Annotated in this window: 38 protein-coding genes; 10 read left to right on the top strand and 28 right to left on the bottom strand. The window is 47.3% G+C overall.

Translation table 11 applies throughout. The annotated features are described in order from the left end of the window. Nucleotides 1-903: NAD(P)/FAD-dependent oxidoreductase (locus tag BN162_RS13835; protein WP_040452141.1), on the bottom strand; the 903-nt coding region annotated here is incomplete at its 3' end. Between the two features lie 131 nt (nt 904-1,034). Here BN162_RS13835 and BN162_RS13830 point away from each other — a divergent pair. Together BN162_RS13830 and BN162_RS13825 are read left to right on the top strand one after the other, a co-directional pair. Continuing rightward, nucleotides 1,035-1,898, top strand: coding sequence for a LysR family transcriptional regulator (locus BN162_RS13830; RefSeq protein ID WP_020225703.1), 864 nt, complete (start codon nt 1,035-1,037; stop codon nt 1,896-1,898). Between the two features lie 135 nt (nt 1,899-2,033). Further along, nucleotides 2,034-2,471, top strand: coding sequence for a GNAT family N-acetyltransferase (locus tag BN162_RS13825; protein ID WP_020225702.1), 438 nt, complete (start codon nt 2,034-2,036; stop codon nt 2,469-2,471). Between the two features lie 151 nt (nt 2,472-2,622). Here the strand turns inward: BN162_RS13825 and BN162_RS13820 are convergent, their stop codons facing one another. Beyond that, nucleotides 2,623-4,467, bottom strand: coding sequence for an FAD-dependent oxidoreductase (locus tag BN162_RS13820; RefSeq protein ID WP_020225701.1), 1,845 nt, complete (start codon nt 4,465-4,467; stop codon nt 2,623-2,625). Between the two features lie 145 nt (nt 4,468-4,612). Here BN162_RS13820 and BN162_RS13815 point away from each other — a divergent pair, with 145 nt between their 5' ends. Next, nucleotides 4,613-5,506, top strand: coding sequence for a LysR family transcriptional regulator (locus BN162_RS13815; RefSeq protein ID WP_020225700.1), 894 nt, complete (start codon nt 4,613-4,615; stop codon nt 5,504-5,506). 149 nt (nt 5,507-5,655) lie between these two features. Here BN162_RS13815 and BN162_RS13810 read toward each other — a convergent pair whose 3' ends face one another. From BN162_RS13810 to BN162_RS13725, 18 genes are all read right to left on the bottom strand, one after another. Beyond that, the gene (locus BN162_RS13810) at nt 5,656-7,056 is read right to left on the bottom strand and encodes a M24 family metallopeptidase (protein WP_020225699.1); all 1,401 of its coding nucleotides are present in this window, start codon (nt 7,054-7,056) and stop codon (nt 5,656-5,658) included. 12 nt (nt 7,057-7,068) lie between these two features. After that, nucleotides 7,069-8,526 carry a M81 family metallopeptidase gene (locus BN162_RS13805; protein ID WP_020225698.1) on the bottom strand — a complete coding sequence of 486 codons (1,458 nt, stop codon included), beginning with the start codon at nt 8,524-8,526 and terminating at the stop codon, nt 7,069-7,071. 48 nt (nt 8,527-8,574) lie between these two features. Beyond that, complete coding sequence (locus tag BN162_RS13800; protein ID WP_020225697.1) at nt 8,575-9,030, bottom strand: PTS sugar transporter subunit IIA; 456 nt, start codon at nt 9,028-9,030, stop codon at nt 8,575-8,577. A gap of 257 nt (nt 9,031-9,287) precedes the next feature. Continuing rightward, a complete protein-coding gene (locus BN162_RS13795) occupies nt 9,288-9,866 on the bottom strand; it encodes a hypothetical protein (RefSeq protein ID WP_020225696.1) in 579 nt (192 codons plus the stop codon). Between the two features lie 44 nt (nt 9,867-9,910). After that, on the bottom strand, nt 9,911-11,353 hold the full coding sequence (locus tag BN162_RS13790) for a M81 family metallopeptidase (RefSeq protein WP_040452203.1): 1,443 nt from the start codon (nt 11,351-11,353) through the stop codon (nt 9,911-9,913). Nucleotides 11,354-11,395: 42 nt separating this feature from the next. Further along, on the bottom strand, nt 11,396-12,322 hold the full coding sequence (locus BN162_RS13785) for an AEC family transporter (RefSeq protein WP_020225694.1): 927 nt from the start codon (nt 12,320-12,322) through the stop codon (nt 11,396-11,398). Between the two features lie 75 nt (nt 12,323-12,397). After that, entirely contained in the window at nt 12,398-13,861 is a 1,464-nt protein-coding gene (locus BN162_RS13780; protein ID WP_020225693.1) for a M81 family metallopeptidase, read from the bottom strand. Between the two features lie 10 nt (nt 13,862-13,871). Then, nucleotides 13,872-15,323: a M81 family metallopeptidase gene (locus BN162_RS13775; protein ID WP_020225692.1), complete on the bottom strand. Its 1,452-nt coding sequence runs from the start codon at nt 15,321-15,323 to the stop codon at nt 13,872-13,874. A 118-nt stretch (nt 15,324-15,441) separates the two neighbouring features. After that, complete coding sequence (locus tag BN162_RS13770) at nt 15,442-16,887, bottom strand: M81 family metallopeptidase (RefSeq protein ID WP_020225691.1); 1,446 nt, start codon at nt 16,885-16,887, stop codon at nt 15,442-15,444. Nucleotides 16,888-17,044: 157 nt separating this feature from the next. Then, nucleotides 17,045-18,487: a M81 family metallopeptidase gene (locus BN162_RS13765; RefSeq protein WP_020225690.1), complete on the bottom strand. Its 1,443-nt coding sequence runs from the start codon at nt 18,485-18,487 to the stop codon at nt 17,045-17,047. Nucleotides 18,488-18,506: 19 nt separating this feature from the next. Next, nucleotides 18,507-19,898 (bottom strand): PTS transporter subunit EIIC, encoded by a 1,392-nt coding sequence (locus BN162_RS13760; protein WP_020225689.1) that lies wholly within the window; start codon nt 19,896-19,898, stop codon nt 18,507-18,509. A gap of 78 nt (nt 19,899-19,976) precedes the next feature. Then, on the bottom strand, nt 19,977-20,798 hold the full coding sequence (locus BN162_RS13755) for a PRD domain-containing protein (RefSeq protein WP_020225688.1): 822 nt from the start codon (nt 20,796-20,798) through the stop codon (nt 19,977-19,979). Nucleotides 20,799-21,152: 354 nt separating this feature from the next. Beyond that, on the bottom strand, nt 21,153-22,010 hold the full coding sequence (locus BN162_RS13750) for a Cof-type HAD-IIB family hydrolase (protein WP_020225687.1): 858 nt from the start codon (nt 22,008-22,010) through the stop codon (nt 21,153-21,155). 281 nt (nt 22,011-22,291) lie between these two features. Continuing rightward, nucleotides 22,292-23,767 (bottom strand): sulfatase family protein, encoded by a 1,476-nt coding sequence (locus BN162_RS13745; RefSeq protein WP_020225686.1) that lies wholly within the window; start codon nt 23,765-23,767, stop codon nt 22,292-22,294. Between the two features lie 30 nt (nt 23,768-23,797). Beyond that, nucleotides 23,798-25,237 (bottom strand): glycoside hydrolase family 1 protein, encoded by a 1,440-nt coding sequence (locus BN162_RS13740; protein ID WP_020225685.1) that lies wholly within the window; start codon nt 25,235-25,237, stop codon nt 23,798-23,800. Between the two features lie 17 nt (nt 25,238-25,254). Continuing rightward, entirely contained in the window at nt 25,255-25,557 is a 303-nt protein-coding gene (locus tag BN162_RS13735) for a PTS sugar transporter subunit IIA (RefSeq protein WP_020225684.1), read from the bottom strand. After that, on the bottom strand, nt 25,554-25,859 hold the full coding sequence (locus BN162_RS13730) for a PTS sugar transporter subunit IIB (protein ID WP_020225683.1): 306 nt from the start codon (nt 25,857-25,859) through the stop codon (nt 25,554-25,556). The genes BN162_RS13735 and BN162_RS13730 overlap by 4 nt, the downstream gene beginning before the upstream one ends. Before the next feature lie 38 nt (nt 25,860-25,897). Continuing rightward, nucleotides 25,898-27,199: a PTS sugar transporter subunit IIC gene (locus BN162_RS13725; RefSeq protein WP_020225682.1), complete on the bottom strand. Its 1,302-nt coding sequence runs from the start codon at nt 27,197-27,199 to the stop codon at nt 25,898-25,900. Between the two features lie 191 nt (nt 27,200-27,390). Between BN162_RS13725 and BN162_RS13720 the strand changes: the two genes are divergently transcribed. Beyond that, complete coding sequence (locus BN162_RS13720) at nt 27,391-28,185, top strand: MurR/RpiR family transcriptional regulator (RefSeq protein ID WP_020225681.1); 795 nt, start codon at nt 27,391-27,393, stop codon at nt 28,183-28,185. Next, complete coding sequence (locus BN162_RS13715) at nt 28,182-28,979, top strand: MurR/RpiR family transcriptional regulator (RefSeq protein WP_020225680.1); 798 nt, start codon at nt 28,182-28,184, stop codon at nt 28,977-28,979. The genes BN162_RS13720 and BN162_RS13715 overlap by 4 nt, the downstream gene beginning before the upstream one ends. 55 nt (nt 28,980-29,034) lie before the next feature. Here the strand turns inward: BN162_RS13715 and BN162_RS13710 are convergent, their stop codons facing one another. The 4 genes from BN162_RS13710 to BN162_RS13695 all read right to left on the bottom strand — a co-directional run bounded on the left by BN162_RS13710 (nt 29,035) and on the right by BN162_RS13695 (nt 34,243). Beyond that, nucleotides 29,035-30,483, bottom strand: coding sequence for a glycoside hydrolase family 1 protein (locus BN162_RS13710; protein ID WP_020225679.1), 1,449 nt, complete (start codon nt 30,481-30,483; stop codon nt 29,035-29,037). A 193-nt stretch (nt 30,484-30,676) separates the two neighbouring features. Then, a complete protein-coding gene (locus BN162_RS13705; protein WP_020225678.1) occupies nt 30,677-31,867 on the bottom strand; it encodes a hypothetical protein in 1,191 nt (396 codons plus the stop codon). 85 nt (nt 31,868-31,952) lie between these two features. Next, complete coding sequence (locus tag BN162_RS13700) at nt 31,953-33,383, bottom strand: glycoside hydrolase family 1 protein (protein WP_020225677.1); 1,431 nt, start codon at nt 33,381-33,383, stop codon at nt 31,953-31,955. Between the two features lie 71 nt (nt 33,384-33,454). Beyond that, entirely contained in the window at nt 33,455-34,243 is a 789-nt protein-coding gene (locus tag BN162_RS13695) for a MurR/RpiR family transcriptional regulator (protein ID WP_020225676.1), read from the bottom strand. A 956-nt stretch (nt 34,244-35,199) separates the two neighbouring features. Here BN162_RS13695 and BN162_RS13690 point away from each other — a divergent pair. From BN162_RS13690 to BN162_RS13665, 5 genes are all read left to right on the top strand, one after another. Continuing rightward, entirely contained in the window at nt 35,200-36,021 is an 822-nt protein-coding gene (locus tag BN162_RS13690; RefSeq protein WP_002569249.1) for a ParA family protein, read from the top strand. Further along, on the top strand, nt 35,978-36,907 hold the full coding sequence (locus tag BN162_RS13685; protein WP_006059569.1) for a ParB/RepB/Spo0J family partition protein: 930 nt from the start codon (nt 35,978-35,980) through the stop codon (nt 36,905-36,907). Before BN162_RS13690 ends, BN162_RS13685 begins: the two co-directional genes overlap by 44 nt. Before the next feature lie 11 nt (nt 36,908-36,918). Then, nucleotides 36,919-37,191 carry a DUF5720 family protein gene (locus tag BN162_RS13680; protein ID WP_007862445.1) on the top strand — a complete coding sequence of 91 codons (273 nt, stop codon included), beginning with the start codon at nt 36,919-36,921 and terminating at the stop codon, nt 37,189-37,191. A gap of 285 nt (nt 37,192-37,476) precedes the next feature. Beyond that, on the top strand, nt 37,477-38,355 hold the full coding sequence (locus tag BN162_RS13670) for a DUF6017 domain-containing protein (protein ID WP_006059572.1): 879 nt from the start codon (nt 37,477-37,479) through the stop codon (nt 38,353-38,355). Between the two features lie 36 nt (nt 38,356-38,391). After that, entirely contained in the window at nt 38,392-39,360 is a 969-nt protein-coding gene (locus BN162_RS13665) for a BRO family protein (protein WP_020225674.1), read from the top strand. An 82-nt stretch (nt 39,361-39,442) separates the two neighbouring features. Here the strand turns inward: BN162_RS13665 and BN162_RS13660 are convergent, their stop codons facing one another. From BN162_RS13660 to BN162_RS13645, 4 genes are all read right to left on the bottom strand, one after another. Continuing rightward, a complete protein-coding gene (locus tag BN162_RS13660; RefSeq protein WP_020225673.1) occupies nt 39,443-40,405 on the bottom strand; it encodes a helix-turn-helix transcriptional regulator in 963 nt (320 codons plus the stop codon). Nucleotides 40,406-40,595: 190 nt separating this feature from the next. Further along, nucleotides 40,596-41,459, bottom strand: coding sequence for a CbrC family protein (locus tag BN162_RS13655; protein WP_020225672.1), 864 nt, complete (start codon nt 41,457-41,459; stop codon nt 40,596-40,598). Between the two features lie 16 nt (nt 41,460-41,475). Next, nucleotides 41,476-45,951 carry a suppressor of fused domain protein gene (locus BN162_RS13650; RefSeq protein WP_040452131.1) on the bottom strand — a complete coding sequence of 1,492 codons (4,476 nt, stop codon included), beginning with the start codon at nt 45,949-45,951 and terminating at the stop codon, nt 41,476-41,478. After that, nucleotides 45,951-46,520: a hypothetical protein gene (locus BN162_RS13645; RefSeq protein WP_020225670.1), complete on the bottom strand. Its 570-nt coding sequence runs from the start codon at nt 46,518-46,520 to the stop codon at nt 45,951-45,953. The genes BN162_RS13650 and BN162_RS13645 overlap by 1 nt, the downstream gene beginning before the upstream one ends. Between the last annotated feature and the right edge of the window lie 26 nt (nt 46,521-46,546).

Here is a 46,546-nt window from a genome sequence, read left to right as displayed (position 1 = left end):
AGCCGTCGAACCCATCGCTGAAACCTGCGGCTGATGCGTCTGGCGGTTGGCAACGATCACGCAGTCCCCAGCGGCATAGACATCCGGAATATTCGTGCGCATTCTTTCATCGACCACGATCGCGCCCTTGACCATCGTTAATCCGCTGTCAGCTAAGAAAGCGGTTGCCGGACGAACACCGATAGCCAAGACAACCAGATCCGCACTGATGCGGCTGCCTCCGGCCATAACACCATCCGCCCGTTCTGTTCCGGTAACAGCACTCAGCGGCGTATTCGTCAATACACGGATCCCTGCCTGACGCAGACGGCGGCGAGCCAGCTCTGCCATCTCTGGGTCAAAGAGGTTCGGCAGAATCTGATCAGCCGCATCAATCACCGTCACGGATAACCCCTGGGCTTTTAAATTCTCAGCGACTTCCAGACCGATAAAGCCGGCGCCAACCACCACGGCACTATGGCAATGCGGCTGTTCAATCGCAGTTCTTAAATCAATCGCATCCTGCGGCGTCCGCATCGTAAAGACGCCCGGCAGATCTGCCCCCGGTACAGATGGCACAATCGGAGCAGCCCCGACCGCAATCACCAGTTTGTCATAAGTTTCCATTGTCGTTTGACCCGCCCGCTGAGCGGTCAGCGTCTTCGCCGAAAAATCGACGCCGGTGACTTCACAGCCGGTGACGACTTCCACTCCCGTCAGCCCGGTATACTTTTCAGGGGTGTTGACAATCAGTTGTTCCCGGCTTTCAATCAGACCTCCGACATAATACGGAAGGCCGCAGCCAGCATAGGAGATATCGCTGCCTTTGGTCAAAATTTTGACCTCAGCACTGCGATCCTGCCGTTTGATCTTCGCCGCAGCTTTGGTCCCTGCCGCAACGCCGCCGATCACGATTACTTTCATTCCTATTTCCTCCTTGCGGGACTTACGATATTGTTAAGCCCCTCACATTGTAAAATTATAGCATAGGCGCTATAATAAAAGAAAATTGTTAATACTTATCTGCTGATTCATTTTTCTTATGAGGTGAAACCATGATTGATTATCGCATTCCCACATTTTTAACGCTCTATGAGCTGATGAATTACCGCCGCACCGCCGAACAGCTGAAGCTGAGTCAGCCAGCCGTCACCCAACAGATTCATGCTTTGGAGCGTGAATATGGCTGTCGTCTGTTTACCTATGACGGCAGCCGTTTATCCCGCACGCCGGAAGCGGAAAAGCTGGCGGAATATGCGCGCGTCGCAATGTATAACGATCAGCGGATGCGGCAGGAATTATCGGCCCCCAAGATCTTGAGCATCCGCATCGGAGCAACCAAAACAATCGGCGAATTCATCATCGGTGAAGACCTGTGCCAGTTTTTAAAACGACCTGACCGAACTTTGGAGGTTGTCGTGGAAAATACGCAGCAGCTGCTTCACCGACTGGATCAGGAAGAACTGGATTTCGCTCTCGTCGAGGGCAGCTTTGACAAAAGTCGGTATGCCTACCGCTGCTTTGAAGCCGCTCCGTTTGTCGGGATGTGCCACCGCACTCATCCGTTTGCCGGACGTCAGGTTCAATGTGAGGAACTGGCGGATCAAAGCGTGATCCTGCGGGAAATCGGATCGGGAACCCGGGCTATTTTTGAGAAGTCGTTTCAGGAATGCGGCTTCGCCCTGAATCAGATCGGCCGGGTGATCTGCGTCAACAACTTCGCCTTAATCGTCCGCATGGTCAGTGAAAACCTGGGGATTTCCTTTGCCTATTCCGCTGTGGCAGACGGTCACCCCGACATTACCACCTTTAAGCTGGACGGTCTCAGCGAACAGCGGGAGTTTAATTTCGTCTACCTAAAACAGACGCATGCCGACCGCTTGATCGACGAGATTTTCCCGCCGGTCTCATGCGGTTGACAGCTGACAAAGGCATTCTCTTTCCGGCCTGTTATTTATCCTCTGATCCTCCATCAGAAGCAACAGTCTTTCGTTTTGACGCAGGCCTTTCTCAGTGATATACTGGCTTCAATAAAACAAGAAATGAGGAATTCTATGGAATATCATACAATGACGTTGGCAGAAGCCGCCGCGATCGCAGAATGGGAATATCCTGAGGACTATGCGCTTTACAATGAGCCTGACTTTTCGCGGTTATCGCCCCAGCAGCTCACACATTATCTCAGTTTCTGCTTGCAGGGACAATTGATCGGCTTCGTTAATTTATTGGAGGAGTCCGATGCCATTTTCTTTGGGATCGGCGTTCATCCGCAGGCTTGTTCTCAAGGTCTGGGAACGGCAATAACCCGTGAAGCCATCGCCATCGCAAAACAACGCTGGCCTAAGAAATCTCTGTATCTGGAAGTCCGGACGTGGAACCAGCGGGCGATTCGGTGCTATGAAAAAGCAGGGTTTACGATGACAAAAACATTCCAGATGACGACGCATTTGGGACCCGGCAGTTTTTACCGCATGGAACTGAAGCAGAAGTAGCAAGCCTTTCTGAACTCAGCCTGATAAGTTCAGTCTTTTTCCTTCACAAATCCTGCTTTCCATTGATTTTACAACGAAAAGAAGCCGCTGTCTGGATTCCGTACTGCCAGACAAAGGCTTCTTTTTTATCAGCTTGTTAATAAAGTCATGCTTATTCAGCTAAAGCGTAAGCCGCCGCTTCCGCTCCAGCCAGGATTCCAGAATCCGTGCACAACAGCTGAGCATCACCGGAAACATAGACCTGATTGAAATACTTGCCATTGATCAGTTCCCCGGCCGCATACAGCCCGGTGATTGTCGTTCCGTCGTCCGCAACCACCTGATTATTCTCATTGGTCTTCAAGCCGCCGATCGTTCCCATGGTAATGGTCTTGATGCTGACAGCATAATAGGGACCTTCATGAATCGGAATCAGTGTCGTCTGCCCCAGATCATCATCAACGCCCTGAGCACAGAAATCATTATACCGATCTACCTGGTCCGCAAACACTTGCGGATCCATCCCGGTCTTCTGCGCCAGCTCTTCCAACGTATCCGCTTTATATACCGTTTTATCGTCGATGCGGTTGTTTGTTTCAATAAATTCAATACCGGAAGCAAATCCTTCCTCCGTGAAAATGGAGAAGATCTCGCCCGTCCGTTCCATCGCGTCCGCAAAGGCAATCGAACGCGGACCGTACAGTGCGTTGACATTCAGGATCCGATTGCCTGTTTTATCCACTACGAAATAATTCGCGTAATTGATCAGGCTGTTCAACGTGTTCGGGAAATAGGTAGAATACCCTCCGGCATCCGCGCCGATCGCCAGATCCATCCACCAACCGTCTTCATAAACGGCCGCGCCCAGTTCTTCCGCCATGCGAATTCCGTCGCCGGTATCGGTCATCGCCGCCGTGGTATAAGGCAAAATCCAATTACTTGGAAATTCTGGGCAGAAGCGTTCCATCAGTTCAGGACTGGCTGCCCAGCCGCCGGTCGCTAAGACAACAGCCTTGGCATGAACGGTCAGCGTGGAACCATCTTTCTTCTCGCATAAAAGACCTGTAATATTTCCCTGATCATCTGTTAGGATTTTAGTTGCCGGGGTATTGTAGTAGATTGAAAAGTTTTCTTTTTCTTCCAGCCACTCCATGCCCGCTGCGATATGATCCGCTCCGCCGGCTTCCCCATCGAAGGCGCTGGTCCGCGTGGATGGATAATGCCAGACTGTAAAGTCACCGCCGAATCCATCCGGTCCGGCAATCCCCACGCCATGATTCTCTAAAAATTCCAGATCGGCGGCTGACCTTTCGATCATCGCCCGGACGGCTTCGCGATCGGTTTCATCCGGTTTCACCGACTGATCTTCACAGCTGTTGAAGTAATCCATATAGCCATCCACATCCAGATCATAACCGATGGCCTGCTGCTGTTGGGAACCCACCGCGGTGATAAAGCCGCCTGAATACTTGGAAGATCCGCCTGCTGCGCCGGCTTTTTCCACCGCAACAACGGTAGCCCCGGCGTCCAAAGCACTCATCGAAGCGGTGATTCCGGCCAGTCCCATTCCGACAACGACCACATCCGCATTCACCTCTTCCTGGGTCTGAGTCTGTACAAGCGGTGTTTTTAACAGTTCCAGATTTCCGCCGGCCTGGACGCAAGCCTCTTCCACAGCGTTCAAAACAGCCCGGCTTGTCATTGTAACCGAGGATACTACATCCACTGCCAACGACTGATTCTCGATGATCGCCTGCGGAATTTGTTCAAAAGCAGCATCCGCAATATTTTTTGTTTCTCCCTGTTGTAAAATCTCAATGTTTTCAATTTTGTTTTCGCTGAATGTAACTGCCAGCTTTACCGTACTGCGAATCCCTTCAGCCTCAGCTGTATAGGTCCCTGCCGTAAAGGCTTGCTTTGCGGACGAATCCTCCGTTGCCGATGGTGTTTTTTCGGTACAGGCGCTCAAAGACAAAACAAGCAGAGCGCTCAGTGCCCAATAAAATCCTTTCTTCATTTTTCTTTCCTCCTGATTTCATTATAAATTTCCATTTGTTATTTCTCTAACAACTTTTGTTTTCTTTTTCTCAACTTTCTTTCCCAACGGATACCCTGAAATTGAATCCGATTTCATTTATAATAAGGAAAAGGGAGAGAGAAACATGGAAATCCGAAATCTGACCTACTTTGTTCAAGTCTGCAAAGATCTGAATATTTCCGCGGCGGCAGGCAAACTCTACATCACCCAGCAGGCGCTGTCCAAAAGTATCAAAACCCTGGAAGCGGAGCTGGGCGCTCCGTTATTTGTCAAAGTTCCAAACGGTGTTGCTTTGACCCCTTACGCGAAAGCTATTTTCCCGATTTGCACTGATATTTTATCCAGCTTTGAGTCCGGATTGTATAAGATCCGCTCGATTACCAAAGAAGGTATTGTTCCGCTGCGCATAGCGATTGCCTATCAAACGATGGAGTCCATTTCGCCCACGCTGATCGAGGATTTTCTTGCCGAGCATGCGAACATTGAGATTCAATTTGACGGCTATCCTGATCTTGTGGCAGAACAGAATGTTCTGGAAGGAAAGGCTGACTTTCTGTTTACTGTCGGTTTGCCGCAGCAGCCGCAGCGTTATGAAAGCAGTCTTTTAAAGAACCTTCCCTTGTGTTTAATGGTCAGTCCTGATCATCCGTTCTATGATAAAACGAGGCTGACAATCTCAGATTTGGATCAACAGCCCATTCATTGTGCCGGACCGCAGTTTAAGACGTATCATCTGCTTCAAAGCAAAGCCTCCCAAGTTCAGGCCAAGCCCGTACTGATCCCAACCAGCGGTTATCTCGTCAGCACCTACCGCAACATTTTCGCTCAGAATCATGCGGTCATCGGTATCCTCAGCAAAGAAGGTTGTCCCGGTTTCCCAGATGTCCGTTTGATTCCATTTGAAGATCCGGATCTGAATTGGGATATTTACTTCTGTTACCTGAAAGATCATCGGCTGAGTGAAATCGAAATGGATTTTATTCGTTATGTTCTCGCTGTCAAAACACAATCCCTTTGATTTAAATTTTCAGAGAGTCCGATTCTTCTTATCTCAAGTCATCCTGTTCTGATCGAAGATAAAGTAAAAGAAAGCTCAAATCGAGGTTTTTCCCCAATCTTGCTTTCTTTTTTATTGTTTTTCTTTTTGATTTTCAAGCTATCCTTATTTTAAATTGATTGAGCTTCAACAGCCAGAGCTTGATCTTTATTCAGCAGATAAGGACGCAGATAAGCCACTGTGGAACACATCGGAAGCACATCCTCAGACAAGGCAATCCCCAATTCTTCGATCAGATAAGTCCGCCGCTGCTGCATCCGCCGCCACATCTCAGGATATTGTTCACGCAGCTGCTGTTTTAGATGGGCATCAGCCAAAACGACAGTACTTTCCGCACTGACACCGCCATAACCGGAAACTGAAGGAATAATATCAATCTGAAAGATCATGCCGCTGGTCAGGATTTCCTGCGAGTTTTCATAAACCGGCGAGGACATCCATTCTTCTTCCGCAGTTAAATGTCCTGGGCACAGACTCCATCCATATTCTTTTCGCGGCAGAACTTCTTCTATCCTATCGAATAAGGCTTTGCCGCTCAGTCCTATCCGAATAGTTTCCAGCCATTGAACATAGGCTTCAAAATAAGGTTTTGCTACACGCGTCAGATAATCCCGACAAGTCTGCGGCAATTCCTGTTGGTGATGCACAGCATAACCTGCCCGGCTGGATGATCCGCCGCGGTAGCCGACGGTCAGAGAAATCGGATCTCCTACTTTTACACGATTCGCGCTCGGGAACATATTTCCCTGAATAAACCGGGGGCCGCTGGCGGCAATCGTGACAACACTGGTATGCTGACCCCACCGCACCAGAGCATCTGCCAATTCCATTTCCGTGGTTCCCACTTCCAGTTTATCCATCGCCTTCAAAATACAGTCAGAAGCCAAGGCCGCGCCGAATTCATAATGCGCAATCTCATTGGCATTGTTGGTTGTCCGCACGCCTTGTTCACCGATAAACAGATCGGTTTCATTGCTGCAAAAACCGGAATTTCCAACGACCTGTTCAATCGCGGACAGGACGTAGGCTGGAAGATCATACAGCTGCTTGTTGTGTTCAATCGGACTGGTAAACATTTTCCAGCCAACGATTCCGGTACGTACCCCGGGCTGCACCCCAGCTTCCGCCAACAAGACGGGCAGCGTTTTATCGGTGCGGTTGGGCTGATTGGGCAAAGAAAACAGTGAAACATGCACAGCATCAGCCGGAAAACGAGCCTTGGACGCTTTATTCATATTCTCATTGCCAAGCATCAGCGTCATCGCGCCATCCTGTTTAAGAATCAACAGACTTTCCTCAAAGCGCGTGAAGTAGCCAACCAAATATTCAAAGTTTCCGCCATGCTCGACGTCGCCATAAACAATCAGCTGTTCGATTCCTCGTTCTTTCATTTTCCGCAAAACTTTGGCCTTGCGTTCTTCCATCGTAGCCTGGGTTAAAGCTGTTGGGGCAGAGGGAGCGTCCGGCTGCGGTGCTTTTACGGTTTTATATTCAATTTTCAAATTTCTCATACTCGGCTCCTTTTAAATCTGATCAATCGGGAACATTGGCCGCTGAATCCGATGAAATGGAATGTGCGCAGTATCCTGCAGCGTCGCCCCTTCCGTCAGCGACATGACGTAAAACTCAGCTTTGTCTTTCAGCTCTGGAAAAATATATCCCTGCTTGACTACTGTGATGTCATAATTTTTCCAATCCACGCCGGCCTTCTCAAACTGAATAGCATTGGCATACGACTGCCTGTGATTCGCCACAATCACATCAATCGGGGTACCGACGATATTCACGACAACACAGGCGCCGAATACTTTGTAATGGCTCTCGGTCCCTAAGCTGACCAGACGTATGATCTCACCTTTGGATTTCACACGGACTTCCAAATCAACTCCCGCTGACAATGCGTCGTAGCCCACGCCCAGCGTGATCTTTGCCGTAGATCCCTCAGCCAGCGGATTCAGCTGCTTCCATGAGGTCGGATCACAGATTGAGGCAAAAAGGACACTTTTCTTTAAGTGCTCCACAGCCAGCATCTGCCGCAGAATCCCCGTATTCCAGCCCATTGCCCCGGAAGTAGTATTATCCCCGGAATCCGTGATGACTACCGGTTTCCCCGGATATTCCAGCGCCAGTTTTAAGGCTTCCTCCGGCTGGGCTGTCCGGCCGGTATAATGGAACTCATGACGCTTCTTCCAGACATACTCCGCCAGCTGATCAGCGATGGTTTCAGCATATTGCTGATCAGCTTCGGTTGCCGGAACCACGACAATGCCGCAGCCAGCCACATCGGTATCATGCCGAATATAGCCGACATGCCAGGAACAACTCAGGATGCGCGGGTCTTGTTCCAGCTGATCCATATACTCATTGATCGAGCGCACCGGTTCATCGGCCGACACCGACTGTTCCCCGCCCAGGATCAACGGCAGCTTGCGATAAACCGCATGAATATGCTGAGGATTGCGGATCAGATCGCAGACCCGATGAGCCATCTTCCGCTTTGTATCGCGGGCGTCGGTGTGCGGGCTCTCCCGGTAACTGCGGATCACAGTTGCGGCTTCCACATATTCACGGCACAAATTGCCATGCGGATCACAGGCAATCGTAATCGGTACATAAGCACCGACCTGCTGACGTATCCGTTTCAAAATATGATGATCCCCCGAACCTAAACCTTCAACCTCACTCGCGCCGTGAAGCATCAGATAAATGCCGTCGATTTCATCCCGATGGGCCTTTACCGCATTGATAAAACACGCTTCAATATAATCAAAAGTATGCCGTTTGATCACACCAGACGATCCCGATACTGCATAAACCGCGGGAATGATTTCAATCCCAGCCGCCTCAAAGATGTCGCCGACCTGCATCTTTTCAACAGCTTCCTCACCGAACGCGATATCATAAGCTGTGATTTCATTTTTAAACGGAACATTGGCATTGGATTCTGTGATAAACTCGCCGATCAATACTTTTTTCTTCATCCGTATCATCCTTCCTTTGCTTATTTTGACTTAAGTTGAGGTGCTGCTTTACATGATTTCAAACATCGGATCCAGAGCATTCAGTTTGCCTGAGGACGCCAGATTCCCGATTTCACTGTTCAGAGCGATCACGATCACATCGGTATCACAGCCGTGCCGGCGCATCATCTTCCAATCTGCAAGACATAACAGATCGCCTTGTTTAACATGATCTCCGACCTTCACCTTGGTTTCAAACGGTACTCCTTTTAACGTTACCGTATCAATTCCAATATGAATCAGCAGTTCATGACCGCCGCTTGTCAGCAAGCCCAAGGCATGCCCTGTTTCGTAAACCATCGTGACTTCGCCCTCCGCCGGACTGACCACTTCCTTTTTCGCAAACAATTCCGGAGGCTTGACGGCAAACCCGTCGCCCAATGCCCGGCTGGCAAACATTTCATCATTCAGTTCTTCTAATCGCTTTCCCTTGCCCGCGACAGGGCTTCCAATCCATTCTGTCATAAAACCTCCCAAATAATAAAAACCAATCTGCAAGACAGCCTAAAACTGAATGCAAATTGGTTATGCTTGTTGAATCAACAATAACAGTCCAACCTTGAACTCATTGTAAGCGATCCCACCTTGAAAGTCAACTCTTTGAGTTTACTGATATTTCTTCACAATGTCTGAATACCGCTGCTTTCAGCACGGCAGAAAGACCTTGTTTTAATTTCTTTCATCACGGCTTTGTCAGGCTCGATCCGATGTGATCTCCATCATCAGGCCCGCGCCGCATGCAGCTGCAGAAACAAACCGATTCCATGCACAGCGGCGAAAAGACCGACGCCGCCGATCAGAATCAGATTGGTATAAAACTCCGTGCTACTGAGCGGTGTTGTCCACGTGTAAATTCCGATAAGCAGGACAAAGATCAGACTCAGTCCAATCAACCCCACAAAGGTCGGCACGGAATATTTGCGTGACAGCGTAATGAAATAATTTTCTTTTTTCGGACGGACAAAAGGTTCAACCGTCGCCAGCTGATTTAAAAATTTAACTGAAAAATAACCGGTCCAGACGAGGTAGACGAGAAAACCGAGAAAGAAACCATCGAAGGCATTCATTCCCAGCAACACGGTCGCTGCCAGTCCAATAAAGACAGAAATCATCGTCCGCTGCGTATAGCGGTAAAACTCATCAATCTGACTTTTGGGAATCAAATAGCCGCGCTTGGAGAATAACGGCGCATAGACAATCCGATGCAGTGAGTCATGATAAATGAACATTCCGTTGATATCCGGATAGGCCGTCTTGGTTTTCGGCTTTGAAGTTTTTAACTTTGCTTTCCTTTTAGTCATGGTTTCTTCCTCGCTTTCGCTTCTAGGGTTGAGTCCGGCCCGAATTATATTTCATCAATCGGATACATCGGGCGCTGAATTAATTTAAACGGAATATGCCGGGTATCCTGCGGCGTCGCTCCGTCGGTCAGCGACATCACATAGCCTTGTGCTCCCTGTTTAAAATCCGGGAAAATGTAGCCTTGTTTCAATACTGTGATATCATAGTCTTTCCAATCGATACCAAAAGCCGCAAACAGACTTTCATTGGTAACGCGAGCCGTTTGATCAGCGACAAGAATATCAAGGGTGGTGTTCTCAACATGCGCCAGGATTCCTTCCCCACGTGTTCCGATTGTCACCTCGCCATGCGAAATCGGAATCGGCGCCCGGGCCAGCGGCTTACATGTCAGGGAGACCGGCGCTGACAATTCATCATAACCTGTGCCTAACGCAAGCGTCACCGTTTCTTCCAAATCCGCCGCTGCCAGCTGCTTAAACGCCTGCGGATCACAGAGAGAAGCAAACAGGACCGTTTTTTTCAGATCTTTGACAGCTAAGAACTGCCTGAGGACAAAGGTATTCCAGCCGGTAGCACCGGAGGTTGTATTATCCCCGGAATCAGTGATCACAAACGGCTTGCCTTCAAAATTTAAAGCCATCGTCAGTGCTTCTTCCGGTTCGGCCGTCAAGCCGGTATAATGAAACTCATGCCGTTTATTCCAAACATATTCGGCCAGCTGGTCAGCCAGTGTTTCCGCATAGGCCTGATCTTCCTGTTTCTGCGGTACGACTACGATGCCGCAGCCGGCTTCCGGGCAGTCATGACGCAGATAGCCGACATGCCAGGATACGCTGCGGATGCGCGGATCCTGTTCCAGCTCATCCATATAACGGTTAATGGAACGAACCGGTTCATCCGCCGAAACTGACTGTTCTCCGCCCAGAATTAACGGCAGTTTGCGATAAACGGCATGAATCGTTTGCCGCTGCTGGATCAAATCGCACAACATTTCCGCTACCTGACGGCGGGTTTCCATGGCATCGGTATGCGGACTTTCACGATAACTGCGCAGAATCTGCAGGGATTCGACATATGTTTTTGTCAGATTTCCATGCGGATCGCAGGAAACGGCGATCGGCAGATATGGGCCGACTAAACGGCGGATTTCCTGAATGATGTGATGGTCGCCGCTGCCGATTTCCTCAACCCAGCTGGCGCCATGCAGATGCAGATAAATCCCGTCGATTTCATGCAGATGTTCCCGTACACTGTTTAAAAGCATGGATTCAATCAGCAAAAATGTTTTCTTATCGACGACGCTGGCCGCGTTGGCATTGGCATAGACACCCGGGATAATCTCTACCTTTTTCCCGGCAAAGGCTTCCCGAATTTCCATCACATCGATCAGCGCCTCGCCGGTTGCCAGATCATAATTTTGAATTAAGGTTTTGTATGGGGCTTTGGCATTGGACTCAGTGGTAAAACTGCCGACCAGAACTTTCATCATGGACTTTCCTTCTTTCTTTTGTTTGATTCTTACATTCCATCAAAATGCGAGCTCAATCAATTTCATCAATAAAACTAGGGTCATGGTAGAAAGCAGCGTCGAGATCAGTACAACCGCTGACGCGAAGGCTTCATTACCGCGATATTTCTTTGCGAAGCTGGCACAGGAACTGCCGACCGGCATCCCCATCAGCAGCGTGATCACCGCCGTCGTCTGAAAATCCAGGTGCAAAAGCAGACAGATGCTTAGAGCCGCCAGCGGTATGGCCAGCAGCCGTATCAGGGTGATCCAGGCGACATTTTTAATCATCGCCGCGTTCAGCTTCACTTTCTGCGCCAGCATGCTTCCCACCAAAATCAGTGAAAACGGTGCAAGGCAGCCGCCGATCTTCTGCAAAGCTGTCAGAACCGGCGAGGGCAGGGACAGATGGAAACCGATCATCACCAACCCCAGGGCCATCACAACGAGAATTTTATTGGTCAGTATGGAAAACAGAATCGCTTTCGGTGTTCGCTTCAGCGAAGGATTGAAAATACTTTCCCCCGCGCTGAACGCCATAATTCGTGTCGGAATCATAAAGACATTGCAGCACATGACGCCGACCGGTCCAAACAGGGATTCAATGACCGGCGTGCCGATTAAGCCGCCGTTGCTGACAAGATAACCATAATGAGCTACACAGGCCTCACTCGGTGTAAAACGCGAGCTGGGTATTTTACTAGCCAGACTCAAAAAGACTTCAAGCAAAATCGCCAGGATCAAAATGGTTCCCAGCGAAATCAACAGGTCCATCGACATCCCGGTCAGAAAGGAAGTAAAAACACTGGCGGGAAGCAGGACGTTGATCGTCAGATTAGAGATAAACAGCTGTGCCTGTCCGTCGATCAGACCGGTTTTGGATAAGAAAAAACCGACGATCAGATAGGTGACAATGGTAAGCTGCGTATTGATTAAAATCGTTGTCATAATCCTCCCTGATTTCCTGACCCTGCCCCATCGTACTCTCTCTGTTGGGTTTGAGTCTTGGGCAGTGAAAGGTTTTTAATCCATATCATCGAGCGGAAACATCGGCCGCCGTACCAACTTAAACGGAATGTGCTTAGTATCCTGCGGCGTTGCCCCGTCGGTCAGCGACATCACGTACCCTTGGGCCGCAGCCTTGAGTTCTGGGAAAATATAGCCCTGCTTCACGACGACGATATCGTACTGTGTCCAATCTTCAACCCCGGCGTGTTCATACTGAACCGTTTTAAAATAACTGAGTTTATGATTGGCAATGATGATATCAATCGGATGCTCCGTCAGCCGCACCAGCACGCAGTCGCCAGCTTTGGAAGCTAGGCCATCCTCCCCCGGGGCAAAGGACAGTGTCCGTACCACTTCCCCTTTCGCGATCAGTTCGACGTTTAATTCTACCGCTTGAGAAAGAGCGTCAACGTTCATGCCCAATTGAATTGGGATCTGTGCTCCTGGTTTCTGCTGAAGCAGCGACTGGACGCAAACCGGATCCACAATCGCAGCGAACAATACTCTTTTGTCTAACTTGTCCACGGCCAGAAACTGCCGCAGAACGAACGTATTCCAGCCGGTTGCCCCGGAGGTTGTGTTATCCCCGGAATCCGTAAGCACAAACGGCTTGCCGGCAAAATCCAGTGCCATCTTCAAGGCGGCTTCAGGCTCAGCGGTGATGCCGGTATAATGAAATTCCCGGCGCCGCTGCCAGACAAAATCGGCCAGCTGGGCGCACATCTGATCGGCATACGCCTGATCCGCTTCGGTCTGCGGAACAACCACCACCCCACAGCCAGCTTCCGGACAATCATGGCGCAGATAGCCGACGTGCCAGGACGCGCTCATGATCCGCGGATCTTGTTCCAGCTGATTCATATAAGCATTGATCGAGCGCACCGGTTCATCTGCCGATACCGACTGTTCACCGCCTAAAATCAACGGCAGCTTGCGATAAGCTGGGCAGATTCCTTGCCGCTGACGCACCAGTTCACAAAGCATCCGCAGTGTTTTCTGCCAGGTAGCAATCATGTCGGTATGCGGTGATTCACGATAACTGCGCAGAATCTGCATCGATCGAACATAGTCCTCGTTCAGATTCCCATGCGGATCGCACGAAACCGCGATCGGAAGATAGGGTCCAACCAGCTTGCGGACTTCCTTCAGAATGTGGAAATCACCACTGCCAATGCCTTCCACATAACTGGCGCCATGCAGATGCAGATAGATGCCGTCAATCTCATGGCGGTGGCTGCGCACAGCCCTCAACAGACTGTTTTCAATCGTTTCAAAAGCCGCCGTTTCAATGATTCCGTTGGGCGATGATTTCGCATAGACCGAAGGAATCATCTCCGCTCCTTCCTGTTTTAAAACGTCTCCCAACTGCATGCGTTCGGCAATGCTTTCGCCAAAAACCAGATCATAACTTGACAAGTCTGTCATGCAGGGAATATGCTCATTGACTTCTGTTGCAAAAAAACCAATTAATATTTTCATAACTACCCCCTTAAATCTCGTCAATCGGATACATCGGACGCTGGATCTGTTTAAATGGAATATTCTTCGTATCCTGCGGCGTTGCTCCCTCGGTCAGCGACATGACATAACCCTGAGCGGCGGCCTTCAGTTCCGGAAAAATATAGCCCTGCTTCACAACCGTAATCGCAAACTGTGTCCAGTCTGTGATTCCAGCATGCTCAAACTGCAGCGTATGACAATAGGCCTGCCGATGATCAGTAATGATCACCGTCATCGGCCGATCGGTTAACGTGAGGCTTACACAGTGTCCCATGACCGTATACTCATCCCGTCCCAATGCCGCAATGCGAATCACATCCCCCTTGGCCTGAATCACGCCTTCAAGCCTCACCGGTTTGGACAGCTCATCCTCACCCACGCCCAATGTCGCCTCAACCGCGTCGCCGATCTGTTTCATCCGCAGCTCAGCACAGGTCTTAGGATCACAGATCCCTGCAAACAGCACGCTTTTATTCAATTCTGGGAGAGCTAAAAATTGTCTGAGGACAAAGGTATTCCAACCGGTTGCCCCGGAAGTGGTGTTGTCACCGGAATCCGTCAAGACAAATGGTTTGCCTTCAAAGTTCAGTGCCATCTGCAGCGCGGCTTCCGGATCAGCCGTCGTACCGGTATAATGAAATTCATGACGGCGCTGCCAGACGTAATCCGCCAGTTTACCACAAATAGCTTCCGCGTAGGCCTGATCGGCCTCAGTCTGCGGAACTACGACTACTCCGCAGCCCGCTTCCGGGCAGTCATGGCGCAGATAGCCGACATGCCAGGACACACTGCGAATGCGCGGATCTTGTTCCAGCTGATCCATATAGGCATTGATCGAGCGCACCGGTTCATCCGCCGAGACCGACTGTTCCCCACCCAGAATTAACGGCAGTTTGCGATAAGCGGGATGGATGTGCTGCCGATTCTTCAGAAGGTCGCATAACATAGCTGCGACTTTGCGGTATGTTTCAACCATATCAGTGTGCGGCGACTGGCGGAAGCTGCGCAGAATCTGCAGCGAATGAACATAGTCTTCCGTCAGGTTTCCATGCGGATCGCAGGACACAGCAATTGGCAGATAAGGCCCAACCAGTTCCCGGATTTTCGCAATGATATGAAAATCACCGCTGCCGATGTCCTCCACCCAGCTCGCACCATGCAGCCATAAGTAAATTCCGTCAATTTCGTGTTTATGTTTTTTAATTGTTGAAAGCAGCGAATTCTCAATCGTCAGAAAAGTTTCTTTTTCGATGACCCCGGAAGGTCCGCCGCCGGCATAAATCGAAGGGATGATTTCAATCCCAGCTTGCTCAAAGACTTCCCTTACCTTCATGCGTTCGATTAATTCCTCGCCGAAGGCCAGTTCATAATGGGACAGATTGTTTTTCATCGGGATATGAGCATTGGCTTCTGTCGTAAAATGTCCGATCAAGACTTTCATACTACACCTCACCTATTCTTTCTATCTGAATAAAACAACAGCCGGGTCTTATGAACGATGTCCGTCAGACCAGGCTGTTTTCTTCATAAGCTTCAATGATGGGAGTTGTGGAAAACCGTCAGATCTCGTCGATCGGATACATCGGCCGCATGATCTGCTTATAGGTCAATCGGCGTGTATCCTGCAGCGTCGCTCCGTCGGTCAGCGACATCACATAAAATTTCGCCGCGGCCTTCAGTTCTGGGAAAATATAGCCCTGTTTAACGATGATAACGTCATAATCATCAAAGTTCAGACCGGCATCGGCAAACTGATGAATTTCACAGATCGCATAGCTGGTCGTAGCGATCATGATCGTGATCGGGCTGTTTTTGACCGTCACGCTGATCGTTTCGCCATACACCGTTCCCGGAATGTTGTGCATCATAAACCCGGTGATCGGGCCTTTCGCTTTAACGACCACTTCCAGGTCAACCGCTTTCGATAATTCGTCATAATCCATTCCTAAACGAATTGCGGCAGAATCTCCGACTGACAACTTCTGAAGCTGATTAAATGTTTTCGGATCACAAATTGTTGCGAACAGCACCTGCTTTTTCAAGTTCTTTTCAGCCAGTACCTGACGCAGCACAAACGTATTCCAGCCCGTAGCCCCCGATGTGGTATTATCGCCGGAATCCGTAATGACAACTGGTTTGCCGTCATAGTTCAGCGCCATTTCCAGCGCTTCTTCCGGTTCTGCCGTCAAGCCTGTATAGTGGAACTCATGACGCCGCTGCCAGACATAATCTGCCAGCTGATCAGCCATCGTTTCTGCATAGTCCTGATCCGCTTCAGAAGCCGGTACGACGACAATCCCGCATCCGGCTTCCGGACAATCATGCCGCAGATAACCAACATGCCAAGAAGCGCTTAAGATCCGCGGATCCTGTTCCAATTCGTCCATATATCGATTGATGGAAAGCACCGGTTCATCTGTGGACACGGATTGTTCCCCACCTAAGATTAATGGCAGCTTGCGGTAGACAGCGTGTATATTCTGACGTGAGCGGACCAGATCGATCAACATTTTTGAAACGATGCGCAGTGTTTCATTGGCATCGGTATGCGGTGACTGGCGATAACTGCGGATAATCTGCAGTGACTCAACATATTCCTGAGTCAGATTGCCATGCGGGTCACAGGCGACAGCAATCGGCAAATACGGGCCAACCAGCTTGCGCACCTCCTGAATAATATGATGGTCCCCGCTGCCCAGGCCCTCAACCTTACTGGCGCCATGAAGCATCAGGAAGATCCCATCGATTTCATTCAGATGTTTTTTTACTTCATTCAGCAGCGAAGTTTCGATATAGGCAAACGTTTCCGGCGTAATCAATCCACCGCTGGCACCGTTGGCATAAATGGTCGGAATCATTTCCGCATTTTCCGATTCATACACTTCACTGATGTTCAGATTTTGAATGCACTGATCGTCAAAGGCGATCACATAGTTATTGATACGGCAGCGCTGCGGTATATTTTCGTTAGTTTCAGAAACAAATTCACCGACTAAAATCTTCATACAAAGCCCTCCTTCATTCGCTCAAAATTGTGAACAGGTTCTCATCGGTTCGCATGGAAGCCAACAGAACCTTTTTTAAAGATCCGAAGCAGTGACGGATCCGAATGATGGAAAGGAAGGGCAGCGGAAAAGGGAGGACCGCCGCCTTTTCTTTCAGTTAAATTTCATCAATCGGATACATCGGACGCTGAATCAGTTTAAACGGAATATTCTTTGTATCCTGCGGCGTTGCCCCGCCGGTCAGCGACATGACATAGAACTGCGCGTCGGCTTTGAAATCCGGGAAGATATAGCCTTGCTTCAAGACGGTCATGTCATATTGACGCCAATCCAGACCCAGATATTCCAGCTGGTAACGGTTGATCACGGCGTAGGAAAGATTGGCAATCAGCACATCGATGGTTGTGCCTTCCAGATGCACCAGGACGCATTCAGTCATTTCCCGCTCATAAATCCCATTGGTAAACTTACAGATCTGACTGAACTGACGAATTGTGACTTTCAAGCTGACGCTTTCAGACAGTTCATCACGCAGCATTCCCAAATCGATTGTTTCGGTCTGTCCGACTTTGTGATCTTTCAGATGGGCGTAAGCCTTCGGATCGACAATCGGTGCAAACAGAATGCTTTTCTTTAAATTCGGAATTGCCAGGCATTGTCTTAAAATAAAGGTATTCCAACCGGCGGCGCCGGAAGTCATGTTATCTCCGGAGTCCGTGATAACCACCGGACGGCCTGCGAAATCCAATGCCATCTGCAGCGCTTCCTCTGGCTGAGCCGTGAGTCCCGTATAATGAAACTCCCGCCGGCGCTGCCAAACGTAATCGGCCAGCTCATCCGCCTTCGTTTCCGCATATGCCTGATCCGCCTCAGTTTTCGGGACAACAACGATGCCGCAGCCCGCTTCCGGACAATCATGCCGCAGATAGCCGACATGCCAGGAAGCACTCAAAATCCGCGGATCTTCTTCCATCTGATCCATAAACTGATTGATCGACCGCACCGGCTCATCTGCCGATACCGACTGTTCGCCGCCTAAAATCAACGGCAGTTTGCGGTAAACGGAATGAATCGTCTGACGTTGACGGATGAAATCGCAAAGCATCTGCGAAACTTTTCGATAAGTATCAACGTTGTCCGTATGCGGTGATTCCCGAAAACTGCGCAGAATCTGAATCGCCTCGGCATACTCTTGGGTCAGATTGCCATGCGGATCACAAGAAACCGCAATCGGCAGATACGGGCCGACAAGCCGGCGAATCATGCTTAACAGATGATGATCACCGCTGCCGATCTCTTCCACATAGCTGGCGCCATGCAGATGCAGATAAATCCCGTCCAATTCATGCAGATGTTTTTGAATGACAGCCAGAAAACTGTTTTCAATTGATTCAAATGCTGATTTTTCCACAATCCCGGTTGCCCCGGCATTGGCATAGACCGCCGGAATGATCTCCACCCCAGCCTGATCGTAGATCTCGCGGACATACATCTTCTCGATGACCTGATCTTTAAACGCCAGATCAAAGTCACTTAAATCACTGGTGAGGGGAATATTCGCATTGCATTCCGCGTTGAACAGTCCGACTAATACTTTCATCGTTTTCCTTCTTTCTGGTTTATCCGGCAATCGCTTTCTTGCTTTCGGAACGCTTGATTAAAATCGAAGTTGCCATAAAGCAGGCTACAACCGTAACCGCTGCCGTAATCGCTGCATACCAGACCATCTGCAGACTTCCGGTTTCCGGATTGATAAATGACAGGAAAGTTAAGAAGCCTGGGCAGGAAGCGGAAATGTAGGTTCTTAAGCCAAACAGGGCACCGACAAAGCCGCCGATCACCGTCCCGATCGCATGTCCGATTAAAGCTTCTTTCAGTGAGATCAGTGACCCGTAGAATGCAGGTTCAGTAACGCCGCACAGCGCTGTGATGGCTGTGGACACGATCATGCCGCGCTTAACTTTGTCTTTGCGGACAACGGCGGAATAGGCGATGGCCAAAGCTACCGCACCGACGCCAATGTTGGAAATGAAGTTCTGCGGAGCTGTGATGTTGTTGTAACCCAAAGTAGCAAGCAGTTCAATTCCCAGTGGGGAAAGTGCTTTATCCACACCAAACATGACGAAGTATGGACACAGTGCACACAGGATCGGCAGGGCAAAGACACCCAGCGTGTCCATTAAGAAGGTGACAAAATAACCGATGTAAGTACTCAGCCATGTGCCTAACGGGCCAAGCCATAAGAATGTAACCGGGACAACAATCAGCATCGTTACTACTGGTTTTACGAAGTAAATAACGGCGTTGGGAATGATTTTCTTCAGGTATTTATCCAGGAAGTAAATCAATGTCGTACCTAAGATGACCGGAATAATCGTTGAGGAATAGCTGACCTGTTCAATCGGCAGTCCTAAAAAATCAGTAACCACTCCGCTTTGATAACGTGAGCAGACCAGAACCCCGCCCAAGAACATGCCGAGAATTGGCTGCAGCTTCAGTTTCTGCGCATACGAGTAACCAATGTAGATCGGCAGGAATTCAAATCCGGCATTGAAGAAACAGGTTAACAATTGGGCTGTTCCGCTGGAAACATCCAGACCGAAATAGTTGACGCATAATGTACGAATGGCTAAAACCATACCGCCAACGACCAGTGCCGGCATAATCGGCATGAAGATCGGCGGGAAGAAATCGGCAATCAAATCCAGAATTGACTTTTTCTCTTTTGGAACATTGACGGCATTTTCATTCATGCCTTCTTTCCAACCGGAAACTTCCAGAAAATCGTAGTAAGCATCCGGTACCTGCGGACCAATAATAATCTGAAGCTGATTGGCTTTTTTTACAATTCCCGCACATTCCGGGAGCGCCTTAATCGCTGCTTCGTTGATTTTACTGCCGTCGGCATAGCTAATCCGTAGTCTTGTGGCACAATGGGCAACAAAGGTAATATTGTCCAATCCCCCGACGTTTTCTAAAACTTTTTGAGAAAATTCAGCATATTTTCCCATCTCAAAATCCTCCTTTAGCAATATTTCATAACAGGAATAAGGCGCGCTCTTACTCTGTTGATGACCTGGGATCCATGGCTAAGAACAAAGGCGGTTGACGTGCAGGATCAGGTACAGCATTTCATTTTCATCGAGTTTGGACTGGATGTTCTGTTCAAGGAAACGGGCGATTTCATCGACACAACGATAGGTGTCGGGATATTCTTCCAACAGTTTTTCATAAATCCGGCGGTTGTCATCCGAGGTCTTTTTGCCATCCTTCAAACGTCTCAGCAAATAGATCATGTGTGTTGCAAACCGGGAATAATTAAACGAATCGCGGTTGATTTCAAGGTTGAAATATTTTTCAATAATGACTGTAATCTGACTGATCAGCGGTGAGAAGTTAACATCTTCATCGTTGCCTGATGGCTTCAGTTCAGAATTGACAATATTCATAACAAAGCCGCCCAATTCTGATTCAGGAAGCTTGATTTTTAATTCTTCTTCAATCATTTTCATCGCGTATTTGGAAATTTCGACTTCCCGCGGATATAAGTATTTAAAGTCATAATAACCTTTGAAATCAAAGATCATGTTCTGTGCAATGCGTTCAATCGTAAATTCAATGTGATCTGCCAGTGTAAATACAAAGTTTTTAGAAAACTTTTTCGTCAGATTTTTCTTCGCATAGGCTACGATTTTTTCTGAGAGTTTAAGAATATTCTCCGGCATTTCTCCCATTTGTTCGATATAGTTTCGGTCTACACCGCTGTATATTTTTTCAATCTGCGATTCATCGGTCACATAGCGAGGAATGGTTCCGAAGCCGATTCCGCGGCCAGCTACGACAACCACTTCACCGTCGCGTTTTCGTGCTAAAGCGTAATTGTTATTGATTTTTCTAATAATTTTCATCATCATTTACCCTTTTCTGAAATAATCGTACTTTGTTATTCCCTTACTGTTGATTTCACTTTCTGTTTCAGATCTTCCAACTCACTTCTGAACTTAAAATTTTCCGGCACAACAAACAAAAAAACTCTTCCTCGGCACACACAAAATAATCGCTTATTTAGGTTATGCCTCGAAAGAGTGACAGTCCCAATATTTACTTGTTGATTTCATTCTAGCAGAGGATGTAAGCGTTGTCAACACAGAACAGAAATTTTGTTAAATTCCACTTTCTTCCTTTTATACAGGTGAATGTAATCATTTTTACCGTTATTAATCAAAGTTTTATTTTCTCAGAATCAGGAAATTCCAACTGATGACTCAGCCATGAAGATCGTATTTTAATTGACTTTCCTCGATCCCGCCGTTAAAAAAGTGCTGCTTCATGTACCAAGCAAAACCATCTTCATTGTTGCTTTTCTCCGTAATGGCATTGGCTGCGGCTTTGGTATCTTCACTGCCGTTGCATAAGCAGACACCCCATCCGCTGGCCTTGAGCATTTCATTGTCGTTGGAAGTATCACCAAAAGCCAATACTTCCTCCATCTGAAAATGATGCTTTTCACAAAATTTCTTCAGCGCGTAGGCTTTTGAGATCCGCCGATCGGCAAACTCAAGAATAAACGGTCCGGTTCGGAAAGCTTTATAAAAAGATGAAGGATGTTCTTTGGCATATTTTTCAGCCGCGTCCAGCCGATCCGGTGTCGTTCTGAACATGATTTTAGCATTAGCCTGCGCATAAAATTCTTCATTGCTCTGCGCTATCTGGATTTTCTTCCCGCTGCGCCGAACGGACTGAAGCGTCATCTCATCTTCTCTTTGACAAAGCATTCCCTCATCCTTGTAAATACAGGCATTCAGATCAAAGGGTGCCATCAGTTCCATAATTTCTTTGATCCATTCCGGTTTCAATTTAAAGTAATCGGAAAAATCCCCATGAATACCGTCCCATAACTCCGCGCCATTCATCCCGATAACGACGTCGAAAGGCTCCTGAATCTGCCATCGTTCTAAAAGCGTTTCAACTTCGCTGACCGGTCTGCCTGAAGCTATTCCAAAATATATGCCTTGTTGGCGAAGCTGGTCAATTACCTGCCGCGCGGCTGGGCTCAGCATTCGATTGTTGCCGACTAAAGTCCCGTCTACATCACAAATCACCAATCGTGTCGATCGTTCCACACCTATCTCCCCCTACCATTTTGATTTAGATTATAGCACACTCTTTTTGACAGTGAACCCCAACTTTGAGTAATTTGAAAAGGTTGGACAGCGGGCGGCTTGAAAAAAACAGGGCTGCATAATCAATCAAAACGATGATCGGAAATAAAAGATGACCTATTCATCAATAAGCCATCTTATTTTACCTGCTTATCAAATACCCTGCGGGATAATAAAAACCATTCTGTTCTGATATCTTCACTGTTCACAGGGAAAAGATCAAATCATCCGAGGTTTAGCCTCTATTCCTCTCCATAGGTTCTTCCTGGAAGCATGGTTTTCATCGGCACGTTATCCGTGGTTTCGATTAATTTTTTCAGCAGCCAGTCTTTCATCTTCGCAATTTCCAAGCGATATCGCTGATCATCAACGACATTCTTTTCTTCCCAAGGATCCGCTGTCAGATCGTAAAATTCATCCTTTTCAAACAAACGGTAAACATACTTATACTGATCAGAGCGAACCATAAACGCCTTAGAATGCTCAGGCATGCGCGTCTGAGCCTCCAGACGCGGCCAATAGATCGACGCTTTTCCGGTATAGCCTTCCATCGCCTGCTTCTCCCCCTGAATACGGCCGCCTTCACTCAAAACATACTCGTGCAGTTCCATCTCATTTTCAAACAAAGCGGTTAACGACTTTCCAAACTGAGTGTAATCCAATTCATAGTGAAGCAGTTCTGCGACGGTCTGCGGCAAATCGTTCAGTTCGACCAGCGATGAACTCGTTCGCGGCTGAAACGGTGTGCCCTGAGCAGGACGAATAATGCATGGAATATGAACAAGACAATCTTCAAACGTATTTTGTGTTTTTTCCACCAAGCCATAATCGCCGGTAAAATCACCATGATCTGCAAAGGCAAGAATGTGCGTATCCTCATAGTAGCCCTGTTCTTTCAAAGCCCCGAGAACACGGCCAAGCTGATGATCCAATTTCGCAATCATCCCATAATACGTCGCCTTGATCTCCTGAAAATCTTTCTCCGTTAACTTTGTTAGATTCTGATTTTCACGAATCCGATAAAGAATGCTCGGCTTGTCCTTCAGATGTTCGATCGGCTGCGTCTGAATCTTGATCGATGTCCGGTCAATCATGGAAAACCAAGGTTCTTCCACCTCATAAGGCGGATGCGGAAGGTTTAACGAAACATAAAGGCAGAACGGTTCTTTTAATTCGTGATTTTGAATCATCGCCAAAGTTCGCTCGATGACCAGATCATCCTGAGTTTTGGCTGCCGCTTCCTTTGACATTTCTCCAAAATAGAAAGAATAGTAATACGGATTAGCTGAAATTTCTTCTTTCGATACCGACTGCCCGATTCGATGGATCGCATTCGTGCTCATCTCACAGCCAATGTATTCCAGATCACAGGTTGCCGCCATTTCCGCCTCATCCTGGCGATCAAAATAATGCGACTTTCCCATTAAATAAACATGATATCCATTCTTTTTTAACGACTTCATCATACTCGGATCTTCTTTTTCCAAGAAATAATGAATCGTCCGATGTCCGTTTGTATGCGGATACCAGCCGGTATTGAAGCTGCATCGGCTTGGAACGCAGATCGGCGACTGACAGAATGCATTCTCAAACAGAATTCCTTCTTCCGACAAGGCGTCATAATTCGGCGTCGCCGCTTCGGTATTTCCCATGCATCCCAAGCTGTCCGCCCGCAGCTGATCCGCAATAAAAAACAATATATTTTTCCGTTTTTCCATAAATTCCTTTCCCATTCAAGATCATAAGAATTATTCTAAATCTTCGCCTTGAGAAGCGATGACTTTTTTAGCCCAGGCATAGGAGTCCTTCAGAATCCGTTTTCCGCTTCCGTTTCCTTCATCGTCGATGTCAGTATAAATAAAACCATACCGCTTGCTCATTTCACTGGAGGAGCAGCTGACGATATCCAACGGCGCCCAGAAATAATATCCGCGCAGATCCACACCATCCGCAAGGGCTTCCTTCATCTGCAAAATATGCTGGCGATAAAATTGAGGGCGGTAAGGGTCATGAATCTGACCATCTTCCGTCAGCTCGTCCGCATACCCAATGCCATTTTCAGTGATATAAATCGGACATTGATAGCGGTCATAAAACAGATTCAGAAATGTCCGCAGCCCCAGGGGATCGATCGACCAGCCCCAGGGATTTGCCGGCAGCTCCGGATTCCGAAAACCCTCGTTTCCATTTTCATAATGCTGCTGATCGCACAACCGCGTATAATAGTACGAAAAACTGAAAAAGTCACAGTGGTTCTTCAATTTTTCAGCTTCTTCCTTGGAAACCTCAATGTTGAATCCATGATCCTCAAAAAAACGATAAGCATAGCCCGGAATTTTCCCGCGCAGCAGAACATCGCCGTAGAAATATTCCATCTGATTATGCTTCACAGCTGCAAGCACATCTTCCGGCTTGCAGGTCGCCGGATAGGCCGGGCCTCCGCAAAGCATCATTCCGATTTCAACATCCGGATAGTGGTTATGCGAATACTCTGTAATCCCCGCGCAGGCGATCATTTCATTTATGACCCCCTGATATTTAGCTTCCGCCAGATTTTCCACCTTATCTTCGGCAATGCCGAGATGATTAAACGATTCATGCGTGATCAGATTGATTTGATTAACTAGGATCCATTTTTTAACCTTATCATGATAACGATCCAATAATACTTTTCCGTATTTCTCAAAAAACCCAATCGTTTCCTTGGAATACCAGCCCGTGTATTTCAGCGTCAGGTTCAGCGGCATCTCATAGTGCGACATCGTGATCATCGGTTCCATCCCGTTGGCCAGAATCTCATCAATTAATCGGTCATAGAACCTTAAGCCTTCTTCATTCGGCTTTTCATCATCTCCGTTGGGAAAAATCCGCGCCCAGTTGATCGAAGTCCGGAAAGCATTCAATCCTAATCCGTCTTTTCCCAGAAGTTTCAGATCTTCAGCATAGCGGTGATAAAAGTCGATTCCCCGGCGTTTGGGAAAATTCCTGGAATTCTCTTTGACTGCGTTTGCAATATACGCCGTCGTTATTTCTTCATTATTTTTCTTATCTATTGCTACATCGCTCAGAAATTCATTGATATCCGCAAGACATAGACCTTTTCCGCCTTCAAGATAAGCGCCTTCCATCTGATTGGCCGCAAAACCGCCGCCCCATTGAAAGTGTTCGCCAAACTTTTTCTCAATCATCATTCAGCCTCCTTCTCTCAAAGCAAAGGGATCAGTTCTTCAATCAAGATATGAATGGTGTCCGCCGACATCATGAGATCTTCCGCATGCATCAAGATCATTTTGATTTCGACCGGTTCATCATTGGCTTCCCGCTGGATCAGCTGCATATGGACTTTCTCCGCCTCAATCAGATGCTGATTCCCTTCCGCCAACAACGCCCTAGCCTTCGTCTTATCCGCATCCTTCGCATGTCTTAGCGCTTCAATGAAACAGGAACGGGCTTCTCCGGCATAGGTAATGATCTGAAAACAGATCTCTTCCAATTGTTCTGCCGTCATTGTACGCCCATCGCTTTCTTCGCCTCTTCCAGCACTTTTTTGCCGTCGATTTTGCCATAAGCGAGCATATCAATCAGAACAACCGGAATCTCTGGGAAATCCTTTACCAAGGCGTCGTAGCTGAACCGCAGCTGCGGACCAACCATCAGAAGATCAATTGTTCCCCGTTTTTCTCTTACATAAGCGTTGCCCACCGCTTCAATCGTGCATTCAAAGCCTTGTTCCTCAGCGGCCGCCTGCATACGTTTGACCATCAAGCTTGTCGACATTCCGCTGGCGCAGACCAATAATATATGTTTCATCAATATACCTCCCATTTCCAGGCATCCCTGCCAATCATTTAATTCTTCGCTTCCAGCTGCCCTTGTTCCTTCAACAGCTGTTTGTCGTACATTTTAACAAATGGCAGATACAAAATTACATCCAATGCGATCAATAAGATCCAGACCGCCGCCGCCTTCCAGTCTAACGTCGCTAATGCCAGCTGGATTGGGGACGGGAGAACCCACGGCACATTGATGAACATCTTGCCAATGATGTTCGTGCTCATTAAGAAGTAGAAAATTGTCGTGTTGATCATCGGAACAAAGATGAACGGAATGAACAGATAGCTGTTGAGAACGATCGGATAGCCGTAGACAATCGGTTCGCTGATATTGAAGATCGTTCCCGCTCCGCCCAATCGCGTGATCGCTTTCAAATGATCCGATTTCGCGACGATCAGCGCAGCAATAACCAACGCCAGTGCAGCTCCGCTGCCGCCGGTATTCATAATTGCATTATTAGGCGAATAACAGAAGATATGCGCCATTTCCTCCCCCGCCGCATGCGCAGCCGCGTTTTCTGCCAGATTCATTAACAGCACTGAGCTCATGACGGAATTGACGATATTGCCGCCGTTGACGCCGATCACCCACAGGGCATTGAGCAGGAAAACATAGATCAACATCGCCGGTAATGTATCGGAAGCGCTCAATAACGGCTTGAAGACGTTCAGGATGAAGTCCGGAATGATGACACCGGTCGCTTTCAGGCACAGAACGTTGAGCAGATAGAAGACAATCACGTTGATGACCAACGGAATCAGCTGTTCAAACGGAGCGGAAACGTTCGGCGGAACAGAATCCGGCAGCGTGATCTTGATATTTTTCTTAAACAAGAACTGCGTGATGAACACCGATAAGCACGCTACGAACATCGCGAAAAATAAGCCGCGTCCGCCTAAAAAGCCCATCGAAATTCCACCCTCAAAGCTGCAGCCGATCATAAAGAACAAGACGGCTGACGTCATGCACGAGGTCATCTTATCCAGCTTATAGGACTCCGCCAGATTGTACGTGATCGCCAACAGACAGTAGACGGAAAGCATATTCATCGTCACGTTGTTGACCAGCGCCGCAAAAGTACCCAAACTGCCCTGCGCTAAGCTTTGCCACAGCACAAGCACACCATAGAAGAAATTCCCTTCACCAAGAATTGCCGGATCCGGGGCTGCGGTGATTAACGTTGCCAAGCCTCCGACGATCGTCACCGGAATCGAAATCGTGATCCCCCTGACAATCGCTGATGTGTAATTATTGTTTTGAATAAAAGCAGAGAACTTTCCCAACGGCTTTTCCAAGAACCCCATTATTTTCTGCATACCTCATTTTGTAGATCGAAAATCTACATCCTCCTTTCATAACGGGTCTAAAAATGGACGTGTTCTATTTGCAAATATTTCCACAAACTCATTCTCACACACTTTGAGAAATTTATCAACATAAAACTGAAAAAATTCTTAATTTCTCGATTTTCCAATGTCTTCCTGTTTCTTTGTGCTATAATAAGGCCATGAATATTATCGAACGAATTAATGCGGCCAAGCCGACTTTCACAAAAAGTGACGAACTGATTTACAATTGCATCAAGGATGATTATTGGGTCATCATCCGCGACGCCTCGACGATCGTCGATTTGGCTGAGAAATGCCATGTTTCCAAATCGGCGATTTTACGCTTTGCGAAAAAACTGGGCTACTCGGGTTATTCCGAATTCAAATATGATTTCTCCATTGTCGGCCACAGCAGCGTGCCAGAAGAAGTGCATGAAAGCAAATTTGACTATATTCTTGACGCCTATACGCTGGCCATCGGCAATATCCGTCAATATCTGAACGAAAGTGATTTTATCCTGTTGGCAAAAAAAGTGATTGAAGCTAAAAAAATCCGCTTGTGCGGATATAATCGTTCTGGATTTACAGCGATGCAGTTCAAATATCGGCTGATTAACATCGACATTGAATCGGAAGCGGTCACGGACACCCTGATGATGAATGTCCTCGCTTCTTCTTCCGCTGATAATGAAATTTTCTTTTTCTTCACGGTCCGCGGCAATCAATCGACACCGCTCAACGCCTATATCAAAACTTGTCATGATACCAAGAAGACCGTTGTTGTGTTGACGATGAATCCGAACACACAATATAAAAAATACGCATCCCATTTCATCCTGCTGCCCAACGTCAAGGTCAAAGGTGTCTTTTTGGATGAACAGGCAGTCTTCCACATTTTCATTGAAATCCTGGTTTCCTATATCAGCGAGCAGATTTTAATTGAGGAAAACAAGGAATCGAATTCCCCGCGATGAAAAATCCCGATCTGTATGGGCTGAGTTTAGCCAGCCGGCTATGTTCCATCGTCAACGATCATGCGCTTTCCAGCGTCGATACAGTGCTCGCAGACTATCTTTTGGATCATTATCATGAGCTGGATGCGCTGAACATCTATGCGTTTGCCGAAGCCTGCCAGGTTCCCCGCAGCAGCATTCACCGCTTCTGCATCAAGCTGGGGTATGCCAACTTCCGTGATTTGAAGCGTTCTTCTCATCATGAAACAGACTGCTATACCTATTTCACATCGCTTTCGCAAAAACCGGATTTCCGTGAGATTTTAAGCCGGCAGATCGTGGACATGATCGCCGATATGAACACGATCGTCCCCGATGCGCTTTTGCTTCAGCTGGCCGGTAAAATTCACCAAGCTCCGACTGTCTGCCTGCTTTCTTCTTATTCTTCGCTATCGGCGCTGCAGGATTTCCAAAGACCGATGATCCTGTGCCGCAAACGGCTTCATGTGATCGCTTCGCCTTTGGAAAATGAACGGCTGAAGCTCTTGAAGGATGAAGACCTGATTCTCGTCGTTTCCGCGATGGGACGTTTCGCACAGGCATATCAGACGCTGATTGCCGGACTTCCGGGTGAAAAAATTCTCATCACCGCTTCACATCAGCGTGAAATCCGAACGCCTTACGATCAGGTGATCACGATCAGCTCCCAAGACTGTCACCTTGTCAAAACCGCCTACGCCAAATACGGCGTCAGTTATTTTTTCGATAATCTTTACAGCCTGTATTCCCGCCGCTACGGTCATCCTGAAAACTAACGAAAGCCGCCCGCAGAACGGACGGCTGATTGCCTGAATCAAAACTTTCTGTGCTTTAATCCAGATCGCTTCCATTGGAGGCGATCACTTTTTTATACCAGTCAAAGGAATCTTTCTTCCGCCGCCGGTATGTTCCGTTGCCTTCATCATCGGCATCGACATAGATCATCCCGTAGCGCTTGCTCATCTGAATATCACTCATACTGACAAGATCAAGACAGCCCCAAATCGTATAGCCCAGCAGTTCAACGCCATCCTCAATCGCTTCCTGCATCGCGCGGATATGATCTCTGAGATAGGCAATTCGGTAAGCATCATGGATCTTGCCGTCAGGACTGATTTCATCCCGGGCGCCCAAGCCGTTTTCCGTGACAAAACAAGGCTTGTGATAGCGGTCATACAACTGGTTCAAGGCGATCCGCAGACCGGTCGGATCAATCGTCCACCCCCACTCCGAATCTTTTAAATAAGGATTTTTCTGCTGCTTCACAAAATTCTCCACCGGTTCCTGCAGCTCGCTGTTGACCACACTGGTGAAGTAATAGCTGAAGGAGATGAAATCGACCGTCCCCGCTTTTAGAATGGCTTCAAAGTTTTCAACGGGATTGATGTGAATGTCGTGGTCGGCATAGTATTTTTTGATGAAATACGGATATTCGCCAAACACCATCACATCGTTAAAAAACAGATTAAACTGATCGCTCTTTAACGTCAGCAAAACATCGTCCGGCTTGCAGGTAAGCGGATAAAACTGAGACCGCTGCGTCATATTTCCCATCATCAGTCCCGGCGCAGTTTCATGAGCATAACTGACCGTCAGCGCGCTGGCGATGAATTGATGATGCAGCGCCTGGTGGATGCAGGACAAACGATTCCGCCGGCTCTTTTCCACAAACATCCCGCCGCCTAAATACGGACTCCAGCAGATCATATTGATCTCGTTGAACGTCAGCCAATATTTGACCTCCTGTTTGTATTCATCAATCAGAAAGCGTGCATACCGCAGAAAGTAATCAATCACCTTGGGATTTTCCCAGCCGTTGAGCGTTTCCGTGAGATAGGCCGGAATATCGTAATGGATCATTGTCACCAACGGTTCGATGCCGTAACGATGACAGGTTTGGAAGACCTGATGATAGAAAGCGACGCCCTCTGCCAGCGGTTCACTTTCGGTCCCCGTCGGAAACAAGCGCGACCAGGAAATCGACATGCGGTAGGTCTTGAATCCCATTTCACCGAAATACCGGATATCTTCTTCCACATGATGGACAAAATCGCTGCCTCGGCGGAATGCCAGATTCCTTTGATCCGCATGCTTCTTGTTGTCCCAATATTCTTCCTCTGTGATCTGCATCAGACTGCGTCCCTGCCGCTGAGATGGGGCCCTGTACTGCAGATAGTCCAAATGGGAAGGCCCGCGCCCGCCTTCCGCAAAACCCCCTTCTACTTGTGCCGCGGATGTCGCCCCGCCCCACAGAAAACCTTTTGGAAATTCATGACTCATTCTTTCAGCCTCCTTTATTTCCTTTATCTTACCATCCGCTTATAACTGAATGGGTACCCTATTCTGCAACCTCCAACATAAAACATCCGCAGCTTAACGTGCTGCGGATGCCCTGCAGAGAGTTGATCGGTGATTATCGTTGCAGGATTGTTATTCCTGCTTCAGTTCAGTCAAGCCCGAAGCTACTTTCGGTTCATTCATAACGAGAAATCATCTTTTCCACCATGGAATCAGCACTTCCCCTTGGAAAATAAGTCACATAGGATTCAAAAACTTTACCGTATTCTTCCTGATTGACGGCATAATATAAAAATCCATTGGAATAAGCCTGTAAAATCGTGGGCGTTGAATCGTGATTCCGTAATTTCTTTCCCAATACACTGTCTATCTCACAAGGCACGGTGACCATGCGAAATCCGCCAAATTCATAAATGAAGCAGTCCCCTTCATAGCGAAGCTCATCATGCGATAATTTCTCTTCGATATCATACAGAAAACAACCGGAAATCAGTTCATATTCCTTGGTCTGCTGATCTGTACCTTTTAGTTTTTCTGTCAGTTCTTTCTTTTTATCCCAGAGATAATCGCTTTCCTGAGGATGATAATGAATGGAATGCGTTATTTTCTTGATTTTCACTTCTTCTGTTTTTAATTCAATCGGATGATTGGGATAAATCAGCTGGGCGCCAATCCCTTCCCCATATCTTACGCATTCATTCCAGTCTACCCCTTTTTTTAAGAGCCGGGGACTGACGTCGCCGGCTTCCCCATTCATAATCATAACCGGAGTTCCATTGATTCCTTGAATGTAGCGGCGCATTACCCCAAAGAAATCACTCGTGAAATATCGGTTCTGGACGCCGATCAAAGACGGATGACAAGCCAGATTTAATAAACGAACAAGGGGAATTCCTGATTCTGTTTTGAAGGTCAAATCAAGACACTGATCAAAATATTCTTCTCCCGGACGATTTCGATTGTTATAATAACCTCTTATTTTATACTCATCCAGAAAGACGCGGGCCGGCTGTAAATGATTTCTTGCCAATTGAAAAGCACAGATCATTTGATCAGCAAGCCGATTCCAATATTCTTTGTCAGGCTTTTGATGATGATTCATTCCGTGAGAGGTGAGCGGACTGTTATGCGTATGGATGCAGCTTATACAGATTTGCTTGGCTTCTAAGCCGGTCGCCTTCGTGATTTTACTTTTACAGTAATCACAAAATTCTTTCTCGGCAATAATCATATCTAAAGTAAAGAACACGACAATCTGTCCCGATTCGATGACCAGCGTTTCCAACAATAAATCATCGCGCGCTCCCTGAGCGATGCGGGTTCCTTTTCCAGCCTGTTGTTTCTGAGCTTCTGTTTGATTGATCATGAATCGGTCTTCACTATACCCCTCCATCCATGTTGGAAAAAAGGGAGTGATGATATCCCGCGTATGACAAATTCTCATCTTCTTTTCACCACGCTTTCCCATTTGATTTTATGAATTTGGAATACCAGTCGAAGCTGTCTTTTTTAATTCGTTTTAAATCGCGGACTTCCGCATCCGTGGTATTCACAAAGACCAGTCCGTAACGCTTGGCCATTCCATTGCCTGTACTTAATAAATCGGTAAAGCTCCAAGGATTATAGGCGATGACTTCACAGCCGTCTTCGATTGCCAGCCCCACCTGAAAAATCTGATCCCTAAGAAAGTGAATGCGCTGCTGATCATGAACGCCGCCATCTTCCGCAATCTCTTCATGGGCGCCGTAGCCATTCTCGGTGATCATCATCGGCAAATGATAATGATCGTTGATATATCTCAACATATACCGCATCGCCACCGGATCAATCTCCCAATCCCAATCATTCGTTTGGACATAGGGGTTAGGCGCAAGCGCATAAATCCCAGGATAGACAGGATAAACGAATTCACCTTTTTTCCCGCTTTTGTTCAGCTGCAGCTCTTTTATTTCTGAATCCTTGTCTGCTGCCTTTGCTACGTTGCTGCGATAGCAGTTCAGCGCGATAAAATCAATCTCAGCCTGCTGAATCAATTCCATATCTTGGGGTCTGATATCGGGATCAATGCCGTATTCTTTCCAATAACGTCGAATAAATCCGTTGTATTCCCGAAAAACATAAAAATCGTTCCATACTTTTTGCGTCAATTCTTCAGCGTTCATCGCGGCAATCTGATCTGCCGGATTACAAGTTTCCGGATAAATCGGAACATAGCCGGGGACAGGTCCGATTTTGCCGTTGGGCACCATGCGATGACAGGCAATGACTGCTTTTGCATGGCAAAGATTCATAATATGATTGATTTTCCATTTTTCTTTGAACCAATCCGAACAGCCTTTTGATACACCCAGCCAATCTCCGTAAACAATCTGCATATTCTGTTCGTTCAGGGTGAGCCAATATTTAACCCGATCCCCAAAATTCTCAAAACAAACCTGACAGTAGTATTCAAACTCATCAATCACCCGCCGGTCTGACCATCCGCCTTTTTTTTCATCGACCCAGCAGGGCATATCATAATGATAAAGCGTTACGATGGGCGTAATGTGATTGGCGATTAAGGCATTGATTAAATGATTATAGAATTCGATTCCTTTGGGATTCACTCTGCGGCTTTCATCCGGAATAATTCTTGACCAGGCAATCGAAAATCGATAACTTGACAAGCCGCACTCAGCCATCAAGCTGACATCTTCCAGATAGTGATGATAATGATCCGCGGCTACGGAATTATCTGCATAAGGCTTTTTCGTTTGACTGTTCAAGTCGATGATGGCTGGAGTTCTGCCGTCTTCATTGACCGCTCCTTCGACTTGCCAGGCTGCTGAGCTTGCGCCCCACATAAAATTCTTTGGAAACCTTGGTTTTTCTTGATAGTTCATAATCCGTTCCTCCTTATGGTTGGATTCACTATAACAAAACCACGATGACCCAGGGGGGCAGAATTTGCTCCCTAAACTTTGATTCCATATTTTTGAATGTAGGTACTATAAAGCAAATCAAAGAAATACATTAATCCATATTTGCCGCAAACACTTTTTACATGGGTATAATCCTTACTGCCCAGATAAAATACTTCATCATAGTTTTCCATTATTTCCGGGGAACGGGAAGTTGTGATCAATAATTTATTCGCCTTGGTGGTTTTTATTATTTCATGAACAGAAGCCGCAAAATTACCGGAAGCTGATACCGTAACCAGAAGATCATTTTGTTGCATATCGGTGATGAACTCGTCATGAACTTTCCGTTCCGATAAAATTCTAATCAGCTTTCCGCTGAGAACCATGGGACGCTGAAACTCGGTCACCTCCATCAGCGTCGAATACGAAGAAAGAAAAATGATTTTTGAGCTTTCATATATTTTATCCGCAATCCGCGCAATGTTTTCCTTCACGGATAAACACTCGAATTCCCGAACCATTGCTTCCAGCTCATTCTGCATCCAGGATTCAAAATCCGGTTTCATTGCAAACTGAAGAAAATAATGATATTGATAATTAAAACGCTTGAATTCTTCCTTTAGATCTTTAAAATTATCATAGCCTAATCTTTGACAGAATCGTCTGACGCTGCTTCTTGAAACAAAGCATCGGTCAGCAACATCATAAATGTTTAATTCACCAAGCTTTGAATAGTTCTCAAGAAAGTATCTTGCTAAAATAAAATCCGGATGGTCCCTCTTACTGTCATTTAAAATAGAAAACAATGAATGAACCAAGTCAAGTCTATCTGCTGCCATAAGTTGCTCCTTTGAATCATTATAACAATGATCGAATTGACCATCAATATCGGATTCTCTGAACTTGCTTCATAGTCTAGCAGAATTTTTTTAATCCTTGGATTAATTGATGGGTTCGTTTCTAACGTTCTATGATTTATTAACATAAATATACATATTTATTATTTTTATGTTATGACCGAAAACAACCTTTTGAATTATACTTTTTCGGTATTAGATTCAGATTTCCTTTTTCTCTATTTTCTTAGTTATCTCGGAATTTAGATTATGCATTGTAGTACAAGGACACATTTTTGAAGGATTATTATTACCATTGCGAATATGCTCTTCAAACTTTCTCTGCGCCAGGCTAATGGAAGAAGAAATTATCGAACAGTTTTATTGAATTCAGATTTCTTTTCCCTTGTTTACAAATACGGTTCATTTAAACCTGTAAAACGTATCCGCTATGATTTTCTGCAGTTTTCTTTTATTATCATCTTGTTCAATAGAACTTTCCTATTGAGTAAAAAAAACCGAAAACTTTGTTATAAAGACTTCCGGTCTGCTTTAAATATGGTGTTCCCGAGGCGATTCGAACGCCCGACACCCGCCTTAGGAGATGGACCCAGTGCATATATTCCCTATCAACAGGGATAAAGAAAATGCAGTTATATCAAGGCTTTTCTCCATGTTCTCTATAAACCTTGTACAAGCAAAATCAAGCAAAAACAAAGGATTTTAGCCCCCTATTGTTTGCACTCTGTTTGCAAAGGCGCGAAATTTGGCGTTAGCCAAAAGTTCAATTCCCGTCGAGACTTAATTATATTCATGGTATCGTGGACATAGTTTACCATACATAGAGGTTCATTACAAGAGGTATTGAGCCAGTGAAAGTGCCTGTTTTATCTTTCTCAGGAAAGGTAAAGCAGGCACTTTTTTTCATATCTAAACTTAGAAAGAAATGAGGTGAAATCATGAATACACAGATTATTGCCATAGCCAACCAAAAAGGTGGTGTCGGCAAAACAACCACTTGTGCCAATCTTGGAATTGGTCTGGCGCAGTCCGGGAAGAAAGTCCTTCTGATTGACGGAGACCCACAGGGAAGCCTGACCATCAGCTTGGGCAATCCTCAGCCTGATAAGCTGCCCTTTACACTGTCAGACGCTATGGGCCGTATTTTGATGGATGAACCAATTCGTCCCGGCGAGGGTATCCTGCACCACCCTGAGGGCGTAGACCTGATGCCTGCGGACATCCAGCTATCTGGTATGGAGGTATCTCTGGTAAACGCTATGAGCCGAGAAACCATTCTGCGACAATATCTGGACACGCTGAAGGGGCAATACTCCCATATCCTTATTGATTGCCAGCCCTCCCTGGGTATGCTTACGGTCAATGCACTGGCTGCCGCTAATAGGGTTATAATCCCCGTCCAGGCAGAGTATCTTCCAGCTAAAGGTTTGGAGCAGCTTTTGCAAACTATCAATAAGGTTCGCAGACAAATCAATCCCAAGCTGCAAATTGATGGGATTCTGCTGACGATGGTAGACAGCCGAACCAATTTTGCCAAAGAAATCTCCGCTCTTCTGCGCGAAACCTATGGCAGTAAGATCAAGGTGTTTACATCAGAAATTCCTCATTCTGTCAGGGCTAAAGAAATCAGTGCTGAAGGAAAAAGCATTTATGCCCATGATCCTAATGGCAAAGTGGCTGAGGGCTACAAAAATCTGACGAAGGAGGTATTGAAACTTGAAAAGCAGCGCGAAAAAAATAGAGCTGGCCTCAGTAGATGACCTGTTTTCTACAGAAGAAAGTCGGCAAGACGAGCAACTGGAAAAAATTCAGGAAATTCCCCTATCTGAACTGCATCCGTTCAAGGATCACCCCTTCAAGGTCAAGGATGATGATGCAATGATAGAAACCGCAGACAGCATCAAAAAGTATGGTGTGTTGGTTCCTGCGATTGCCAGACCACTGCCTGATGGCGGTTATGAGCTGGTAGCCGGTCACAGACGCCGCAGAGCCAGCGAATTGGCCGGAAAAGAAACCATGCCTGTCATTGTGCGCGACTTGGATGACGATGCTGCCACAATTATTATGGTTGACAGCAATTTGCAGCGAGAAAATCTGCTCCCCAGTGAAAGGGCTTTTGCCTACAAAATGAAGCTGGAAGCCATTAAACATCAAGGAGCAAGAACAGACCTGACTTCTGTTCAAGTTGAACAGAAGTTGAGCGCCAGAGACCAGGTGGCAAAAGAAGCCGGTGAACGAAGCGGTATCCAGGTAATGCGATATGTTCGTTTGACTGAACTGATTCCAGAGCTTTTGGATATGGTGGATGAAAAGAAAATCGCATTTAACCCAGCCTATGAACTCTCTTTTTTGAAACCGGACGAACAGCAAATGCTGGTGGAAACAATGGACTATGAGCAGGCTACCCCTTCTCTCTCTCAGGCTCAGCGAATGAAAAAGTTCAGCCAGGAAGGGAAATTGTCAGAAGATGTGATGCTTGCCATCATGTCAGAGGAAAAAAAGGGTGATCTGGATAAAGTGACCTTGAGCAGCGATACCTTGCGAAAGTATTTCCCCAAAAGCTATACACCGGCCAAAATGCAGGAAACCATTATTAAACTGCTGGAACAATGGCAGAAAAAACGCCAACGAGATCAGGAACGATGAAGGGAGAGCCTATGAAAGATATTGCAGCAAGGGAACTGAAAGGCCACAACATTCTTGCAGTGGAGCGATTTTGGGACAGCACTTTCTGGATGATTGAGTTTACTGTCTTGCGCCCTACTGCTTATGGAGAACCTGGTGACGAAATGAGGCTTTTTCTCACAGAGGACGGGTATCAGTCAGCTCTGCAAAGCCAGCAGCGTCGAGAAATCAAAATTAAGAGATATGCCCATGTTATTGAGGGGCATATCCTCGACTTCAAGCCTAAAAAACACCGTCGTTCATAACCGATACAACGAAAGGAAAGGAATGAATATGTGTACTGTAAGAGAAATCCGAGAAGCTATTCAAGAAGATTGCCGCTCACAGCGTGATATGGAATCCACCGAGATTGATCGTGTTTTTCAAACCTTACCATTTTCTCAGGAAAGGGATCTGTTTGATAAACCACCAATGCCAAAACGCCCCTACCGACGCAAGAAAAAAAGATACAGACAGACCCTAACCGCTGCCACAATTCTTTTATGAATTGCGGCTTTTTTCATACCTGAGAAATGAAAGGAGTGAAGTAAATGGCTGTTTTTCGTGTAGAACGCACTGGCGATTACACGGTTATGAGCAATTTTCATCTAAAAGACAAACGACTTTCTTTGAAGGCAAAGGGTCTCTTGTCGCAGATGTTATCTCTGCCTGATGACTGGGATTATACGCTGTCAGGACTCAGCTATATCAATCGAGAAAGCAAAGATGCAATCCGCTCTGCTGTCAATGAGCTTGAAACAGCCGGATACATTCGGCGCAGACAGACAACTGATGCTTCTGGTAAATTCGCAGCCAATGAGTATACCATTTTTGAGCGTCCCATCGAGGGAGAACCGATGTTGGATAAGCCGTTGTCGGAAAACCCGATAACGGTAAACCCGTCAGCGGTAAATCCGTTACCGGAAAATCCAACACAATTAAATACTAAGAAATCAAATACCCAAAAACAAAATACTCATGGATCAAATACCGATTCCATTCCCTTCCGGGAAACAGCGGCGGTAATACCGCCGGAACGGAAAGGAAGGGATGCGATGTCTGTCACAGAGATAGAAAATTATCGGGAATTGATTTTGGAGAATATCGAGTATGATTGTCTGAAGCAGCGTTATCCTCTCTACCTGGATGACCTGAATGAGATCGTAGAGCTGTTGGTAGAAACGGTCTGTGCCAAACGAAAGACCACCCGGATCTCTGGTGCGGACTTTCCTCATGAAATTGTACGCTCCCGCTTTTTGAAGCTGGACAGCTCTCACATCGAGTTTGTCATGGACTGTCTGCAAAAGAACACCACCCAGGTACACAACATCAAGCAGTACCTGCTTGCAGTGCTGTTCAACGCTCCTACCACCATGAATAACCACTACACTTCACTGGTAAATCACGATATGCACGCAGGCGGCTGGTAATCAGCCGCTTTTGTATTACACCAAAGGAGGCACAGCATGAATCAGATTGAAATTTTCAATAGTCCAGAGTTCGGAAGCATTCGCACTTTGGAACAGAATGGCAAAGTATTATTTTGCGGTACAGATGTGGCAACAGCGCTGGGATATACCAATCCACGCAAAGCCGTCCGCGACCATACCAGGGGTGGAACGAAATGTTCCATAGGGGTCCAGACTGGGAAAAAGGCAGATGGAAGCCCCGCGGTACAAATGGTCGAAATGCTCTTTATCCCCGAAGGTGATCTATATCGTCTGATCGCCCATAGTAAACTGCCGTCAGCGGAACGGTTTGAACAATGGGTGTTTGATGAAGTTCTACCTGTCATTCGCAAGCACGGAGCCTATCTCACAAAAGAGAAGTTGTGGGAGATAGCCACTTCTCCGGAAGCTCTGATAAAGCTCTGCTCCGAGCTGCTTGCTGAGCGGGAAGAAAATGCGTCGCTACGAGAGGAAAATGCCCTGCTGGAGAGTAAGGCAGCCTTTTATGATTTGTTCATCGACCTCAATCACAGTACCAACCTCCGCACCACCGCCAAAGAGTTGCTTGTCCCGGAGCGTCGGTTTGTCCGTTTCCTTCTGGAAAAGCGTTTTGTGTACCGCACCGCATCCGGTAATGTACTGCCCTATGCAAAGCCAGCCAATGAAGGACTGTTTTGTGTCAAAGACTACTGCAATCACGGGCATATCGGCTCCTATACGCTGATAACCCCGCAAGGCAAACTCTACTTTGCTCAGCTGAAGGAACTCAGAAATTCGGTCTACAAAGTCGCCGTCTGGAGCAGGGCGGCGGTTTTGCTCAATATCACTGAGATAGCCATACGCTATTTTAAGATATTTTGCAGTGTCTCTCAGATTCTGTTTGAGTTCCTTTCGTCTTGTGCTGATAAAAGTTCCGAAAGTCATGACGGCTTGCCTCCTGTCTCCCAGGATGTTCGCAGCACTGCGAACATCCTGGTTTTATTATAAGACGGAACAGGTGTTCGGTTCAAGGCAAAAAAAGAAAAGCAGGGCGAGGTGTTAAATATCTTTAACACCTCGCCCCAATTCCTCAAATAAACACCCTTGCTACATTTCTCATCTGGTTTACACACTCTTGGGGGGAAAGAATCTTGATCTTCCCCATAAACTTAAATACCCATCCATAGAATGTGCCGCTTGGGTTTACTTTGATTGTTGCTATAAAACGATCCTTATCATAGGGTCTAACAGGGACATTCTCTCCGTAATGGTCAATGATAACACGCATAAGCTCGTTATCACACTGCAGCTCAACATCCAGTGTGCCCTCCGAGGCAAACATATCAATCATTGTGTTTGTGTATGCAGCCACATCAAAATTTTCAAGCTGAGCAAACTCTGTTGATAAGACCTCAACGCCTGCCAGACGATCTACACGGAAGTGGGCAACTCTGTTATGCTTATGTGAGTAGCCGATCAAGTAATAATGGTCATTTTTCCACTCCAGTGCATAAGGGTTCAGAAGATAGCGGTATCCGTCATGTTTCAGGATTTTTTCTTTTGTCTGAATGTATTCATAGTATTGGAATTCGATTTGACGATGCTCCAAGATAGCAGAATGAATACTGTCGATTATGTAGTAGACTTTTTCATTTCCTGGTTTCACGCGGCTGGATAAGCTGGCAAGCCCCTTGAGCTGTTCTGCCTGATGGATACTCGTCAAACATCCCAGCTTCTGTACCAGAGCCTCCGATTTCTTTGCAGAAATGATTTTGGAAGAAGCCACCGCATCCGCCAGCATTTTTAATTCCGGGTATTCAAAAAGCCTGTTTCCCATGAAATACTGATTTTGTGTGCTTTTAACTATCACAATATCAAACCCGGCTGTAATCAAAGCGTTCAAATCAGCATAGACCGTTTGGCGCACTGCCTGAATGCCTCGCTCTTTCAAGTAAGCAGTAATGTCTGTAACAGTAGCAGTATGGTTTTCATCTGTATGCTGATAAAGATAGCGAAGCATTTCAACAACTCTGATATTGCCTTGGCTTTGCATAGTTCCCACCTCCTTTGCTGGTATGATAAAAAGTCAGCGTCCTCCCGAGGCATATTTCCCCATGTTGATGTCCAGCACCCCTCTGGGCGGCTGGATCAGAGCATCCTCATATTGGCACTTCCACTGAATCTCCCGGTACATTTGGCCATCCGCCACGCCGTCTATACAACTGCGTGTTCATAAAAACATCTCAATCGAAATCCATCCAGACCAGGTGCTTTCCGCAGTGAAGGCATTGGAACAGATAGCATTGAAGATGTCCTCCGTTAATGGATTCCTGAATCATTTCTTTATGCTCATCGTCCCACATGGGGTCATCCAAAACTTCTTCAAGCACATCCAGCGCCCGTAGTTCGCTGGCTCCCACATTACCCAAATAGGCGCAATAGTCACCACAATGGGCGCGCCAGTATTCCTGCTGCCAACCAGAATAGCCAGGCGTGCGGTGGAGAAGTTCATCCAGCTTCTCTGGATCGTCTACACCATCATCCAAAGAACAATCATCCTGAAAGCTGCCGTTGTATTTCCGGGCAGCCTCACCGCTGGCAATGCACTCTGGGCACAAATACTCAATATCTTCCACGGTATAGAAGGGGGCGGTATAGTAAATATGAGTATTCTTGCCACAGCAATCACAAACCACACTCTCCTCAGACTGCTCAAAAGCCCCGGTATCCAAAGGGTCTGGATGATACCGGAAAGAAGGGAGACCAAGTTTGTCCCGCTTTTCCTTGTCTTTTTGTTTCTCCGCTTTGGTTTTAGGCTTGCGGAGGGCAAAGGAGTCTCCCCAGTCATCGGCATATTCTTTCATAATCGCCAGACGCCGGAAAATTTTTGGATTCGACCGATCTCCAATTTTAGAAAGCAATTCATAGGCACTTTTTTTGAAGTCCAATAGGTCATAAACATACACCAATACTTCTTTAGCCTGTGTATCTTCGCTCTGCTCTAATTCTTCTTTGAACGCATAAAGCGCACGAACACTATCCGCTTTCCCTTTTGTCTCTCGAAACTGTTTTTGGAGTTCAATATATTGCTTTAGGTATTCGTTCATAGACACATCCTCCTGCTCAATCCCACCAGAAGTACCAAACAGTGGACTGCCGCAGTACATCGGCCAAAGCACCAACGGTGGCTTCCTCCGGACCCTGGTCAATCACATCAGGGCAGAAGCCGTACAGCTCCACCGCCACATCTACAGCCTCTTTCTCGGAGACAGGAACCGGAAGCAAGAACTCCAGCTCATCATGAGTCATAACTGCGGGTACAGCGCCATACTGTTCAAACCAGTATTTTGCAACTGCCATTAACTCCGGCGTGTTAGGACATTCATTCCAGCCACCAAAGGGCAGATAGGCAAAAATCTCCCAAGGGTTCTTCACGGGGATTTTAGCCAGAATGAGAGGATAGGTCATATTATTATCGGAGTTCCAGTAGCTTGAAAAACGACGGTTATCATATCCGCCCTCCATCTCGCCAAGGATCTCCTCATCCCAGTCCATATCGTCATCCTCGGCTTCTTCCTTGCGCTGCCCAATCATTTCCTCCAGAACTGCTTTACTGTTCTTGATGGGGGCGGAGAGCATTTTCTTCCGGTATGCGGCAACTTTGTCCGGGTCGAAAGCATAGTCGTCCTCGCCATCGCTGTCCGGGTCAGAATTCATAATCAGGCATTCCCACAGGATTTCGTCATCCGCCTTAATCAGAACCGGCACAAAGCCCTCTTTGACACTTTCTCGTTTGGCATAGTTGTATGCCGACATGATGGGGTCATCATCCGTCATTGAGGGGAAATAGGTACATTCACAGTCCAGATATTCCATCATGGCTTTCGCAAGGTCTGAAGGCTCCAGAGTGGCCTCATCGAAACTCTGTCCCTGCCAGTTGACGAACCGCTTTTCCATGACTTTTGCCATAGCCTGATAATAGTTTTCATCAAATGGGATGAATAGATAGGCTTCATCCTGGAACTTATCGGAATAATATTGCTCTGAACCGAAATATTCCAAAGCATAGTTATCAATGTCGCTGGGGAAGTACGGGCTGTCCGCCTCGCCATAGTAATATCCAGCAAAGGCTGCGCCCTCCTTGTTGAACAGCGCCCCAAAGAGCTGTCCTTTCAGCTGGTCCCGGATAAAGCTACGCAGATCGGCGCGGCTCAGATCTGACATAAACGGCTGCACCTGCTCCCAGTACCGCTCCATAAATTCCGCGCTCATCAGATCATGCTCCATGCACCAGCGCAGATAGATTGCCATGTGGTTGTAGGCATTGATCTCATTCACCGGCAAGCCCTTTTCCTGAATGGATTCCAGGTGCCATGCGGCATCGTCCATATCGCCGGTGAATTCTTCCTCTGCAAGCGTTCCTCTGGTGATGGCATTCTGGCGGGTGGGATTAACCACAAAACTGATGCCTGCCATTTTTTTAAGCAGAGCGTCCGCATCATGCTCCATCTTATACTCCATCTCATTATGATAGAGCGGGATCACCTGATAGAAATTGACCTCCTCGCCGCTTGGCAAGGTGCAGACTTCGCCTCCGGTCCAAACAACATCCTGCGGACCCACCAGAAGTGCGCCGCAGAGTTTCGTGTTCTCCGCAAACGGCGATTGCTTGCCCATTGTGTGGCCAAAGCCCAGCCAGGTATCGTTGGAAATGGGCAGGCGGGCCAACACTTTCAAGAGGCCAATAGGCCAGTACCACCGCTCATCCTTCAGGGATTCCTCATCCAGTTTCCAATCCGACGGCAGAGCGATGGCCAGCTCTGCTCGCTCCAGCTTGTATTCCGCCAGTTCCTCCGGCACATTCATTCGGTGAGCACCCATGCCCATCGTCACCAGTGTGTAATAGTCCCGTTCCTCAGAGGGAGGAACAACGCAGATGTCCACATGGATGTCAGGGGAAACCAGCTCATGGAACACATTCTCAAACTCACCAAAGGTGTTTTTGATGTGCTGCTCTATCGCAGACATCTCATCCTCCGAATAAACCTCTGGCTCACTGTTTTTTCTTGAGGACCAGAAGGCATCCGCCTTCGTGCCGTCCGGGTTCAGGAAAATCTGAAAATATTGATCCTCTCCAGGCTGTTGATAGACAAGGCCAATGCGTCGCAGCTGATCCACAAACACACCTGTTAGAATGCCCTCTGGTTCTCCTTCAGGTGTGTGGGTCAGCCATTCACCGCTGTCCAGCCGTTCCTTTAGCTGCCACAGCCAGTCGGTTCCCATCTTGGAGAGTCCAGCTTCGTTCATACGGAAGGAAAGCTCCACAAGATGTTCCTTCACCGGGTATTGGAATTCACAGCAGGGGGAATTTTTCTTATAGCTATACCGCTCTGGGTGGAACAGCTCATAAAATTCGGCAAGTCCTGCTTCGTCCACCCGAATGCAGGCTATGGCGCATTGTTTATCATCCGCATCTTCGTCCAGTCCCCGCTGGAGCGTTTGATCAGCATCGGGATTGATCCAATGATATTCCATCTGCTCCAGGGTGGCTCCGGCTTTGATCTCTTTTTTTAAGGTCAGGAACTCATAATCTCCCGGTTCCAGTTTTAATCCTTGCTTGACGGCATCCAGCGCACCGGATTTATCGCCAAAATGCGCCCGCAGCTTGCCCAGATGGAGCCAGATCCAGGGGTAGTCCGGCTCCTCCTGAGCGCCCTGCTCCGCATATTCCAGTGCTTCTTCCAGCCTGCCGCAATACATCAACGCCACAGAATACCGGTAGTACCAGGTAGCGCAGCCCGTGGCGTTTTTCTCCGAATCCTTCATCCATTCCGCAGCGCGGTAGTAGTGGATGTAATCGTCCAGGTTAAGGCAGGCAAAGGCATACCAGAGGGCAATCTGCAAATCCTGGTGAGCCTGTTTTTCGCTGAATCGTCCTTCTTCTACGCCGCTTTTGATAAAATCCTCCAGCCAGCCGAGCATTTTCTCAAAGTAACCGGTGGTTCCTTCATCAAAGGATTCCAGTGTTTCAATATCCTCTGCCGAGAGCAGGGAGCCAGTTTCCTCATAAATATCAGGCTCCGGTTCTTTCTCGTCCAGCAGCGGCACACCGCCCACATCCCGCCGGAATGCGTGGAAGTGAGCATAGGGCAGGTCGCTTCCCTCAAAAAATGCCTGTGCCGCTGTTAGTACAGCGGGCAGATCCCAGGCGATAAAATCCAGATACCCGCAATATAGACCAGTGGCCCCACCCAGGAAGGTCACGGCTTCCTCTCCTGCATCCCGCAGGATGGCATCCCGCAGGTTATCCCGGAAATCCAGAATGGCTTTAACTCGTTCCTCACCGGTAAAACCGGACAGCGGGTACAGGAGGAATCCAGCGGCAATGCCATCCTTGTGGTACTCATCCACCATATCACTGCGGGCAGTCAGGTAGTCGTTGATGAGCACCGGCAGGCGGCAGTTTCCAGTATAGACATCCAGCCGCCAGTCAGCCTCCGGGTCCTCCACCGGTTTCAGTTCATAGGCAAGGTAGCTGTTTTCCAGGTAGTCGCTGCCATCCCGCCAGAGGGAGAGTCCCATGCTTTGCAGCAGCTCCGGCAGCTGGGAAAGGAGCTTGGCTGGTTCGTCTTTCGGCTGAGCATAAACATCAAACCCGGCAACAAAGGCGATAGCGGAAACTTCTCCGATAGTTTGATCCACCAGCATAGAGAGCGCCCACCAGACCTTGTCTGTGTCCTCTTTCAAGATCGGCGTCAGCTTTTCACAGCAAAGGACCAGACTTACCTGATGATCCTCTGTTTCCTCTGCCCACATCTGCACATCCTCAGCCCGAACTTCGATTTCTCCAGCCCGCAGCTCGAACCCCTCGCAGGGCTGTCGGCCTACCCAGATATTCCAATGCTCAAGCACCGATTCTGGGGCCTGCTTCTGGAAGTACACCAACGGGAACAGGCGGGAGCGAAGGCCCTCTGGACTGAGGATCAATTCATACTTTTCGCCACTGAAGCCCAGCTCAAAGGAAGTATCACGCAGGGCCGTTTTGAGTGCATTCCCGCATTTTTCAACCAGTTCTTCGCCGCGCTGGTGCGTTTCGTCAGTATCTATGATTTGACGCAGTTCTGCCTCAATCTGAGAAAAGGCTGCCCATGCTTCCTGCGTCCTTTCACGGAAGTTCTTTCCAAACCGGGGCAGGGACAAACGACGGCGGCAATCGTCTATGTACTCCTGGGTATCTTTGTCTCCAGGGCGGGCTTTCAGGGCCTTTTCAAAGTAACGCAGGGCGGGGCCTTCCTCATCCAGACAGTAATAGGCCAAAGCGATTCGGTAATTCCAGCAGTGATCTTCGGCAAAATACTCCTCATGGGGAGCCAGAAGTTCCAGCGCCTTTTCAAAAGGCTCCCGTTCTCCTATATGTGCAACGGCAATATATGCCTTGGCCAATTCGCTGTCCAGTTCCGGGGTGCGCTCCTCGGCAGGAATCGCTTCCATGGTGTCGATTACCTTCTGCGCTTCATCCTGTTCAAACCATTGCTGGCATTGTTTCAATAAATCCATATCATGATCTCCTTTTCCATCTTCGGTAGGGATAGGTTTCACTAATAAGCAGAGCTTGTAATTTCAAAGCTAAAATTCATATCTGCATTTATGGTGGCTTCTTCATTTGTGGCTGGTTGTATCACAAACTCAAATGTAGGTTCATAGTCCCCGTCCTGCAAGGTTTCTCCACCCAAAATCTCGATATGATACCAGCCATTTGCAAGCTCAATCATCGGCTTCTTATGCACTCTATAGTAAGAAATCAGATCTTTCACCTTTTCAGGCGTAAACTGTTCTAATATGGGCCATGTAAAAAGCATCAGCATATTATGATCTACTTTGAGGGAATAGCCACTTTTTCTAAGCTGCAATCGGTTTCTTTCTTTGCACAGCTCCGGTCTATCACCAGAGAGATTGAACAATATGGTATAGGGATAGTTTTCAATACCGGTCATTGGGATTACAATTCCTTCGGCAAATACCCTGTCGCCGCTTTCGTTTGTGGTAAACTCCATCGCTAAATCATCTGAAAGATGGTTTGCCTGCTTCCAGTTCCCCAGCAACAAAATGTCACCAAGGAGAAAATAATTAACAAGATCGTTTAATACTTCCGTAAACCTATATATCATCCATTATGCCTCCCTTACAATCCGGT

It is taken from the genome of Holdemania massiliensis AP2, assembly GCF_000327285.1.
Classification (GTDB): domain Bacteria; phylum Bacillota_I; class Bacilli_A; order Erysipelotrichales; family Erysipelotrichaceae; genus Holdemania; species Holdemania massiliensis.
The sequence above is the reverse complement of the archived record's forward strand: the minus strand, read 5'-3'. Positions and strand labels throughout refer to the sequence as shown.

What these genes read in the sequence shown, in the direction of transcription:
- BN162_RS13795 (WP_020225696.1), bottom strand. Translation starts at nt 9,866, where the DNA reads ATGACTAAAAGGAAAGCAAAGTTAAAAACTTCAAAGCCGAAAACCAAG.
- BN162_RS13645 (WP_020225670.1), bottom strand. Translation starts at nt 46,520, where the DNA reads ATGATATATAGGTTTACGGAAGTATTAAACGATCTTGTTAATTATTTT.
- BN162_RS13690 (WP_002569249.1), top strand. Translation starts at nt 35,200, where the DNA reads ATGAATACACAGATTATTGCCATAGCCAACCAAAAAGGTGGTGTCGGC.
- BN162_RS13830 (WP_020225703.1), top strand. Translation starts at nt 1,035, where the DNA reads ATGATTGATTATCGCATTCCCACATTTTTAACGCTCTATGAGCTGATG.
- BN162_RS13820 (WP_020225701.1), bottom strand. Translation starts at nt 4,467, where the DNA reads ATGAAGAAAGGATTTTATTGGGCACTGAGCGCTCTGCTTGTTTTGTCT.
- BN162_RS13660 (WP_020225673.1), bottom strand. Translation starts at nt 40,405, where the DNA reads ATGCAAAGCCAAGGCAATATCAGAGTTGTTGAAATGCTTCGCTATCTT.
- BN162_RS13655 (WP_020225672.1), bottom strand. Translation starts at nt 41,459, where the DNA reads ATGAACGAATACCTAAAGCAATATATTGAACTCCAAAAACAGTTTCGA.
- BN162_RS13825 (WP_020225702.1), top strand. Translation starts at nt 2,034, where the DNA reads ATGGAATATCATACAATGACGTTGGCAGAAGCCGCCGCGATCGCAGAA.
- BN162_RS13695 (WP_020225676.1), bottom strand. Translation starts at nt 34,243, where the DNA reads ATGGCAGCAGATAGACTTGACTTGGTTCATTCATTGTTTTCTATTTTA.
- BN162_RS13730 (WP_020225683.1), bottom strand. Translation starts at nt 25,859, where the DNA reads ATGAAACATATATTATTGGTCTGCGCCAGCGGAATGTCGACAAGCTTG.
- BN162_RS13740 (WP_020225685.1), bottom strand. Translation starts at nt 25,237, where the DNA reads ATGATTGAGAAAAAGTTTGGCGAACACTTTCAATGGGGCGGCGGTTTT.
- BN162_RS13715 (WP_020225680.1), top strand. Translation starts at nt 28,182, where the DNA reads ATGAAAAATCCCGATCTGTATGGGCTGAGTTTAGCCAGCCGGCTATGT.
- BN162_RS13670 (WP_006059572.1), top strand. Translation starts at nt 37,477, where the DNA reads ATGGCTGTTTTTCGTGTAGAACGCACTGGCGATTACACGGTTATGAGC.
- BN162_RS13810 (WP_020225699.1), bottom strand. Translation starts at nt 7,056, where the DNA reads ATGAGAAATTTGAAAATTGAATATAAAACCGTAAAAGCACCGCAGCCG.
- BN162_RS13780 (WP_020225693.1), bottom strand. Translation starts at nt 13,861, where the DNA reads ATGAAAATATTAATTGGTTTTTTTGCAACAGAAGTCAATGAGCATATT.
- BN162_RS13725 (WP_020225682.1), bottom strand. Translation starts at nt 27,199, where the DNA reads ATGCAGAAAATAATGGGGTTCTTGGAAAAGCCGTTGGGAAAGTTCTCT.
- BN162_RS13665 (WP_020225674.1), top strand. Translation starts at nt 38,392, where the DNA reads ATGAATCAGATTGAAATTTTCAATAGTCCAGAGTTCGGAAGCATTCGC.
- BN162_RS13705 (WP_020225678.1), bottom strand. Translation starts at nt 31,867, where the DNA reads ATGATCAATCAAACAGAAGCTCAGAAACAACAGGCTGGAAAAGGAACC.
- BN162_RS13805 (WP_020225698.1), bottom strand. Translation starts at nt 8,526, where the DNA reads ATGAAGAAAAAAGTATTGATCGGCGAGTTTATCACAGAATCCAATGCC.
- BN162_RS13770 (WP_020225691.1), bottom strand. Translation starts at nt 16,887, where the DNA reads ATGAAGATTTTAGTCGGTGAATTTGTTTCTGAAACTAACGAAAATATA.
- BN162_RS13700 (WP_020225677.1), bottom strand. Translation starts at nt 33,383, where the DNA reads ATGAACTATCAAGAAAAACCAAGGTTTCCAAAGAATTTTATGTGGGGC.
- BN162_RS13720 (WP_020225681.1), top strand. Translation starts at nt 27,391, where the DNA reads ATGAATATTATCGAACGAATTAATGCGGCCAAGCCGACTTTCACAAAA.
- BN162_RS13765 (WP_020225690.1), bottom strand. Translation starts at nt 18,487, where the DNA reads ATGAAAGTATTAGTCGGACTGTTCAACGCGGAATGCAATGCGAATATT.
- BN162_RS13745 (WP_020225686.1), bottom strand. Translation starts at nt 23,767, where the DNA reads ATGGAAAAACGGAAAAATATATTGTTTTTTATTGCGGATCAGCTGCGG.
- BN162_RS13755 (WP_020225688.1), bottom strand. Translation starts at nt 20,798, where the DNA reads ATGATGAAAATTATTAGAAAAATCAATAACAATTACGCTTTAGCACGA.
- BN162_RS13710 (WP_020225679.1), bottom strand. Translation starts at nt 30,483, where the DNA reads ATGAGTCATGAATTTCCAAAAGGTTTTCTGTGGGGCGGGGCGACATCC.
- BN162_RS13790 (WP_040452203.1), bottom strand. Translation starts at nt 11,353, where the DNA reads ATGAAAGTTCTGGTCGGCAGTTTTACCACTGAGTCCAATGCCAAAGCC.
- BN162_RS13775 (WP_020225692.1), bottom strand. Translation starts at nt 15,323, where the DNA reads ATGAAAGTCTTGATCGGACATTTTACGACAGAAGCCAATGCTCATATC.
- BN162_RS13800 (WP_020225697.1), bottom strand. Translation starts at nt 9,030, where the DNA reads ATGACAGAATGGATTGGAAGCCCTGTCGCGGGCAAGGGAAAGCGATTA.
- BN162_RS13785 (WP_020225694.1), bottom strand. Translation starts at nt 12,322, where the DNA reads ATGACAACGATTTTAATCAATACGCAGCTTACCATTGTCACCTATCTG.
- BN162_RS13760 (WP_020225689.1), bottom strand. Translation starts at nt 19,898, where the DNA reads ATGGGAAAATATGCTGAATTTTCTCAAAAAGTTTTAGAAAACGTCGGG.
- BN162_RS13680 (WP_007862445.1), top strand. Translation starts at nt 36,919, where the DNA reads ATGAAAGATATTGCAGCAAGGGAACTGAAAGGCCACAACATTCTTGCA.
- BN162_RS13735 (WP_020225684.1), bottom strand. Translation starts at nt 25,557, where the DNA reads ATGACGGCAGAACAATTGGAAGAGATCTGTTTTCAGATCATTACCTAT.
- BN162_RS13815 (WP_020225700.1), top strand. Translation starts at nt 4,613, where the DNA reads ATGGAAATCCGAAATCTGACCTACTTTGTTCAAGTCTGCAAAGATCTG.